A 56,459-nucleotide genomic window follows, 5' to 3' on the forward strand; every position below is an offset into this window, starting at 1 on the left:
ACGAGGGTCAGGGCCCGGCACACCGAGAGCACGCACCTGACGCCGCGTGGCCGCCCTCCGGGCGACGACGGGAATTTGACGACAGGGCCTAGCCGAGCAACCCCAGCAGTACGGCCGCGTGGCTCTCCTCCGGGGACTTCGCGGCCGTCAGCAGGGTGACCGGGCCCTCGCGGACCAACGTGCGGACGTGGTCGAGGAGTTCGGCCGCCTCGGGGGCGGCCAGCTCCGCCTCGTAGCGGCGGGCGAACTCGTCGTACGACGTCTCGCCCGCGTGGTACCAGCGGCGCAGCTCCGTCGAGGGGGTCATCGCCTTGGGCCACTCGTCGATCCGCGCCGCGTCCTTGGTGAGGCCGCGCGGCCACAGCCGGTCGACGAGGACACGCACCCCGTCCTCGGGCTCGGGGGGTTCGTAGACACGGCGTACACGGACACTCATGCCGCCGAGCGTAGGGCCTGCCCGCGGCGGTCCGGTGACGCCGCGCGGTTTGACCTGGAGGAGGGCGATTCCGGGCAGCGCGTTGCCTAGTCTTTGGGGCGTTCGCTCACCCGCCACCCCCCCAAGGAGCGCACGTGACCCACCCCCGCAGACGCCCCGCCCCGCTGCGGCGCGAAGCCGTCGTCGCCACCGTCCCGGTCGCCGTGGCGGCCCTGTTGACGGCGGCCGGACCCGCCACCGCGGCCGGTCCGGTGGGCGCCCCCGGCGTCGGGGACCCGTACTTCCCGCTCGCCGGGAACGGCGGCTACCACGTCTCCCACTACGGTCTGACGCTCGGTTACGACCCGACCAGCCGTCACCTCACCGGCAAGGCCGTCCTCACCGCCCGCGCGACCCAGCGCCTGACCCGCTTCGACCTCGACCTCAAGGGCCTGAAGATCACCGGCCTGACGGTCGATCACCGCACCGCCGCCCACCGGCGCGACGGCCAGGAACTCGTCGTCACCCCCGCCCGCCCCCTGCGCAAGGGCCAGTCCTTCCGCGTCACCGTCACCTACCAGGGCAAGCCCGGCCCGGTCACCGACCCCGACGGCTCCCTCGACGGCTGGATCCCCACAGACGACGGCGCCTTCGTCGCCGGGGAACCGCAGGGCGCCATGACCTGGTTCCCGGCCAACAACCACCCCCTCGACAAGTCGTCGTACGACGTCACGATCACCGTCCCCAAGGGCCGCACCGCCGTCTCCAACGGCATCCTGCTCGGACAGCGGACCCGGAACGGCAAGACCACCTTCCACTGGCGCCAGAAGGAACCCATGGCCGCCTACCTCGCCACCGCGACGGTAGGAACGTTCCAGGTCAAGCAGTACACGACCCGCGACGGCACCAAGGTGTACGACGCCGTCGACCCGCGCGAGGCCAACGCCGCCGCGTCCGTGCTGAAGAAGCTGCCGTCCGTACTGGAGTGGGAGAGCAGGCTGTTCGGGCCCTACCCGTACCGCGCCGCCGGTTCCATCGTCGACCACGCGCCCAACGTCGGCTACGCCCTGGAGACCCAGACCCGTCCGGTGTACGACAGCGCACCCGACCTGAGCACGCTCGTCCACGAGAGCGCCCACCAGTGGTTCGGCGACTCCGTCTCGCTGACGTCCTGGAAGGACATCTGGCTCAACGAGGGCTTCGCCACCTACGCCGAGTGGCTGTACTCCGAGCAGCACGGCGGTGACAGCGCCCAGAAGGCATTCGACACGCTGTACGCCACCCCCGCCACCGACAGCCTGTGGGCGTTCCCGCCCGGCAACCCCGGCAGCGGCGCCAACATCTTCGGCACGCCCGTCTACGCCCGCGGCGCCATGGCCCTGCAGGCCCTGCGAGGCGAGGTCGGCGACCGGGTCTTCCTCCGCGTCCTGCGCGCCTGGGCGCAGCAGCACCGCTACGGCCACGGCACCACCGCCCAGTTGGAGCGCCTCGCGGAGCGGGAGTCAGGAAAGGACCTCGGTGCCCTCTTCCACACATGGCTGTACCAGCCGGGCAAGCCCAGCACCCCGTGACGGCCGGGGCGGCGCGCCCCTCGTAACCGCGGCATGCCCGGGCGCGCCGCCTGGCCCCGGTCCGGCGCGGCTCACTGCTCCCGCAGGCCCCACGGTGAGCCGTACGCCGTGAGCAGGTCGAGGAAGGGGCGGGCGGGGAACGCCTCGGGGCCGAGGACGCCCCGGCCGGACCAGGCGCCGGTGGCGAGGAGCTCCAGGGCGACGACCGGGTTGACGGCCGTCTGCCACACCACGGCCTGGCTGCCGTACTCGGCCATGGACCACTGGTTGTCGACCACGTGGTACAGGTACACCTCGCGCGGCGCGCCGTCCTTCACGCCCCGCACCCAGGTGCCGGCGCAGGTCTTGCCGTGCATGCGCTCGCCCAGCGTCGCCGGGTCGGGCAGACAGGCGGCGACGACGTCCCGGGGCGAGACCGGCACCGGTCCCGCCGCGCTCGGCACGGTCACCGGCGTGGTGCGGTCCAGCTCCAGTTTGTGCAGCGTCTTCAGCGTGTCGACGAACTCGCGGCCCAGGCCGTACTTGAAGGTGACCCGGCGGGCGTCCACCCAGCGCGGGACGAGCAGCACCTCCTCGTGCTCCACGTTCACGCACTCGACCGGGCCGATGCCCTCGGGGAAGTCGAACACCTCGGGTTCGCTGAACGGCTCGGTGGTGTACCAGCCGCGGCCCGCCTCATAGACCACCGGGGGGTTCAGGCACTCCTCGATCGTGGTCCAGATGTTGAAGGAGGGCGCGAAGTCCGCGCCGTCGACGGTGAGGTTCGCGCCGTCCCGGATGCCGATCTCCTCGATCTCGTCGAAGAGTTCGTCGGCGGCGTACCGCGCGAACACGTCCGACAGGCCCGGCTCCACGCCCATGCCGACCAGAGCGAGAGCGCCCGCCTCCGCCCAGTCCCCGGCCTGCGCGAACTGCGCGTCGCCGAGCTTGACCCCGCACTCCTCGTAGGGCCGCTCCGGGTGCGGCCGGGACAGGGACATCGCCATGTCGACATAGGTGGCGCCGACGGTGCGTGCCGCACGGAACAGGGGCATCACGAAGCGCGGGTCGGTGGCGTTCAGGAGCACGTCGCAGCGGTGCCGGGCGAGCAGCGCGGCCACGGCGGCCTCGTCGCCCGCGTCGACGCGCTCGGCGGTGAACCGGTCGTCGCCGTCGAGCGCGGCGACGGCGGCCGAGGCGCGGGCGGGGTCGTGGTCGGCGACCACCATCGCCTCGAAGAACGGACGCCGTGCGGCGATCCGGGTGACGGCGGTACCCACACCGCCGGCACCCACGAGCAGGACACGCATGAGGAGAACTCCCTCGGTCGAGGTCTGCGGAAGAAGGTCGAAGGTCTGCGAAGGAAGGGGCCCTGTCCGCGATACAACGCCTTCCCCTGCCGTAAGGTCAATGGCGTTGGCATAAGGGCCACGGACAAGCACGGAGAGGCGACCGACGATGCCGAAGACGGTCGTACCGGAGGAGAAGCGGCGGCGGCGCAGGCCCACCAGGAGCGGCACCGTGCTGTCCGAGCGGCTGATCGTCGAGGCCGCGCTGCGGATGCTGCGCGAGCACGGCAGCGGCGGGCTGACCGCCCGCCGGCTCGGCCTCGCCCTGGACTGCGACCCCAGTACCCTGTACCGCTACTTCCGGGGGATGGACGAGCTGACCCTGGCCATCGGTGACGCGCTGATCGGCGAGGCGCTGCGCGGCTGGACGCCGACGGGACGGTGGCGGGCCGACCTGCACGCGATCGGGCTGCGCATTTACGCCGCGTACGTCGCCCATCCGCAGGCGGCGCAGCTCACCGCGAGCCGGGTCACCGGCCGGGCCAACGAACTGGCCGCCGACGAGGCCGTCCTGGACGTCCTGCGCACCGCCGGCTTCCCGCTCCCGGAGACGGTCCGCATCTACCACGCCTTCATCGACCAGACCCTGGCCTTCGCCGCCCTGGACGCGGCGTCCCTCGCGCTGCCCCGGGCCTCCCAGCGCGCCGACGACGCGAAGTGGGCCTCGACCTACGCCCGGCTCCCCGCAGCCACCCACCCCCGCATCGCCGAGGCGGCCCCCCTCCTGGCGTCCCACATGGTCACCAGCGCCTACCCGACGGCCCTGGAGATGCTGCTGGACAGCGCGGCGGGGACGTTGGCCGGGCTCAACTCCTGAGCCTTTGTCCAGGCTCAACTCCTGAGCCTTTGTCCGGGCTCACCCCCTCAACGTCTCCGCCGCCTCCTGCACCACCGCCGCGGCCACCGCCGCCAGGGCGGGCGAGTCGAGCTTCCACTGCTGCCAGTACAGCGGGACGTCCAGTGGGCGGTCGGGGGCCAGGGGGATCAGGCGGCCGGTGTCCAGCAGGGTGCCGGCCTGGGCCTCGGGGACCATGCCCCAGCCGAACCCGGCGGCGACCGCGGCCACGAAACCCTCCGAGGTCGGCACGGCGTGTCGTACCGGACCCGCGCCAACGGCGCCGCGCCGCAGCCCGCGCAGGAACGCGTCCTGGAGGTCGTCGCTGCGGTCGAAGGTCATCACGGGAGCCCGCGCCAGCGTCTCGTGGAGCGGGCCGTCCGCGAGGTGGCGGGCCGCGAACTCGGGGCTGGCGGCCGCCAGATAGCGCATCGTGCCCAGCGCGCGCACCGAGCAGCCGGTCACGGCCTCCGGCGACGAGGTGACCGCGGCCATGACGAGCCCCTCCCGCAGCAGCTCCGCCGTCCGGGTCTCGTCCTCCCGGTGGAGTTCGAAGCAGAGCGGCGGGTCCTGCGGCACCCGGGTCAAGGCGGACAGGAACCAGGTCGCCAGCGAGTCCGCGTTCACCGCGACCGTCACCCGCGTCGGCTCACCGGCCCCGCTCATGCCCAGCTCGGACCGCGTGTCGCGTTCCAGCCGGGCCAACTGCCGGGCGAACCGGACGACGATCTCACCGGACTCCGTCGGCCGCACCGGCTTGGTGCGCAGCAGCAGGACCCGGCCCGTGCGCTGCTCCAGCGCCTTGACGCGCTGACTGACCGCGGACGGCGTCACATGCAGGACGGCCGCCGCCGCGTCGAAGGTGCCCTCGTCCACCACGGCCAGCAGCGTCCGCACCTGCTCCAGAGGGAGGTCGATCATCATGACGTCATCACGAACGCTAATGGTACGTAAAAATCTTTAGCTGTACGGACGGTGATCGTCTCCTTAGCGTGGAGGCCATGTCCACCGCACTCGCCGCCGCGGCCGCAGGCTTCGGTACCGGTCTCTCGCTCATCGTCGCCATCGGCGCCCAGAACGCCTTCGTCCTGCGGCAGGGGATCCGCCGCGACGCCGTCCTCGCCGTCGTCGGGATCTGCGCCCTGTCCGACGCCGTCCTCATCGCCTTCGGCGTGGGCGGCGTGGGCGCCCTGGTGGTGGCCTGGCCGGAGGCCCTGACCGTGGTCGGCTGGGTCGGGGGCGCGTTCCTGCTGGGTTACGGGCTGCTGGCGGCCCGCCGGGTGATCCGGCCCGGCACCGACGCGCTGCGCACGGACGGGGAGGCGGCCGGCTCACGCCGCCGGGCCGTGCTCACCTGCCTCGCGCTGACCTGGCTCAATCCGCACGTCTACCTCGACACCGTCTTCCTGCTCGGCTCCATCGCCGCCGACCGCGGCCCGCTGCGCTGGACCTTCGGCCTCGGCGCCGCCTTCGCCAGCCTGTGCTGGTTCGCCGCCCTGGGCTTCGGCGCCCGGCTGCTCGGCCGCTTCCTGACCCGGCCAGCCGCCTGGCGTGTCCTGGACGGTCTGGTCGCCGCCACGATGATCACCCTCGGGGTGCTGCTCCTCACGGGCGCCTGAGTCCGCGATGTGAGATCGCATGTCCAAAAGGGCGGCGTAACCACAGGTGCTGCTGCAAGAGTGGCCCCCGACCCGAAAGTGGTAGCGAGCAACCAGGACGCGCGTGGACACCAGCGAGAGCAGCAGCACCGCACCCGAGGCCGGTACCGACGACGGCCCGAGTACCGGTGACAGCCCGACTGTCGGTGACGGCCCGACGACCGAGGACGCACGCCGACGCGGCTGGCGCCGCTGGGCGATGGACACCCGCCCCCTGCGCCGCCCCGCCTACCGCAGACTGTGGTCCTCGACCATCGTCACGGCCGTCGGCAGCCAGCTGACGGCCGTCGCCGTGCCCAAGCAGATCTACGACATCACCGGGTCCTCCGCCTGGGTCGGCTACGCCAGCCTCGCCGGGCTGGTGCCGATGGTGCTGTTCGCGCTGTGGGGCGGCGCGGTCGCCGACACCATGGACCGGCGCAGGCTGATGCTGATCACCAACAGCGGGATCGCCGTCACCTCGGTGCTGTTCTGGCTCCAGGCGGTCTCCGGCCTGGACTCGGTGGCCGTCCTGATGGCGCTGCTCGCCGCCCAGCAGGCGTTCTTCGGCCTCAACGCGCCCGCCCGCAACGCCTCCGTCGCCCGCCTGGTCCCGGCGGAGGAACTCGCCGCCGCGAACGCCCTCGGCTCCACGGTCATGCAGACCGGCCTGGTCGCGGGCCCGCTGCTGGCGGGCGCCCTGATCCCCGTGATCGGCCTGCCCGAGCTGTACCTGCTCGACGCCCTCGCCCTGTGCGTGACCCTGTGGGCCGTCGTCCGCCTGCCCTCGCTGCCGCCGCTCGCCACCACCACGGCCAAGCGGGCCGGCGTGCGCGAGATCGCCGAGGGCTTCCGCTACATGGCCGGGCACAAGGTGCTGCTGCTGTCCTTCCTCGCCGATGTCGTCGCCATGGTCTTCGGCATGCCCCGCGCGCTCTTCCCGCAGCTCGCCGACCGGACGTACGGCTCCTACGGCGAGGGACTCGCCCTCGGTCTGCTGTTCGCGGCGATCCCCGTCGGCGCGGTGCTGGGCGGACTGTTCTCGGGGACGTTCTCGCGGGCCCGCCGGCACGGCTGGATGGTGATCGGCGCGGTCGTCGCCTGGGGCGCCGCGATCACCGGGTCCGGGCTGAGTACGAGTCTGTGGCTCGCGGTGGTGTTCCTGGCCGCGGCCGGTGTCGCCGACATGGTGTCGATGGTCTTCCGCACCTCGATTCTGCTGTCCGCCGCCACCGACGAGATGCGCGGCCGGATGCAGGGCGTCTTCACGGTCGTCGTCGCGGGCGGACCGCGGCTCGCCGACGTCCTGCACGGTACCGCCGGCGCAGCCTTCGGCCCGCGCGCGGCGGTCGCGGGCGGCGGCCTGCTGGTCGTGGCGGTCATGCTGGCCCTGGCCACCGCGGTACCGGCGCTGCGCCGCTACCGCGTCTGACGGCTGCCGTACCGCCGCGGCGTCCGGCGCATCGGGGGCGCCCCCGTGGGAGGGCTACCGCGCCCCGCGCCGGTATGGCCCGTACTGCTCCAGCAGGCGGCCCCGGGTCATCTCCAGCCGGTGGGCGAGGATCTCGGCCACGATCCGCACGAGCGTCACCCCGAGCGCCGGATCCTCCTCGCACAGTTTCAGCACCGGCTGCGCATCGAACTCGTAGGCGCGGACCGGGCTGAACGCCTCGGCGCCGAAGTCCCACTGGTACGGCGGGAACAGCCAGGACCAGCCGAGCAGATCACCGGCGCCGAGGCTCGCGACGGTGACCCGTTGCACCGAGGTCACCGGCTGGACGAGGGAGACCGCTCCGGAGCGGATGACCCAGAAACGGTCGGCCCGGCCGCCCGCCTCGAAGATCCGGGCGTCCTCGGGGAACGAGACCTCCCGGGCGAGCTCCATCAGGCGCAGGCGCTGGGGCGGGGGGAGGGCGGTCAGCAGTTTGGTCGCTTTGGTCATGGCGCGGTGCTCCTCGCCGGGCGATCGGTCGCGGTGCTTTCTCCACAGCCCATTTCAGCCGCTGCCGGCCGACCGGGCACCTCGGCGGAGGTGACTTTCGACAGAAGGGCAGGAAAAAGCCCTGGCTGGACGGGGGAAGCCAGCCAGGGCCGTCAAGGATGGTGTGCGAAGGAGGCTGCTGCTCGACCTCGCTCACCGCCTATGGATGAACCGTAAACCATCCACGGAGATTTCGCGTAACCGGAACCCGGTCACGTGACCCGTTTCACTTCGCCCGGTCAGTGCTGCACACCGGCCCGGCCCGGAGTCACTATCTCGTCCAGAACCCGGAGCACCGCCTCGTACGCCAGACCCCGCACCCGCGCTTCGTGCGCCGCGTCCGGATCGGCCCGCTCCAGTTCCCCGCTCCGGGCCCGCCAGGTCCGCAGTTCCTCCCGCGCGCAGGCCCTCGCGCGCTGGATGCGACGCAGCAGTTCGCCCGAGTCCACGACATCGGCCATGCCTGATATGTACCCCCCGACGGCCGCTCCGACCACTTTCCGCGCCCCGCATGTTTGGAGTCCGCCGGGGCGGCCAGCCGAAGAGAGAGGGCCGGCGGCCCCTTGTTCCATCCGCACATCCATCCGCACATCCACCCGTGCGGGAATGGCCAGGGGAGCGAAAGGATGCGTGTCAACGACTCGACCGACCGCGCGGACGTACTCGACCCACAGGGCGGGCCCGGTCCGGATGCCGGAGCGCGCCCCTGCATGCCCGCCGACGTCCGCGGGGCCGTACGCCGGGCGGTGGCCGAGCGGTGCCGGGGCGGCGGCCGCCGGTACGACGAGGAGGCCCTCACCGACGCGCTGCTCGTCGCCTCGGAACTCGCCACCAACGCGATCCTCCACGGCGGCGGTGTCACCGCGTACGACGTGGACCTCGACGGACACGCCGTACGGGTCTCCGTGAGCGACCGCAGCGACCGGTGGCCGGTGACCGTCGACCCGCTCGACGAACGCGGGCGGACCCGCACCGGCGGCCGGGGCTGGCCGATCGTCTGCCGGCTCGCCCAGGACGTACGGGTGTCCGGCCTGCCCTCCGGGGGCAAGCGCATCACCGCCGTGGTCCCCGTGTTCTGAGAAGCCGTGTCCGGCGGCGGCCCTCCCCGTGGTCAATCCCCGAGACGACCGTTCAGGAGCCGATTTCGCATGCTAATCGACATGTCGACAAGCAGTCCCGCAGCATCCGCCCGCTCCACGGCCCGGACCCGGCGGACCCACGACGACGCCCCTGACACCGCCCACCAGTTCGCGCGGCTGAACAGTCTGGAGGCGGGGCCCGAACGGGGTGCCGTGCGCGACGAGATCGTCACCGCCTGGCTGCCCATGGCCCACCGCATCGCCGGCCGGTTCCGCGACCGCGGCGAGGCCGTCGAGGACCTGCGGCAGGTCGCCGCGCTCGGCCTGGTCAAGGCCGTCGACCGCTTCGACCCCGGGCGCGGCGCGTTCGAGAGCTACGCCGTGCCCACCATCACCGGTGAGATCAAGCGGCACTTCCGGGACCGGATGTGGGCGCTGCGCGTCCCCCGCCGGGTCCAGGAACTGCGCAACAAGGTACGGATCGCCCGCCGCGAACTCATCCAGAACCCGGGCTCCCCCGAGCCCTCGGTCGCCGACCTCGCCGCCCGCACGGGCCTGACCGAGAGCGAGGTCGGTGCCGGTCTGGAGGCCCTGGAGAGCTTCAGCACGCTGTCGCTGGACGCCGAACCGCCCTCCGGCGACGACGGATACAGCCTCGCCGACAGGCTGGGCGGCCCGGACGCCTCGTACGACACCGTCGTCGACCGCGAGTCCGCCAAGCAGGGCCTGCGCAGCCTGCCCGAACGCGAACGCGCCATCCTCTACATGCGGTTCTTCGAGGACATGACCCAGAGCCGGATCGCCGACCGGCTGGGCATCTCCCAGATGCACGTCTCCCGCCTCATCAACCGCAGCTGTGAGCGGGTCCGCGAGGAGGCCATGGGGCGGCGCCGCTACGACGGCGGGGCCTGAACCCCCGCACGCGCGGCGACGGGCGGCCGGGACAGGCGTGCCGGAGCAGCGGCCGCCGGCGCGGCGCACCTCGCAGCGGCGCAACGTCATGATGCCCCGCCCCGGCCCGCCGCAGCCGAGGTGCGGTGCCGGCTGCCGTACTGAGCCGGACGCTCGCCGTGGTCGGCACCGACACGGGCACTGTGCAGACTGTCGACCGCGCGTCACCGGACGTCTGGGCGGAGAGCGGCACACCGGGCTGACGGAGGAGTGGCCCGGTGTTCACCGAGCCCGCCCGCGGGGCCGTCCGCGTCTCCGGCAGGGCCTGCCGCAACGGTGCCTCCGACCGCCCCGCGCGCCGCCCGGCACAGGATCCGCACGCGCTGGGCCGGAGGCGCGAGGTCTGACACGCGGTTGCCGGGGAACCCGGAGCACATGAACGAATCCGAGTTCCCGCCGGACGCACGGCCCGTCGACATGTACCTCGACCTCCTGCGCCTGCGCATGGACGACGAGGACTACAGGCTGTTGCTGAGGATCGTCACCCCGGCGTTGCGCGCCCTGGACGAACAGCCCCCCGAGAGTCTCGACTTCGCCCTGGACCCGGACGACAGCGACGAGCTGCCCCAGGAGATCCGGGACGAGGCCGCCCTGGTCATCGCCACCGCACTCACCGGCCGCCTGGACAACCAGCTGATCGAGATCCACGTGGACGACACCGGTCCGATCCGGGTGGTCACCGACGCGGCCACCGCCGAGGACCCCGCCCGCCTCGCCGAGATCGCCGGCTGCATCCGGCAGCGGCAGCACGACACGGAGGAACTGCGCGGCATCGCCGCCGCGAGCGACCTGCCCACCGACTTCTGACCGACCGCCGCCGACCGCCGGCCCACCTCGGCCGTGCGACCGCTACCCCCGGGGCGCGCCAGCCCGAGCACCGCCTCGTCCAGCCGTTGCAGATGCCGCAGCACCCGGTCGGTGACCCGGTGACCCGGTGACCCGGTGACCCGGCCGCAGCGCGGCGTGCCGAGCCCGCCCGGCTTCAGCAGCGCCGCGATGCCCGGCCCGGTGAGCACCTTGGCCGCGGCGGGCTCCTCGGCGACCCGGGCGGCGATCGCTCCGATGTCATGCAGGATCCGCTGCCCGGCCCCGCGCAGCCGGGGATGCGCCGCGATCGACGGATGCGTGGGCAGCTGTTCCGCGGTCGCCGCCAGTGACCGGGCGTGGTACGCGCAGATCTCCAGCAGCGCGACCACGTACCGCGCCGTGTCCCGCCGGGTCCTGAGCGGGGTCACCGGAGTGCGTCAGCGGCTGGTTGGCCGCCCTCAGCTCCGCCGGCGCCCGGTCCAGGTCCGGGGCCGGTCCAGCAGGTCGGCCGGCGGCCTGCCGCCGAGCTGGTCGACAGCCGACGGTAGCCCCGGACCAGGATCTCCCCGGTGGACTCGGTGTTGAGGAACACGATCCAGCAGGTCAGCACCGCCCAGTACCACGGGTGCGTGGACAGCAGCTCGCCGCCCACCGTGGCCGGCGACGCGCAGACGGCGACCTGCACCACGGCCCGGGTGGTCGGGTGCCGCAGCCCCGCAGCGCCAGCGTGACCGCCTGCCGGGGCCGCTGCTTCCCCCGGATGGCGAAGGTGGCGACCATCGCCGCGATGGCCCCCGCGACCAGATGCTGGACGTCCGCTCCGAGCAACGCGAGCACGGCCGGCGTGAGCGAGATCGCGGCCACCGTCCGCAGCCCGCCGCGGGCCGCAGCAGCCCCGGATCGGACGCGGCGGCCCGGTCCCGTCACCGGGCCGCCGCACTCACCCCCGCTGGCGTCACCCGGACCCGGAACCAGGGCCCTCGACGTGCGCTCGGATCTGCTCGGGTGTCAGATAGGCGTCCGTGTGCTCGAAGTCCTTCAGCCTGGCGGCCCTGCGCGCCTGGAACCCGGTGCGCACGAAATCGTCGCCCGCGACCGCGTTCAGCGTCCAGTTCGTCAGCACCCGCGCCTTGGCCACGCCCGTGCGCAGCGCCGACCAGTGGTAGCCGCGCGCCACGGCCTGCGCGGGCAGCCCCCGCAGCTCGATGCCGAGCGGCTTGGACACGGCGTCGGTGCCGCCGAGGTCGACGACCAGACCGAGGTCCTTGTGCACGTACGGCCGCGTCGACTGCCCGCGCAGGGTCGCGATGACGTTGTCGGCGACCACCTTCCCCTGCCGCATGGCGTGCTGCGCGGTCGGCGGGCAGATCGCGTCCGGGTCGTCCTTCACCTCGTCCGGTACGGCGGCCGCGTCGCCGAGGGCGAACACCCCGTCGTGTCCCGGCAGGTCCATGTTCGCGGTGACCGCGAGCCGTCCGCGCACGGTCTCCGCGCCGAGCGTGGCGATCAGCGGGCTCGCCGCCACCCCGGCCGTCCAGATCAGCGTGCGGGTCGGGATCACCCGGCCGTCGGTGAAGGTGACCTCCTCCGGGCCCGCCTTGGCGATGGAGACGCCCAGCGAGATGTCGATGCCGCGCCTGCGCAGGATGTCCTGCGCGCTGCGGCCCAGCTTGTCGCCGAGCTCCGGCATCAACTTGGGGGCGATGTCGATGAGATGCCACTTGATCAGGTTCGGGTCCAGCCGCGGATAGCGCTTGACCGCGTTGTGGGTGAGCAGCTGCAGACAAGCGGCGGTCTCGGTGCCGGCGTAGCCGCCGCCCACGACCACGAACTGCAGCCGGGAGGCCCGCTCGGCGGGGTCGTGGCTGGCGTCGGCGAGGTCGAGCTGGGAGATGACGTGGTCACGGATGTACGCGGCCTCGGCGAGCGTCTTCATGCCGAAGGCGTGCTCGGTCAGCCCCGGGATGTCGAGGGTGCGGGTCACACTGCCGGGAGCCAGCACGATGTAGTCGTACGGCTCGTTCACGATCTCGTCGGTGATCGTGCGGATGACGCAGACCTTCGACTTCAGGTCCACTCCGATGGCGCCGCCCGGGATGATCCGGGTGCGGTACTTCTTGCTGCGGCGCAGGGACAGGGCGATCGACTGGGGTGTCAGCACCCCGGAGGCGACCTGCGGCAGCAGCGGCAGATAGAGCTGGTAGGCGAACGGCGTCACCAGAGTGATCTCGGCTTCCGAGCCGGCGAGCCTGCGTTCCAGACGTCGAACGCATTCCACTCCGGCGAAGCCCGCTCCCACCACCAGGATCCTGGGTCGTGTCACGGTGTCCATCCCTTTCTGCGGCTCCCTGCGGTCTGCCCGCCGTCATACGCGTGCCCTCCCGCGAGCCTTTCGCACCCGATCGATCCCACCGCGCCCGGACCGGTGCCGCCAGCCGGGCGAGGCATGTAGATGAACGTTTCTTCTGAGGCTCCCGTGGTACCCCGCGCAAGCGCCGTGTACGCCCGCCGGGGCCGATGCCCCCTGCAGAGGCTACGGCCCGCCTCACCACGGCAGGAAGACGTGAACCTCCTTGCCCACCCCGTCCGGAACCACGCTGACCTGCGTGCACAGCGCCTGGACCAGATACCAGCCGATGCCGCCGCCCCCGCTTCTCGGCCGGAACGGCCGTGGGAAGGGCACCACGGCACTCGTGTCGTGCAGCGTGACATGCACCCCGTCGAAGGTCGGCCGCAGCCCCAGCTCGAACGGGCCCGGCGCGAACCGGACGGCGTTGGAGGCCAGTTCCGTGACGATCAGCACGATGTCGTGCCAGCACTCCGGCGCGGACGGCGGCGAGACCTCCGCGAGCGCGTCGAGGAATTCCTCGGCCGCCAGCCGCGCGCCCGTCACGTCGTGCGGCTCGCCCGCGAAACGCACGGTACGGCCCGACACGGCCGAGGAGGCCGGGAAGTCGTCGCCGCGCGGGTCGATCGCCATGTCCTCGATGCGGCCCCGTGGAGGCCGGGGCCGTCGTCCTCTCTCGTACGGATCTCTCGGGTCACCACTCACTGGGTTCCCGGGCCGACCCGCCCTACGCGCCCGCGCCGGTCAGCGGAACACGTCGTCCGCGTCGTCCCAGCTCAGGATCTCCTCCGGCGCGTTCTGCCGGGGCAGGCGGGCCCTCGCCTGATACATCGCCTCGATCTCCGCCGCGTAGTGCCGCACGATCGAGTCGCGGCGCAGCTTCATCGACGGGGTCAGCAGACCGTTCGTCTGGTCGAAGGGCTGGGGCAGGATACGGAACGCGCGGATCGACTCCGAGCGGGACACCGTGCTGTTGGCCGCCGCCACGGCCCGGGCGATCTCCTCCCGCAGCGCGTTCTCCTCGCGGGCCTCGCGCCCCTCCCCGTACAGCGTCAGGTTTCCGCGCCAGTGCGCCAGGAACTCGGGGTCCAGGGTGATCAGCGCGCCCACGCAGGGCCGGTTGTCGCCCACGACGACCGCCTGGTGGACGAGCGGATGCATCCGCAGCCGCTGCTCCAGCGCGGCCGGTGCCACGCTCTTGCCGCTGCTGGTGATGATGACGTCCTTCTTGCGGCCGGTGATGGTGAGATAGCCGTCGTTGTCCAGGAAGCCCAGGTCGCCCGTGGCCAGCCAGCCACCGCGCAGCGCCGCTCGGGTCGCGGCGTCGTCGTTGACGTAGCCCTGGAACACCGACGGGCCGCGCACCAGGATCTCCCTGTCGTCCGCCACCCGGATGTCCGTGCCCGGCAGGGCCTGCCCGACCGTCCCCGACTTCTCCCGGCCCAGCGGCTGCATGGTGACCCCGCCGCTGGTCTCGGTCAGCCCGTACCCGTCGTGTACGTACACCCCGATGCCCTCGTAGAACAGGGACAGATCGCGGTGGAGCGGGGAGCCGCCCGAGGTGGCGCGGTGGACTCGGCCGCCGAGGGCCGCGCGGAGCCTGCGGTACACCGTCCGCTCGAAGAGCGCGTGCTGCAGGCGCAGGTCGAAACCGGGCCCGGAACCGCGGCCCAGCCGCTGCCGTTCGACGGCCGCCGCGAAGTCCCGCGCGGTCCCGGCCGCCCGCTCGAACAGCGCCCCGCGCCCCGACTCCTGGGCCACCCGCAGGAAATTCTTGTAGATCTTCTCGAACACCGACGGGACCGCGTACAGATACGTCGGCCGGAAGGACTGCAGCGCCGCCGAGAGCGACGCCGCGCCCAGGTCGGGCTCGTGCCCCATCAGGATGCCCCCGCGCAGGCACAGCCCCTGGATCATCAGCCCGTACACATGGGAGAAGGGCAGGAACGCGAGGACGGAGGCCTGCTCCCCGGCGGGCGCCGCCGTGTGCCCCCAGCCCGCGAGCAGCGTGTCGCAGGGGCTGGCCAGGCTGCGATGGCTCAGCGCGCAGCCGAGGGGACGGCCCGAGGTGCCCGAGGTGTACGCGATCACCGCGGTGGAGTCGGGCAGCACGATCCGGCGCAGCGAGTCCACGGTGGTCAGCGGGACGTACTCACCGCGCCGCCCCAGCTCCGCCAGCGCCCCCGTGTCCAGCTGCCACACATGACGCAGCCGGGGCAGCGTCGCGCACACCGACCCCACGGTCATGACGCTCTGCTCGTCCTCGACGACCACGCCCACACAGGCCGAGTCCCGCAGGATCCACTCGACCTGGTCCCGCGAGGAGGTCGGGTACACGGGCACCACCTCGGCGCCCACGGCCCACAGCGCGTAACTGAGGACGGTCCACTCGTACCGGGTGCGCGCCATGATCGCGACACGGTGGCCGGGGGAGATCCCGGACGCCACGAACCCCTTCGCGAGGTCCACCACCTCGTCGCGCAGCTCGACGGCCGTCACCTCTTCCCAGGTGGCGGAGCCGGGCTCACGGCGGCGGGCCAGGACGGCGAGCGTGGGGGTGCGGGCCGCTGTCTCGAAAACGCTGTCGGCGAGCCCTGCGGTCAGGGGCGAAACGGATGAGGGAGCGACAGCGAAGTCGCGCATACGCTGCTCCTGACATGTACGAAGGGTGACCCCGTCGACGAGAACTGTTATCGACGCTGGCGAATGTAGCCCAGGTGAGACCGGTTGTGGCCGGGAACGGACTAAGTGATGAGCGTCGGTGACACGGGCTTGTCGGAGGGAGCAGACGGAAATCAGCCAAGCTGCCTCAGGTCTGCGTCTGCCGCACGCAGGTGGTGACGACCTCGCGCAGGCTGCCCGTACGCTCGAACACCTCCTGCTGCACCTGCGACCCGTTGCCGTTGCGCAATAGCCCGGCGCACGACTCCCGGGCCCGCTCCAGGTCCCCGCTGTCCGTGAGCGCGTCCTCGACATGCTCCAGCAGCGCCCGTACGACGGTCTCGGCGGGCGCGTGCCGCATGGTCAGGGGATCCACCAGGTCCCCCGTCAGCCCGGAACGGGCGGCCCGCCAGTCGGCCAGCCGCAGCAGGCTGACGCTGTGGTCCACCGGCTCCTTCCCGGCCTCCCAGTCACGGGCGGCCGTCTCCACGAGGGCGCGCGCCAACGTGGCGACGAGGACGGCGGTCTCCGCGTGCAGACAGACGTCCGCCACCCGCACCTCCACGGTCGGCCAGCGGGCCGACAGCCGGGCGTCGAAGTAGACCATCTTCTCGTCGAGGATCGTCCCCGTGGCCAGCATGTCCGCCACCCGCCCGTGGTAGCGCTCGGCCGACCCGAACAGCTCGGTCGGACCGGCCGACGGCCAGCGCAGCCACACCCGGCTGCGATAACTGCTGTACCCCGTCTCACGGCCCTGCCAGAACGGGGAGTTGGCGCTCAGCGCGGTCAGCACGGACAGCCACGGCCGGAGCCGGTCGATGATCGCGACCCCCTCCTCGTCGGAGTCGACCGAGACGTGCACGTGACAGCCGCACACGATCTGCTCACGTGTCGCGATGCGGTACTGGTCCGCCATCCACCGGTAGCGCTGCCCGATGCTCACGGACGGGCGCACCGCCAGCGGGGAGGTGGCGAGGGCGGCGACCGCGCAGCCCGCCTCCCGCGCGTGCTGGGCCGCCTCCGCGCGGATCCGGACGATCTCCGCGCCCAGGTCACCCATCCCCGACTGGGGATGGGTGGCGAACTCGACCATCTGGTTGTGCAGTTCCTTCTGGAAGACGGGCTCCTCCTCCGCCTCCTCGAACCGCGCGGCGCGGGCGAGGACCGCGGCGGACAGCGCCCTGGGCTCCCCGGTCTCCGGGTCGACCAGGAGGAGCTCCTCCTCCACTCCGACGGTGCGCACGCGATGCGGCCTTTCTCCCGACTGCCCCCTGACATGTTTCCTCACATGGACGACGGCCGCAGCCACACCGTGGCCAGCGGTGGCAGCGTGAGCACCAGCTCCCCGTTCGCCGCCTTGACCGGATCGGCGTGGACGACGTCACCGCCGCCGTACCGTGCCGCGTCGGTGTTGAGGACCTCCTCCCACACCGGCGCGTCGCCGGGAACGGACAGGAGGTGGTCGTGGCGGACGACCGGCGAGAAGTTGCTCACCGCGAGCAGCGGAGTGCCGCCGGTGCCGTCCGCGCCGTACCGCAGGAACGCGAAGACGTTGTCGTCGGCCGCGTCCCCGAGCACCCACCGGAACCCGCCCGGGTCGGTGTCGCGCTCCCACAGCGCCGGCGTCGCCCGGTACAGCGTGTTCAGGTCACGCACCAGGTCCCGTACGCCCCGGTGATCGCCCGCGGACGCGTACTCGGGGTCGAGCAGCCACCACTCCGGACCGTGTGCCTCGGACCACTCGGCCCCCTGCGCGAACTCCTGCCCCATGAACAACAGCTGCTTGCCGGGATGGGCCCACATGAACCCCAGATACGCCCGGTGGTTCGCCCGCCGCTGCCACCAGTCGCCGGGCATCTTCGACACCAGCGCCTGCTTGCCGTGCACCACCTCGTCGTGGGAGATCGGCAGCACGTAGTTCTCGCTGTACGCGTACACCATCGAGAAGGTCATCTCGTTGTGGTGGTACTTGCGGTGCACCGGTTCCTTCGCCATGTACTGCAGCGAGTCGTGCATCCAGCCCATGTTCCACTTCAGGCCGAAGCCCAGCCCGCCGCCGTCGGTCGGCCGGGTCACCCCGCTCCAGGCGGTCGACTCCTCCGCGATCGTGACAACCCCTGGGTTCCGCCGGTACACGGTGGCGTTCATCTCCTGAAGGAACGCCTTCGCGGCCAGGTCCTCGTTCCCGCCGAAGACGTTCGGCTCCCACTGCCCGCAGTCCCGCGAGTAGTCCAGGTAGAGCATCGAGGCGACGGCGTCCACGCGCAGCCCGTCGACATGGAACTCCTCGCACCAGTAAGTGGCGTTGGCGACCAGGAAGTTGCGCACCTCGGTCCGCGCGTAGTCGAACTCGAACGTCCCCCAGTCCGGGTGCTCGGCCCGCCGCGCGTCCCCGGGCTCGTATAGCGGATCCCCGTCGAACCGGGCCAGCGCCCAGTCGTCCTTGGGGAAGTGCGCCGGCACCCAGTCCACGATCACCCCGACACCGGCCCGGTGCAGGGCGTCCACCAGGTACCTGAAGTCGTCCGGTGTGCCGAGCCGGGCCGTCGGCGCGTAGAAACCGGTGACCTGGTAGCCCCAGGAACCGGCGAAGGGGTGGTGGGCGACCGGCATGAACTCCACATGCGTGAAACCGAGGTCGGTGACGTACGCAGGAAGCTCCTCGGCCAGCTGCCGGTACGTCAGCCCCGGGCGCCAGGACGGCAGATGGACCTCGTAGACCGAGAACGGCGCCCGGTGCACCGGGACGTCACCCCGGTGCGCCATCCACTCCGCGTCGCCCCACTCGTGGTGCGAGGCGTGCACGATCGACGCCGTGTCCGGCGGGACCTCCGCCTGCCGCGCCATCGGGTCGGCCTTCAGGAAGCGGCCGCCGTGCCGCGAGGTGATCTCGAACTTGTACCGGGTGCCCTCACCGATACCGGGCAGGAACAGCTCCCACACCCCGGCCGCGCCGAGCGACCGCATCGGGAACGCGGTCCCGTCCCAGCAGCAGAAGTCACCCGCCACCCGCACCCCCTGGGCGTTCGGCGCCCATACCGTGAACCGGGTGCCGGCCACCCCCTGGTGGGTCATCGGCTCGGCGCCCAGCGCCCGCCACAACGCCTCGTGCCGGCCCTCCCGCACGAGATGCAGATCGAGGTCGCCGAGCGCCGGAAGGAACCGGTACGGGTCCTCCACCGCGCGCGAATCGCCGTCGTACGACACCAGCAGCGTGTACGCGGGCACCTCCTCGAGCGGCAGTACGGCGGCGAAGAGGCCGTCCTCCTCCGAGGCGAGCGGGGTCGCCGCGCCGTCGACCAGCACGCTCACCGAGTCGGCGAAGGGCCGCAGCGCGCGGAACAGTACGCCACCCGGTACCGGGTGGGCGCCCAGCAGGGCGTGCGGGTCGTGGTGGGCGCCCGACAGCAGGCGTGCTCGGTCGGCGGCGTCGAGCGCGGGCGCCGCGAGCGGCCGGGGACCGGCGGCCTCGGGGGGAGCGGTGTCGCGCAGGGCCATGGGGTCAGCCTCCTCGGACGGCGAGACGTTCGATCGCCGCCATGGGTACGGGTAGCCAGTCGGGCCGGTTACGGGCCTCGTACAGCACTTCGTAAACGGCGCGATCCGTCTCATAGGCACGCAGAAGCGCGTGCTTCTTGCGCGGATCCCAGCCCGCCCGGGCCGCGTAGCCCGCGCAGTAGGCCTCCCGGCAGCGCCGCGCCCACTCCGGCCGCCAGGGCCGCCGCTGGCGGGCCGCGTAGTCGAAGGAGCGCAGCATGCCGGCGATGTCCCGGACCGGGGAGTGGGCGAGCCGCCGCTCGGCCAGCGGCCGGGACGGCTCGCCCTCGAAGTCGATGACGAACCAGTCCCGCCCGGCCCGCAGCACCTGCCCCAGGTGCAGATCGCCGTGGATGCGTTGGGCGGGCGGCCCCTGGTCGCAGACGGCGAGCGAGGCGAACGCGGTGGTCAGACCCGGGACGAACGGCCGCAGCGCCGGCACGTGGTGCGCCGCCGCCTCCAGGCGCTCCGTCATCGCCGCCGCCGTACGCCCGTCCTCCGCGTCCGGACCGGCCGGCAGGGCCGCCGCGAGCGCCAGGTGGACGTCGGCCGTCGCCCGGCCCAGCTCCTCGGCCTCCGCCGTGAACTCCTCGCCCCGGGCCAGCGCCTGCAACGCCAGTGTCCAGCCGTCCGCCGCGTCGGGCAGGAACGGCTGTAGCACCCCGAGGGTGGCCTCCTGGGGATGCGTGGTGCGGAACCAGGCCACCGGCGCGGGGACCCGCCCGCACCCCTGCCCGGCCAGCGCCACCGGCACCTCCAGATCCGGGTTCACCCCCGGCTGGATACGCCGGAAGATCTTCAGGATGTACGCGTCGCCGTACACCAGCGAGGTGTTGGACTGCTCGGCCTCCAGCAGCCGCGGCGCGAGCCCGGCGGGCAGCGACACCGACGGATCCGACTCGAAGCACAGCGGACCGAGCGGGCCCGGGTGCCGCATCCGCTCCAGGAGCAGTTGCGCCGACCGGGGGTCCTGCAGCGCGTCATGGACCGTGAGCCCGGCCAGCGGACCGTCCTCGACCCGTCCGATGAGGGCCCGGCCGAGCCGCGGCGACAGATGCTCCTGCAGACCGAGGAGCAGCTGGTAGCAGTCACCGGCCGGGGGAGTGCCGCCCGGGGTCGGCACCCCGGACTGGCCGGCGTGCACGAGCAGATGGAGACATCCCGGGTACAACTCCGTCATCGACAGCATGCGCAGATCGGTGAGCGGCCGGTCCTTCCCGGCGAACCAGCGCTGTCGGGGCAGCCACTCGCGCAACAGCGCGACGAGCGGCCCCCCGGAGCGGAAGGCGTTCGCGGCGCTCGGCCTGAGCGGGGCGGTCTTCGTCACGGTGACCCATCCTTTCCTCGGCGCACGCTCACAGGCGTCGGCCGACCCGGGCCGCGGCTCGGGCGAGCCGGAACCAGTAGAAGCCGTGCCCGGCCAGCGTGAGCAGGTACGGCAGCTCGCCGATGGCCGGGAAGCGCACCCCGCCGAACAGCTCGACGGGATGGCGTCCGTCGAAACGGCGCAGGTCGAGTTCGGTGGGCTGGGCGAAACGCGAGAAGTTGTGCACACACAGCACCAGGTCGTCCTCATATTCGCGCAGGAACGCGAGAACGGCCGGATTCGAGGACTGCAGCTCGGTGAACGTGCCGAGCCCGAAGGCGGGGTTCTGCTTGCGGATCTCGATCATCCGGCGCGTCCAGTGCAGCAGCGAGGACGGATCGGCCATCGACGCCTCGACGTTGGTGACCTGGTAGCCGTAGACGGGGTCCATGATGGTCGGCAGACAGAGCCGTCCCGGGTCGCAGGACGAGAAGCCGGCGTTGCGGTCCGGTGTCCACTGCATCGGGGTGCGGACGGCGTCGCGGTCGCCGAGCCAGATGTTGTCGCCCATGCCGATCTCGTCGCCGTAGTAGAGGATCGGCGAGCCGGGGAGTGAGAGCAGCAGGGCGGTGAACAGTTCGATCTGGTTGCGGTCGTTGTCCAGGAGGGGAGCGAGCCTGCGCCGGATGCCGATGTTGGCGCGCATCCGCGGGTCTTTGGCGTATTCCGCGTACATGTAGTCGCGTTCCTCGTCCGTGACCATTTCGAGGGTGAGCTCGTCGTGGTTGCGGAGGAAGATGCCCCACTGGCAGCTGGAGGGAATGGCCGGGGTTTTCGCGAGGATTTCGGAGACGGGGTGGCGGGATTCCCGGCGGACGGCCATGAAGATGCGCGGCATGACGGGGAAGTGGAACGCCATGTGGCATTCGTCGCCGCCGGAGGCGTAGTCGCCGAAGTAGTCGACGACGTCCTCGGGCCACTGGTTGGCCTCCGCCAGGATCACCGTGTCCGGATACATCGCGTCGATCTCGTGGCGCACCCGCTTGAGGAACGCGTGGGTGGCGGGCAGGTTCTCGCAGTTCGTGTCCTCGGCCGCGTACAGGTACGGCACCGCGTCCAGCCGGAACCCGTCGATGCCGAGGTCCAGCCAGAAGCGGAGAGCGGCCAGGACCTCCTCCTGGACGGCCGGGTTCTCGTAGTTGAGGTCCGGTTGGTGGGAGAAGAAGCGGTGGAAGAAGTACTGCTTGCGGACGGGGTCGAAGGTCCAGTTGGAGACCTCGGTGTCGACGAAGATGATGCGGGCGTCGCCGTACTGTTTGTCGTCGTCGGCCCACATGTAGTAGTCGCCGTAGGGCCCGTCGGGGTCCTTTCTCGACTCCTGGAACCACGGGTGCTGGTCGCTGGTGTGGTTCATGACGAAGTCGATGATCACGCGCATACCGCGTTGGTGGGCGTGGTCGACGAATTCCACGAAGTCGGCGAGGTCGCCGAATTCGGGGAGGACGGAGGTGTAGTCGGAGACGTCGTACCCGCCGTCGCGGAGCGGGGACTTGAAGAAGGGCGGGAGCCAGAGACAGTCGACACCGAGCCACTGGAGATAGTCGAGTCTGGCGGTGAGGCCTTTGAGGTCGCCGACGCCGTCGCCGTCGCTGTCCTGGAAGGAGCGGACGAGGACCTCGTAGAAGACGGCGCGCTTGAACCAGTCGGGGTCGCGGTCCTTCGCGGGGGTGTCCTCGAACGTGTCCGGAACGGGTGAGTTGACGGTCATGGCGGTCTGGGGCCTCCGATCTGCGGTGCGGGTCACCGGACGTGGAACACGTGGGCCGGCCTCGTGCCGGGCTCCAGGCGCACGTAGTTGCTGCGGCCCCAGGCGTAGGTCTCACCCGTCAGCTCGTCGTGCACCGACAGGAACGCCTGCTGGTCCGGGCCGAGTTGGGACAGGTCCAGCGAGACCGTGGCCTCCTGGGTGTGGTGGGGGTCGAGGTTGACGACGACGATCACCGTGTCCGCCCCCGTGCGCTTGCTGTAGACGAGGACGGAGTCGTTGTCCGCGTGGTGGAAGCGCAGGTTCCTGAGGTGGTGCAGCGCAGGATGGTTCCGCCGGATCTCGTTGAGGCGGGTGATGAGGGGCGCCAGCGTGTCGGGGGTGTCCCAGTCGCGTGGCCTGAGCTGGTATTTCTCGGAGTCGAGGTATTCCTCGCTGCCGGGGCGCAGGGGGGTGTTCTCGCAGAGTTCGTAGCCGCTGTAGATGCCCCAGGTGGGGGAGAGGGTGGCGGCGAGGACGGCGCGGACGGCGAAGGCGGGCTTGCCGCCGTGCTGGAGGTAGGCGTGGAGGATGTCGGGGGTGTTGGTGAAGAGGTTGGGCCGCATGTAGGAGGCGGTGTCCCCCGAGAGGTCGGTGAGGTACTCGGTCAGTTCCTGTTTGGTGTTGCGCCAGGTGAAGTAGGTGTAGGACTGCTGGAAGCCGATCTGGGCGAGGGTGTGCATCATCGCGGGGCGGGTGAAGGCCTCGGCCAGGAAGATGACGTCGGGGTCGGTGCGGTTGATGTCGGCGATGACGCGTTCCCAGAAGAGGACCGGTTTGGTGTGGGGGTTGTCGACGCGGAAGATGCGTACGCCGTGGGTCATCCAGTGGCGCAGGACGCGGAGGGTCTCGGTGGTCAGGCCGTCGAGGTCGGTGTCGAAGGCGATGGGGTAGATGTCCTGGTACTTCTTGGGGGGGTTCTCGGCGTGGGCGATGGTGCCGTCGGGGCGGTGGTGGAACCACTCGGGGTGTTTGTGGACCCAGGGGTGGTCGGGGGAGCACTGCAGGGCGAAGTCGAGGGCGGTCTCCAGGCCGAGGGTGCGGGCCTGTTCGACGAACCAGGTGAAGTCGTCGAGGGTGCCGAGGTCGGGGTGGACGCTGTCGTGGCCGCCTTCGGGGGAGCCGATGGCCCAGGGGACGCCGACGTCGTCGGGGGTGGCGTGCAGGGTGTTGTTGCGGCCCTTGCGGAAGGTGGTGCCGATGGGGTGGATCGGGGGGAGGTAGATGACGTCGAAGCCCATGGCGGCGATGGCGGGCAGCCGCCTCGCGGCGGTGCGGAAGGTGCCGTGGGGCTGCTCGGGAGTGCCCTCGGAGCGGGGGAAGAACTCGTACCAGGAGCCGTACAGGGCGCGCTCGCGCTCGACCAGCAGCGGCAACGGCTCGGAGACGGTGACCAGTTCGCGCAGCGGATACCGGGCGAGGACCGTGTCCACCTCCGGAGTCAGTGCCGCCGCCAGCCGGGTCGCGACCGGCAGCGAGTCGTCGCCCAGGGCCCGAGCCGCCTTCAGGACCGTCGTACGGGCCCGGCCCTTCGGCACTCCGGCAGCGGCGCGCTCGTGGAGTCGGGCGCCCTCCTCCAGGACCAGCCCCACGTCGATACCGGCCGGGACCTTGATGCCCGCCGTCCGGCGCCAGGTGGTCACCGGGTCGCTCCAGGCCTCGACGGCGTAGGTCCAGCGGCCCGGCGCGTCCGCGGTGACCTCGGCGCCCAGGCGGTCGCTGCCCGGGGCGAGTTCACGCATCGGCGTCCACGGACCGCGCCGGCCCTTGGGCCCGCGCAGGACCACGTTGGCGGCCACCGCGTCATGGCCCTCCCGGAACACGGTCGCCGTCACCTGGAAGCTCTCCCCCGGGACCGCCTTGGCCGGGCGTCTGCCGCCCTCCACCACGGGCCGCACGTCGCGGACCGGGATCCGGCCGATGACAGGGGTCGGGCTCATTCGTCTCACCTTCGTTGTGCTCATGGCCGGGCTAACGGCCGGATCGGCCGCGCGGTTCTGCGCCGGGTCGTCCGTCCGGTCCGCAGCCGGGCCTGTCGTCGTGTGGTGCGCCGGGCCCGCCGCCCGGCTCCCGTTCCCGGACCGGAACGGGCCCGCCGTCACAGCGCCGCCGCGGAGAGCCGGGCCACCGCCCTGCCCCCGCGACGTACGGCCCCGCTCGGCCGCGGCCGAGCGTCCTGCTCCTGCAGGTAGACGGCGAGGGTGGTGCGCAGATACCGCTCCGCCGCGTCCGCGGCCTCGCGCGCGCAGCGCTTTCCCATGAGCACACACAGGGTGTAGCCCGAGTCCTCGAAGGTGGCCCGCACCGCGCGGTCGGCCGGGGACGCGAGCATCACGCGCTCCCACGCCCGGTACCGCCGCAACTGCCTGGCGACCTCGGTCTTGGCCGGTAGCAGCATGACGCAGTCACCTTTCGGGCTCGACGAATGTTTCACTCATGGTGCACGCGCCGCCACCCAGCGTCTTGTTGGATCTTCAATCACCTCGGAGTGCGCTCGTGTTGCACGAATGGACTAACGCCCGCACTGTGGGAGGTGACTCAGAAGCGATCAGCGCTCACCCTCCGTATATTCGGCCCGCGAGGCCCTACGGAGCGGGAGCCTCGCCGGTGAGGAGCCAACGACGATGAAGACCGCAGTGCCCTGCTACTACCACCTCGACGTGGACGTCAGTCCCGAGCGCGTCGGGCAGGTCGGCCGGATCCTGGCCGCCCATCTGAGGTACTGGGACCTCGAGACCCTCGTCGCCCCCGTCTGCGGCGGCGCCGGGATGCTGTTGAACGCCATCGACGAGCACGCGACCGACAAGTCCCTCTCGATCGAGATGTGGTGGAACGGCCAGCATCTGATCACGGCCGTCGGCGGCAACGACCGTGAGCTGCGCCCGGACCAGGATCTGCGGAGCTGCCTGGAGCGGATCGCCGCGATGAGCGACGGCTGGGGCTGCTGCGCCACCGACACCGGCGCCAAGGTCATCTGGTTCTCGCAGCGCGCCCGTTCCGGCGAGCGCGTCCCGCTGGTCCCGACCGCGCCGGCGCCCAGCCTGCGCGAGGGGCGCCCGGTGCCCCGCGCACTCCCGGTGGCGGCGTTGGCCGCACCGGCGGCCGAGGAGTCCGGGGTCCTGGAGGACGCCCGGTGACCTCACCGCCGTACCGGAACGCAGGGGTGCCCGCCTGGAGCGGGCACCCCTACCCCTTGGGTGCCGACTTCGACGGGATGGGCACCAACTTCGCGCTGTTCAGCGAGGTCGCCGAGCGGGTCGACCTGGTGCTCGTCGAGGACGACGGCAGCCACCGGACCGTCCCGCTGACCGAGGTCGACGGCTTCGTCTGGCACGGTCAGCTGCCGGGCGTCGGCCCCGGACAGCGTTACGGCTACCGGGTGCACGGCCCCTGGGACCCGGCCGCCGGACACCGCTGCAACCCGGCGAAACTGCTCCTGGACCCCTACGCACGCGCCGTCGACGGGCAGACCGACAACCACCCCTCCCTCTTCGAACGCGCCGGGGACGGCCCCGACCCCGCGGACAGCGCCGGGCACACCCTGCTCGGTGTGGTCACCGACCCCGCCTTCGACTGGGGCGACGACACCCCGCCCCGGCGCTCGTACGCCGACACCGTGATCTACGAGGCCCACGTCCGAGGACTGACCCGCACCCACCCGGACGTCCCGCGCGCCCTGCGCGGCACCTACGCCGGCCTCGCCCACCCTGCGGTGACCGAGCACCTCACCACGCTGGGCGTGACGGCGATCGAGCTGATGCCGGTCCACCAGTACGTCCAGGACGGCGTGCTCACCGACCGCGGCCTGTCCAACTACTGGGGCTACAACACCATCGGCTTCTTCGCGCCGCACAACGCCTACGCCGCCCACGGCACCCGGGGCCGGCAGGTCACCGAGTTCAAGGAGATGGTGAAGGCTCTGCACGCGGCCGGCCTCGAGGTGATCCTCGACGTCGTCTACAACCACACCGCCGAGGGCAACCAGAAGGGTCCCACGCTCTCCTTCCGCGGCATCGACAACGCCTCCTACTACCGGCTGGTGGACGGCGACTGGTCCCACTACTACGACACCACCGGCACCGGCAACAGCCTGCTCATGCGCCACCCGTACGTGCTCCAGCTCATCATGGACTCGCTGCGCTACTGGGTGACCGAGATGCACGTCGACGGCTTCCGCTTCGACCTCGCGGCCACCCTGGCCCGGCAGTTCCACGAGGTGGACCGGCTGTCGGCGTTCTTCGACCTGATCCAGCAGGACCCGGTGATCAGCCGCGTCAAGCTGATCGCCGAGCCCTGGGACGTCGGTGAGGGCGGCTACCAGGTGGGCAACTTCCCGCCGCTGTGGTCGGAGTGGAACGGCAAGTACCGCGACGCCGTACGGGACTTCTGGCGGGCCGAGCCGCACTCGCTCGGTGAGTTCGCCTCCCGGCTGACCGGCTCCTCCGACCTGTACGCCCACAGCAGGCGCCGCCCGCGCGCCAGCGTCAACTTCGTGACCGCGCACGACGGTTTCACGCTGCGCGACCTCGTCTCGTACAACGACAAGCACAACCAGGCCAACGGCGAGGGCGACCGCGACGGCGAGAGCCACAACCGGTCCTGGAACTGCGGGGTGGAGGGCGGGACCGACGACCCGGCCGTCCTGGCACTGCGGGCCCGCCAGCAGCGCAACCTCCTCGCCACGCTGCTGCTCTCCCAGGGCATCCCGATGCTGAGCCACGGCGACGAACTCGGCCGCACCCAGCGCGGCAACAACAACGCCTACTGCCAGGACAACAAGGTCTCCTGGATCGACTGGCGGCTCACCGACGAGCAGCGCCGGCTCACCGGCTTCTGCCGCCGCCTCGTCGCCCTGCGCGCCGCCCACCCCGTGCTGCGCCGGCGCCGCTTCTTCCGCGGCGAGACCGTCACCCACGCCGGACAGCCGTTGCCCGACCTGGTCTGGCTCCAGCCGGACGCCCGCGAGATGCGCGACCGCGACTGGCTGCGCTCCGACGCCCACAGCGTCGGCGCCTTCCTCAACGGCGACGCCATCGCCGAACCCGACCACCGGGGCCGTCCGGTGGTGGACGACTCCTTCCTCCTGCTCTTCAACAGCTACTGGGAACCGGTCCCGTTCCGCCTGCCCGGCGCGGCCTACGGCGAACGCTGGACGATCTGCGCGGACACGGCGGAGCCGGACGAGGCCCGAGACGAAACGGAGTACAAGGCAGGCGCAGAACTGACTCTGGAACCCCGCAGCCTCATCGTCCTGTCCAGGCCCCCACGCCGCTCGGAATGAGGGGGCGCGCAGCGCCCCCTTCGGCCCCCCTGCGGAGCGTTATCGTTGACGACGCGACGTCACCGTGAACTGCGCCCCATCCGGATCCCGAAGAATCGCCTCCTCCTCCGACTCCCGCAGCACACTCCCCCCGTGCTTCTCCGCGGCCCGCGCACACCCCGCAACATCGCCGACGGCGAAGTGGACCTGCCAGTGCGGCCGGATCGTCGGATCGGGTGCCGCCTCCAACGCCCCCGACTCGATCCGGGCCACGACATCCCCCCCGCTGCGCAGCACGACCTCGCCGCCCTCGTACCGGACCTCGCAGCACCCGGGCCGGTCCGTGGCCCAGTCGAGGATCTCGCCGTAGAAGATCGCGGAGTCGAAGGCGTCACGGGTGTGGAGCCTGATGAACGAGGGGGCCGCCTGTCGCCACGCCTCCCAGTTGCCGATCAGTTTGCCCTCCCAGACGCCGAAGGTCGCACCCTCCCGGTCGGCCAGCAGCGCCGCCCGGCCCGGCGGCAGCGAGATCGGCCCCACGGCCACGGTCCCACCGCGCTCCCGGGTGCGGGAGGCGGCCTCGTCGGCGCTGGGCACGGCGAAGTACGGCGTCCACGCCACCGCCATCTGCCACATCGCGGCGACGGCGGCGATCCCGGCGACCGGGACGTCGTCGACCAGCGCGGTCCGGAAGTGGCCGCCCAGTGTGCCGCGCCGCCACCGCCAGCCGAGGACGGCTCCGTAGAACTCCTGGGTGGCCTCCAGGTCGCGGCTGGTCAGGCTCACCCAGCAGGGCGCGCCGAACACGGCGTGCGTGGAGAGGACCTCTTTCGCATCGTGGGATGCGCCACGGGCTGCACCATGGGCTGAGGACGGGTGATCGTTCATGGGGGCTCGCGTTCCTGTCTGCCGGCCGTTGGCCGACGGCCGGCGGCTCTCCTCCAGTGTCCGGCCGGTAGCGGGGGCGGCGCCTGCCGAGGAGCCGGTGGCACGATGGAGTGGTGGCACGAGTACCGCGCGAACCCGGCGACGAAACGGCCCGGATCCTCCAGCTCCAGCAGGAGGTCGACCAGCTGAAGGAAGCGGTCGCCTCGCATGCCGTGGTGGACCAGTCGATCGGTGTGATCGTCGCGCTCGGGCGAGTGACGCCGGACGAGGGATGGGTGATCCTCAAGGAGGTCTCGCAGCACACGAACATCAAGTTGCGCAATGTCTCGGAGCTGATCCTCATCTGGGGGCGCAGCGGAGAGATGCCCGAGCAGATCCGGGCGGAGCTGGAGGCCCTGCTGGACCAGCACGGCCCGACCCAGATCCCCGGCGCGCCGCCATTGGAGTGACCACCGGTCCCGGAACCGGGTGACTCAGAACCGGGTGACTCAGAACCGGGTGACTCCGTTCGCCTCCGGCACGACCTCCTCGCGCAGCCGTGCGAAGCAGCTGCTCAGCAGCCGCGAGACGTGCATCTGGGAGATGCCGAGCCGCTCGGCGATCGTGCTCTGGGTCATGCCCTGGAAGAACCGCAGATAGAGGATCGTCCGCTCGCGCTCCGGCAGGGCCCGCAGGCAGGGCGCCACGGCGACACGGTCGACGACGGTGTCGTAACCGGGGTCGTGGTCGCCGAGGGCGTCCGTGAGCGCGTAGCCGTCGGTGCCGGGCATCTCGGCCTCCAGCGACAGCGCGGAGAAACACTCCAGCGCCTCCATGCCGGTGTGCACCTCGTCCTCGCTGAGCTGCGCGTACGCGGCGATCTCGGCGACGGTCGGCGCCCGGCCGGGGGTCGTCTGGGCGAGTTCCTTCGTGGCGTGCCGTACCCGGTTGCGCAGGTCCTGGACCCGGCGCGGCACGTGCAGCGTCCACATGTGGTCACGGAAGTGACGCTTGATCTCCCCGGTGATCGTCGGCACCGCGTACGCCTCGAAGGCGCGACCTCGGCCGGGGTCGTAGTGGTCGACGGCCTTGACCAGTCCGAGGGCCGCGACCTGGTACAGGTCCTCCAGCGTCTCGCCGCGGCCGCGGAAGCGGACGGCGATCCGCTCGGCCATCGGCAGCCACAGCCGGACCAGTTCGTCCCGCAGGACCCGGCGTTCAGGCCCGTCGGGCAGGTCGGCCAGTCGTTCGAACGACTCGGTGGTGTCCGGGGCGTCGTCGTGGGGGTGCTGCCTGGTTCTGACGGTGGTACGCATCACGCGCGCCTTCCCGAGGAGGTGCCGGAAGAGGGGCACCGAAGGATGGGACGGGCACCGTGGAAGACGCGCGCTCGGACGGATTCGGCGATCGCCCGGGGCGGCCCGCTCGGCGGGGATCCCACGGACGTGCCTCCGGTCCGAAGCACTTCCCTGCGCATTCCCATCGGGGAGCGGCCTGAAACAATTAGCCCGTTTATTTCCTGTATATCCAGTTATGGCCGGCTCGCCCGTTGATCATGCCGCTGATCTTGGCCGCGACGTGATGTGCGGCACGCCCGCGGATCGCCGCTCGGCGGCCTTCGGCGGATTCTTCCTGCGCACGGCTTGATCGACGATCAAAAGGGGTGAACCCCCTGGCCACAGCGCATTCTGCTCATTTGACAGTGCGCTGAGCGCACGGATAGGAAGCAGCCGGTAGAAGTCGAGAGGTGGACTGTGGACGAGCCGAACGTGGTCGGGGACTGGCAGGAGTACGACGAGCATGCCGGTCTGCGGGTCCGTGTCCACCGACTGGAGCAGTCCGAGCCGCCGCGGGGCCGAGACGACGCGGCCGAGGGACTGACGTACTTCTGTCTGCGGGTGACCGTCGAGAACCGCGGCGCCGGACACTCCACCATCCACCTCGAGGACGGCCAGATCGACGTACGGGTCGGGCCCGAAGGCGAGAGCGCGTTCATCGACTGGCGCAACTCGCAGTTCATCGAGGGCTTCGACGTCTACCCGCTGCGCCGTGCCACCGCCGTCCTCTACGCCGCCGGCCCCGAGGCCGCGCTCGGCCAGGTGGACGTGCAGATCCAGCTGCGGGTCGACGACGACTGGGCCGACCGCCGGCTGTGGACCGGCGGCATCGGACTCCAGGACGGGGCCCTGCCGGCGGGGCAGGGACGCGACAGCCTGGCCCGGCAGGTCAGCAACTTCCTGCGGGACCAGGCGGCCGAGGAGGGCACCGCCTGAGGGTGCCGGGGAATCAGTGCGGGATGCCGTCGATGATCTCGCGGGCACCCTGACGCAGCAGCGCCACCGCCACCGAGGTGCCGAGCGTCGCCGGGTCGAGCCGGCCCGCCCATTCGTGGGCGTTGAGCCGCACCTTGCCGTCGGGGGTGAACACACAGGCCCGCAGGGACAGTTCCCCACTGCGGTCCACCCGCGCGAACCCGGCGATCGGGCTGTTGCAGTGGCCCTGCAGCACATGCAGGAACATGCGCTCCGCCGTGGCCTCCCGGTGGGTGGCCGGGTCGCCGAGCCCGCTGACCGCGTCGATCAGGTCGGTGTCGCCCTCGCGGCACTGCAGCGCGAGGATGCCCGCGCCGATGGGCGGCATCATCGTGTCCGGCGACAGCACCTCGCTGATCACGTCCGTGCGGCCGATGCGCTCCAGACCGGACACCGCGAGCAGCAGCGCGTCCGCCTCGCCCGCCGCCAGCTTCTCCAGACGCCGGTTGGCGTTGCCGCGGAACGGCACGCACTCCAGCTGCGGGTGCGTGGCGGCCAGCTGGGCGATCCGGCGCACCGACGAGGTGCCGATCCGGGTCCCGTCGGGCAGCTCGTCGAGGGTGAGCCCGCCCGGGTGGATCAGCGCGTCGCGGATGTCGTCGCGCTTGAGGAAGGCGGCGAACACCGTGCCCGCGGGCAGCGGCCGGTCGGCCGGCACGTCCTTGACGCAGTGCACCGCCAGATCCGCCTCACCGGCCAGCAGCGCCGCGTCCACCTCCTTGGTGAACGCGCCCTTGCCCTCGACCTTGGACAGATCGCCCATCCACTTGTCGCCGGTCGTCTTCACGGGGACGACCTCGGTGCGGACCCCGGGATGCAGGTCGGCCAACTCGGCACGGACACGCTCCACCTGGGCCAGCGCCATGGGGGAGTCACGGGACACGATGCGGATCAGTTCCGGAACGGACATGCGGGACACGATAGACCCTCGCGCCCCGCATTCAGCACCGCTTCCCGGTTTCGGGCCCCGCGTCACGGTGTGAACCGTGGCCCGAACGGGTAGAACGGACCGTTCCGTACCGCCCTCACGCGTTGGGGTCGAAGGCGATCCCCGACGGCTTCGCCGACGTCAGGTGGGCGGTGAAGTTGGCGTCCTTGAGGCCGAAGTTGGCGCTGCCGAAGTCGTAGGCGACCAGCTTGTCGCGCACGCCCGACGGGTAGCCGTTCCAGCCGACCAGCGGCGGGTACTGCCAGGTGTGCTTGTCGTTCTCCGGCGGCTCGTCATTGGAGTTGCCCAGCCGGAAGCAGTGCGTGCTGATGCCGTCCTTGTGGTAGACGATCTTCGCGTGCGTGCCCTCGAAGCGGACGCTGGAGGCCGCGCTGACCGTGAACGAGCCGTGGTTGGACGTCGACACGTACTGGACGGTGCCGTTCTGCACCCAGACCACGACGTGCTCCCAGTCGTGCCGGTGCCCGCCGATGCTGCTGTTCGCGAGGGCCTGGTCCTTCTCGAAGTACAGGCCGTACATGTACGCACACCAGCCGTTGTTGCACTTGTAGCGCGAGTAGCTGTTGGTGTTGTCCAGGTCGGACGCGTCGTGGCAGTCGCCGCTGAGCGAACCGGTCGGCTTCAGACCGCCGTTGACGGTGCCGTCGGGGCCGATGGCCGGGGTGGAGTAGCAGCCGTCCGTGTCGTAGTCGAACGCGGGCTGGTACGTCAGTTCGGCCGCCTCGGCGTTCTGCGGCAGCGCCGACGGGGGAGCCGCGAAGGCGACCGAGGGGACGGCGAGCACGAGGGCGGCGGCACCGGTGAACCCGATGAGCCATCTCCTGCGGTGGGCCTTGAACGTAGATGACGACACTGCGTCCTCCTCGTGATCCTGGGCGCAGCCGAACGGCTGTGGGGGAAGGGGGAGTTGAAGGAAGCTCAGCTTCCACGTTTTTCGCTCCCAAGCCAAGGGGTCGCAGGCGTATCAGTGGTGAAGCGCAGCCCAACAGTTGGCCATTCGGTGCCGTGTCATGCGGAGTTGTCCGGAAGGTCGGCGGCCGACTCCTCCGGTGTCAGGTCCGTTCGCAGTCGCAGCCACGAGGGCTGGCGCAGCAGCCCGGCCCGGGTCCGGGTGCTGTAGCGGACCTCGCCGACCAGCCGGGGCACCACCCAGCGGGCGCCGACGGCCGGGGGCACGGCGTCGAAGGGGCACTCGTCGGTGGCCCCGGCCCGCAGCAGCGCGGCGAGTTCGGTGCGCTCGGCCTCGCTCCAGCCGGTGCCCACACTGCCGACGTACCGCAGTGCGCCCGCCGCGGTCCGCTGCCCGACGAGGACCGCCCCGGGCAGCCCGGTCAGCCGCCCCCTCCCCGGCGACCAGCCGCCCACCAGCACATCGGCGGTAAGCATGTTGCGGATCTTGATCCAGGCCCGGGAGCGCACCCCGGGCTCGTACACCGAGTCCAGCCGTTTGCAGACCAGCCCCTCCAGACCGTGGACGCGGGTCGCCTCCAGGGCCTCGCGCCCGTGTCCGACGAGCGCGCCCGGCGTCGACCAGAACGGCCCCTCCAGACCGAGCGCCTCGAGACGCGCCCTGCGTTCGGCGTAGGGCACCCGCAGGAGCGAGTCGCCGCCGAGGTGCATGACGTCGAACAGCACGAGGTGCACGGGCACCGCGGCCGCCATCCGCGCCGCCCTGACCGGTGCCTGCACCAGCCCCATCCGGGACTGCAGCAACTGGAAGTCGGCCCGGCCCTCGGCGTCCAGCGCCAGCACCTCCCCGTCCAGGACGGCGGCCGTCGCTCCGAGCGCCCCGCCCAGCGGCCGTAGTTCCGGATAGGCCCCGGTGATGTCCTGCCCCGACCGGGCCCGCAGCCCGACCGTCCCGTCCCCGGCGAGATACACCACCGCCCGCTGCCCGTCCTGCTTGGTCTCGTAGGCCCAGCGCGCGTCCTGGGCGGGCGGCGGCAGCTGTCCGGGCGTGGCGAGCATGGGCGGGATGAGGGGGAGCGTCACGGGTGAGTTGTCGACCTCCGCGCCCCGCACCACGCGCCCGGCCGGGCGGTTTCCCCCGAACAGCGGCTCAGTCGCCCGAGCAGCCGAAGATGCCGAGGTGGCTCGGCCGGTCGCCGGTGTAGAGGAGGACGTACCGGCCGGTCCAGCGCATGGCGCACTCGGCGCTCAGCGCGGGCCCCGAGTCATACACCTCCCGGAACCGTCGCGGCGAGGGTCTGTCCGTGCCGAAGTGGTGTCTCACCCGGTCCGCGGCGAGCGGGCGCAGGGTGTTGTGGTCCTCGACGGCGTGCTCGTCGGGCGCTTCGGCCGTGTCGACGACGTGCGGGATGTCGAGGATCGAGTGCGTTCCCTCCTCGCTCATGAACTCCGCGTCCGCCCAGAGTTCCTCCAGGCTCGCGTACGTGTCGTCGCCGCCGTACTCCCGCGCGAACTCCTCGGCGTGCAGTGCCCCCAGGGACTCCTCCACGCCGCCCGTGTACGGAGTGACGTAGTCCCAGCAACTCGCGCCCATCGCGCCCCCCTTGCCCTCGGTGAACCATCCGCTGATCGCAAAGGTAGGACACGGCACTGACAACGGGCTCCCGGCTCCCCGGCGACGGCCGTCAGCTCTCCGTGCCCGGCGGGGGCGGGGCCTGGACCAGGCCCGTCTGGTAGGCGATGACGACCAGTTGGGCGCGGTCGCGGGCGCCGAGCTTGGTCATCGCCCGGTGGACGTGGGTGCGCACGGTGAGGGGGCTGACGAAGAGCTTCCCGGCGACCTCCTCGTTGGAGTGACCCTCGGCCACCCAGGCCATCACCTCGCGCTCACGGGCGGTCAGCGCGGTGAGATCGGCGGGGACGGCGAGCCGGGCGCCCTCCGCCGGGGACGCGAGGAAACGGGCGATCAGGGAGCGGGTGGCGGGCGGGGAGAGCAGGGACTCGCCGGCGGCGACCGTACGGATGCCGTCGAGGAGCGCGTCGGCGGTGACGTCCTTGCCGAGGAACCCGCTCGCGCCCGCCCGCAGCGCCCGGGCCACGTACTCGTCGATCTCGAACGTGGTCAGGATCAGCACGCGGGTGCCCGACAGCGCGGGGTCCGCGCAGACGGAGGCGGTCGCGGCGAGCCCGTCGGTGCCGGGCATGCGGATGTCCATCAGGACCACGTCCGGGTGGTGGCTGCGGGCGAGCTCGACCGCCTCGGCGCCGTCGGTGGCCTCGGCGACCACCTCCATGTCGTCGCAGGAGTCGATCAGGATCCGGAAGGTGGCCCGCAGCAGGGCCTGGTCGTCGGCGAGGAGCACGCGGATGGTCATGGGGTCCGTTCTCGGGGTGTCGGGGTACGGGGGGAGGCGGGTGGTGACCTGGAAGCCGCCCTCGGGACGGTGCCCGGCCTGGAACGAGCCGCCCACCGAGCGGGCCCGCTCGCTCATGCCGATCAGACCGAAGCCCGGGCCCGCCCGGCCGTCGCCGGCGGAGGGCACGGCGGTGCCGTCGTCGGTGACCGTGATCGTCAGCCGGTCGCGGCCGAACCTCAGCCGCACGTGCGCCGTGCGCGCCGCCGCGTGCTTGGTGACGTTGGTCAGCGCCTCCTGCACGATGCGGTACGCCGTCAGATCCACCCCGGGCGTGAGCGGCCGTGCCGTTCCCTCCAGGGCGACCCGCACGTCCAGGCCCGCCGAGGCGTACGACCGCGTCAGCTCGGACAGCTGTCCGAGACCGGGACACGGGGCGAGCGGCGCCGCGCCCTCGTCCGCGTGGCGCAGCAGGCCAACGGTCGCCTTCAGCTCGCGCAGCGCCGAAGACGTCGTACCCGTGAGGTCCTCCAGGAGCCGTTGCGCCTGGTCGGGACGGGTGCGGGCGAGACGGGCCGCCGTGCCCGCCTGGGCGTTGGCCAGGGCGAGATGGTGGGCGACGACGTCGTGCAGCTCGCGCGCGATGCGCACCCGCTCCTCCACGACCCGGTGCCGCGCCTCCTCCTCCCGGCCGCGCTCGGCGTACTCGGCGCGCGCCTGGACGGCCTCCACGTACCGCCGTTGCAGACGCACGAGACTGCCGGTGACTACCGGGAACAGCAGCCAGATCACCGGGCCGACCGACTTCATCACCCAGGGGTGGGCGACCGGATCCAGGACCAGGGCCGCCGGGACGATCAGCGCGACGGCCGAGACACAGCAGCGGCGGGTCGTGCGGCGGCGGGTGGTCACCGCCACCCGGTACAGGGCGACCAACGTCGGCCCCAGCAGCAGCGGGGTGATCAGATGGCCGAGCGCGCTCACGCCCGCCACACAGCACGCCGTCACCGCCACGGTCGTACGAGGCCGGGTGTGCTGCCACAACAGCAGCGTCCCGCAGGCGACGGCCGCGAGGGCGATCGTCGGGACGGTCGTGTCCGGCTGGTCCGAGCGGGGCATGGTGCTCTCGCTGCCGAGGAGGAAGGCGGCGAACAGCAGGGCCGCCGTCATCGTGTCCACGGTGCGGGCGTGACCGTCCGCGTAGCGCTGCCAGCAGGTGAGCATCGGTTCTCCGGTCGGGGCCGGCCCCAGGGCGGGCGATGCCCGTCGCGGCCGACGGGCGGGGGCAGTCGGGCACGCCCCGGCTCCGGCAGGCGGACGGGGAGCGCGTTCACCACACGCACGGCAGCTCCGCCTCCACCACCGTCGGCCCGCCCGCCGGGCTGGTGATCCGGACCGTCCCGTCGAGCGCGGCCACCCGGCGCCGCATCCCCAGCAGACCCGAGCCCGCGCTCTCGTCGGCGCCCCCGCACCCCTCGTCCCGCACCCGCACGCCCAGCCCGGTCCGGGTGCGGGCCAGCACCACCTCGGCCCGGTCGGACCCGCTGTACTTGGCCGCGTTGGTGAGCGCCTCGGCGACCACGAAGTACGCGGCCGCCTCCACCGCGGCCGGCGCCCGCACCTCCTCCGACAGTCCGTCGGTCCGCACGTCCACCCGCAGCCCGCTCGCCGCCGCGAGCGCCCGTACGGCCCCCACCAGCCCCCGGTCGGTGAGGATCGGCGGATGGATGGCGCGCACCACGTGCCGCAGCTCGGTCAGCGCCTCCTCGGCCTGGTCCTGCGCGTCGGCGAGCAGCTTGCGCGCGGCGTCCGGGTCGGCGCCGTACGCCCGCTGGGCCAGCCCGATCCGCATCGACAGGGCGACGAGGCGGGCCTGGGCGCCGTCGTGCAGGTCCCGCTCGATGCGGCGCAGCTCGGCGCCGTGCGCGGCGACCGCGTCCGCCCGGGTCGCGGTGAGGTGCTCGACCCGCCGGGCCAGCAGCGCTTTGGGGGAGGGCCGCAGCAGCGCGGCCGACCAGGCCGTCTCGACGTCGGCCAGCCGGACGATCAGCGGCAGGACGAGCGCCCGGCGGCCCAGCAGCGCACACCACACCCCGTCGACGACCAGCCCGACCGGCCACAGCGGCAGCATCAGCACGGTCAGCCACGCGTAGGCGTAGTGCGCGGCCAGCCAGCGCGCGTCGGTGAGCGTGCCGGGATCGCGTACGGCCGTGCGCAGCCGCTCCCGCACCGGACCGGTGATCGGCGTGTACGCCTCGGGGATCTCCCGGCCGGTCCAGGACGCCGTCAGCCGCCGCTTGGCCCCGGCGATCCGGCGGACCAGCAGCACGGTCTCCGGCAGCAGCCAGATCCCGACGACCGTCACCGCGCCGGTGGCGGCGATCAGCAGCACGGTGATGAAGATGTACGACCCGAAGGCCATGGCGGCGGCCAGCATCAGGTGGACCGAGGCCCGCGCCGCCTGTCGCAGGGTCGTGCGCATGAAGTGCCGTTCCTGTCGTGGGGAGAAGCGGGAGGGACGGGAGGGGTTGGGAGAGGAAGGGACGACGGGCGGTGGCCGCCGGGCGGGGGAGACCCGGCGGCCCGCCGTGGTGCTCAGTCGTCCAGCGTGACGACGATCTTCTCCGCCGCGCCCGGCGTCAGCGCGAGCTCGAAGGCCCGGTCGGCCTCCGAGAACGGGACACGGTGGCTGATCAGCTTGGCGAACCGCTCCTGGTGCTCGACCAGTTCCGGGGTCACCTCGAAGATCTCGGTCGGGTAGCCCTGGGAGGCGATCAGGGTCAGCTCGCTGCGGAGCATGCCGCCCAGGTCGATCTCGGAGCCCTTCTTGTGGACCGCGACCATCACCAGCTTGGCGCCCCACTTGGCGGAGTTCACCACGGTGTTGAACACGGCGGCCACACCGGCCGCGTCGATGAAGACGTCGGTCCCGGGCCGGGGCTGGCCGAGGGCGTTGGCGCTCTGACCGTGCAACTCGGTCAACCGCGCCGCCACGTCCTCCTCCGCCGAGTCGACGACGGCGTCCGCGCCCACGGCCAGTGCCTTCTCCAGCCGGGAGGGGATGACGTCGACGACCACCACGTGCTCCACACCGCGCAGCTTCAGCCAGATCGCCGCGCCGAGGCCGATCGGGCCGGCACCGAACACGACCACCTTGTCCCCGGGCCCCGCCTCGGAGCGGTTGACGGCGTGCCGCGCCACGGCCATCGGCTCGTTGAGCGAGGCCACGTCGAAGGGCACGGTGTCGGGGAAGACGGCGACGCTCCGGCCGACCTCGGCGTTCTCGATCAGCAGGAACTCGCTCATGCCGCCGTACTTCCCGCCGCAGCCGATGATGCCGGTGGGCGCGTCCTGCGGGTTGACGACCACCCGGTCGCCGATGTTGAGCCCCTCCACCTCGGAGCCGAGCTCCACGATCTCACCGGCCGGCTCGTGGCCGAGCGCCACCGGGATCAGCTCGCCGCCCAGATGGGCGCGCGCGGGCATGCCGCCCATGTGCAGGAAGGTGACATCGGTGCCGCAGATGCCGCAGGCACGGATCCGGACCAGGGCGTCCTTGGGACCCGGTACGGGCCGCTCGACGTCGACGACCTCGATCTTGTCGACGCCACCGGTCTGGACGGACTGCATCGTGCTCATGGGGAGAACCTCTCTCAGGTGTCGCTTGCCGCTCATCGGTTGTCGCGCAGCGGTCATCGGTGGATCAGTCATCGGCTGATCAGTCATCGGTTCATCAGTCATCGGTCGTGAACAACGCAACGGTGATCACGCGCCGAAGCTCTTCAGACGGCGTCCGCCATGCCCCGCTCGCCATGCTCGTCGGGGTGCACGGAGGCGTCACCGGCGGCGAGCCCCATCTCGGTGCCGTCGCCAGCGAGACGAAGCGGTCGCACCCGGCGGGGTGCGGGCGAGGGCCCCGGCCGGCGCGGCGCGTACGGGGGTCTTCATACGGGGTCTCCAGGGGAGGGGGGCTGTCTTGTCGTCCTGGGCGGGTCCACGCCGGTGGTGGTGTCCCCGGGGCCGGTGCCGACAGGGGGGAGTGCGTCGGCGACCGCCCCGGGGAACATGCCGCTCCCCGTCCCCACGGGTGCGGCGCCCCGGAGCCGCCTCCGCTCAAGGCGCCCTCCGGGTTGCTTGAGTTAGGCAAACACATGTGGATTACTTGAGTCAAGCAAACGTGGAGATTTACTTGAGTTAGGCAAGCAGAAAGGTAGGGTGGAAGCATGTCCCCCTCACCGCCCGCAGTGCCCCCCGCCTCGCCCGCAGCGGTCGAGATCGAACGGTCCCTGACCCGTGTCGCGTATCTGAGCGTCCGGGCCCGTCAACATGATCGGCTGGTCGCCATGGCGGGCGTACCGCTGGACCGGGCCGCCGTCGCGATGCTGCGCCGGATCGCCGAGCACGACCCCCTGCGCCCGGGGGAGTTGGCCCAGGCGCTCGCCGTGCAGGCCTCGCACGTCACCCGCCAGGTGCAGCGGCTCCAGCAGGCCGGATACGTCACCCGGGTCCCCGACCCCGAGGACCCCCGCGCCCGGCGGATCCGCCTCACCCCGCTCGGCGAGGACGCCGTGGCCCGGCTGGGGGAGGCGGGTGCGCGCGGCATGCAGCTGGTCCTCGCCGACTGGACGCCGGCGGAACTGCGGCTGCTCGCTCGGCTGGTGTGCCGTATGGCGGACGTCCTGCTGTCGGAGAAGGCGGATTCGACCGCTTCACTGGACGAAGGGCGCGGATTCTGATGCCCGCACCCCGACCGTCACGGCGTGACGACCGCCGCGCCGCCGGCTTCATGTACTCCTCGGGCCCCGCCGATCTCCCCGGACCGTTATCCCGCTCCGGTCTCTCGCGTACGGTCCCGCCCATGCCTGCCGACCCGACCGCGAAACACTCGCTCGCCCGCGGCGCCGGGCAGCATGTGCTGATCCTGGCCGGTGAACCGGACACCGCCGAACTGCTCGCCACCACACTGGAGTTGGCCGGCTACCGGATCGGCCTCACGGACACCGCGGCCGACGCGCTGGCCCGGCTCGACGCGTACCGCTTCGATCTGCTGGTCGTCGACACCACGCTGCCCGACCTGCCCGGCATCGCCCGTGCCGGCCGCCCGGTGATCGCCCACCGGCCACCGGTCCTCTACCTCACCCCCTACGACTCCCTCGGCGGCCTCCTGCCCGAACTCGGCCTGGGGGAGAAGGACTACGTCACCAAACCGTTCCGGGTGGCCGAGGTGCTGGCCCGGATGCAGGTCCTGCTGCGCGGCACCGCCGCCCCCGGCCGCCCCGGCCACTCCCCGTGCTACGACGACCTCGTCCTGGACGACACCCTGTGCCGGGCCCGGCGCGGCCCCCGCGCCCTCGACCTCACCCCCGCCGAGTACCGCCTGCTGCGGCACCTGCTGGTCAACGCGCACCGCGTACTGTCGAAGGAGCAGATCAGCCGGTACGTCTGGGGCGACTTCCGGGGCGACAACGCGATCGAGCAGCTCGTCTCCCGGCTGCGGCGCAAGGTGGACCGCGACGCGCCGCCGCTGATCCACACCCGCCGGGGCTTCGGGTACTGGCTGGGAGGGGCGGACGGCGAGGGCTGACGGGCCGTCGGGTGGGCCGGTCGCCCCCAACTCGCAATGTGATCCAGGTCACGTCAGGTTCCTGTCAGGGAACTGACCGGAAGCCGTCAGCCCCCTCTGTTTGCCTGTGCTCATCGAGGCCTCGACCCCCCTTCCCTCCCTTTCACCCCGGCGTTCCGGCCCGTCCGGAGCCCCCCACCACCGAGGAGAGCCATGGCGGACACACTGACCGGCCCGGTGCCCGAAGCCCCGGACGCGGTCCCCGAGTTCCCGATGCCCAGGGCGGACCGCTGCCCCTTCGACCCCCCGCCCGCCCTCAGGGAGCTGCGGGAGCGGGCGCCGCTGACCAGGGTGCGGCTCTGGGACGGCACCGAGCCCTGGCTCGTCACCCGCTACGCCGACCAGCGGGCGCTGCTAGGTGACCCCCGGGTCAGCGCGGACACCGACCGGCCCGGCTACCCGACCAAGGCGAGCCCCGACGCCGGTGAGGGCAAGCTCAGCTTCATCATGATGGACGACCCGGAACACGCCCGGCTGCGCCGGATGGTGACCGCGCCCTTCGCCATCAAGAAGGTCGAGGCCCTGCGCCCCGCCGTACAGCGGATCGTCGACGACCTGATCGACAAGCTGCTGGCCGGCCCCAAACCGGTGGACCTGGTGGAGGAGTTCGCGCTGCCGATCCCCTCGCTGGTGATCTGCGAACTGCTCGGCGTGCCCTACGACGACCACGCCTTCTTCCAGGACAACACCAGGACGATGGTCCACCGGGACGCCACGCCCGAACAGCGCGGCCTGGCGAGCCGTGAGGTGGCCGGCTACCTCGCCGGGCTGATCGGCAAGCGGCTCGCCGACCCGCGCGACGACCTGCTGTCGAGCATCGCCGGGCGCATCACCGTCGGCGAGATCGACCACCAGCAGGCCACCGAGATGGCGCTGCTGCTGCTCATCGCCGGTCACGAGACCACCGCGAACATGATCGCGCTCGGCACCCTGGCCCTGCTCCAGCACCCCGACCAGCTGGCCCTGCTGCGCGAGACCGACGATCCCAAGCTGGTCTCCTCCGCCGTCGAGGAGCTGCTGCGCTATCTCCACATCACCCACCTCGGCCGGCGCCGCGCGGTCACCGAGGACATCGAGATCGGCGGGCAGGTCATCAGGGCCGGCGAGGGCGTGATCATGGTCAACGAGATCGCCAACCGCGACCCCGAGGTCTTCGAGGACCCCGACCGGCTCGACATCACCCGCGACGCGCGCCGCCATGTCGCGTTCGGCTTCGGCGTCCACCAGTGCCTCGGCCAGCCGCTGGCCCGGATGGAGCTCCAGGTCGTCTACGGCACCCTCTACCGGCGCATCCCGGCCCTGAAGCTCGTCGGCTCGCTCGACGACGTCCGCTTCAAGCACGACGCCTTCATCTACGGCGTCCACTCCCTGCCCGTGACCTGGTGACGGTTCCCCGTCCCGCACAGCACGACCGCAGTCCGTACGCAGCACGCAGCACGCAGCACGCAGAAAAGCAGACAAGGGGAACCCCATGACCTCCCACAAGGTGGAGCTGGAGGCCGACAAGTGCGTCGCCTCGGGACAGTGCGTGGTCGCCGCCATGCAGGTCTTCGACCAGGACGACGACGGCATCGCGATCCTGCTGGAGGAGTCGCCCGCGCCCGAACTCCTCGACGACGTCCGTGAGGCCGTCGCCGTCTGTCCGGCCGCCGCGATCCGACTGGTCGAGCAGTGAACCGGATCGTGGTAGTCGGGGCCTCGGCCGCCGGACTCGCGGCGGTCGAGACCCTCCGCCGCGAGGGCTACGACGGCACCCTGACCCTCGTGGGCGACGAGCCGCACCTCCCGTACGACCGCCCGCCCCTGTCCAAGCAGCTCCTCGCCTCCGAGTGGGAGGAGGACCGGCTCGGCCTGCGCCGCTCCGAGGACCTCGCCGCCCTGGGCCTGGACCTGCGGCTCGGTACCGCCGCCTGCGGCCTGGACGTGGCGCGGCGCCGGGTGATGCTGGCCGACGGCAGTGTGGTGCCGTACGACGGACTGGTCGTCGCCACCGGTGTACGGCCGCGTCGGCTGCCCGGGGAGGGCGCGCATGTGCTGCGCACCCTGGAGGACGCCCTCACCCTGCGGGAGCGGCTGGAGCCGGGCCGCCGGCTGGTGGTCGTCGGTGCCGGCTTCCTCGGTGCGGAGGCGGCGGCCGTCGCCTGGCGGCTGGGCGCCCTGGTCACCCTGCTGGAACCGGCGGCGGTGCCGCTGGCCCACGCCGTCGGCGAGGACGTCGGGCGCGTGCTGTCGCAGGCCCACCGCGACCGGGGCGTCGACCTGCGCTGCGGGGTGGCCGTCACCGAGGTGACCGAGGACGGCGTACGGCTCGCGGACGGTTCGGTCGTCGACGCCGACGAGGTGCTCGTGGCGGTCGGCTCGCTGCCCAACACCGACTGGCTGGCCGGCAGCGGACTGCCGGTCGGTGACGGCGTCGTGTGCGACGAGTACCTGGAGGCCGCCCGGGGCGTGTACGCGGCCGGGGACGTGGCCCGCTGGTACAACCCGCTGTTCGGCACGGCGATGCGGATCGAGCACCGCACCAACGCGGCCGAGCAGGGTATGGCCGCCGCCCGCAATCTGCTCGCCGCCCCCGAGGCGCGCAAGCCGTTCGCGCCGGTGCCGTACTTCTGGTCGGACCAGTACGACATGAAGATCCAGGCCTACGGCTTCCTGCGCGGCCATGACGAGGTGGCCGTCGTCGAGGGCGACCTCGCCGAACGCCGGTTCGTCGCCGCCTACCGCAGCGGCGACCGGGTGAGCGGGGCCCTCGCGGTCGGGATGCCGCCGAAGGCGATCCGGCAGTGGCGCCAGGCGATCGCGTCCGGCGCGGTCTGGGGCGACAGCGTCCGCGTCCCGGCGTAAGGCGGAAAAGAGGGGCCCCGGCGGGCGGTGCGAGCCTGCCGGGGCCCTTACGCTTGCCCTCGCGTCGTCGTTCCGCAGTAGATGTGGGTCAACGCACGCAGTAATTTACTTGAGTTACGCAACAAGATGGTAAAGTGGGTCGCATGTCCAGCGAACCGCTCCCCGTGCCCGCCGTCGCCTCCCCGGAAGTGATCGAGATCGAGCGCGCGCTCACCCGCATCACCTACCTGAGCACCCGCGCCCGCCAGCACGACCGGCTGATGGCGATGGCCGGCGTCCCCCTGGACCGGGCCGCCGTCGCGCTGCTGCGGCAGGTCGCCGACTCCGAGCCGCTGCGGCCGGGGGAGCTGGCCCAGCGCCTGGGTGTGGAGGCCTCCCATGTGACCCGTACGGTGCAGCAGCTGCAGAGGTCCGGCTATGTCACCCGGGTCCCCGACCCCGACGACGGCCGGGCCCAGCGGATCGAGCTCACCGACGCCGGCCGCGAGGCCATCGACCGGGTCCGTGACGCGGGCGCCCGCGGTATGCAGCTCGCCCTGTCCGGCTGGTCCGCGGAGGAGCTCGGCCAGCTCGCCACGCTCTTCCACCGCATGGTCGACGACTTCCTCTCCTACGCCGTCGACGAGGAGACCGAACAGCCACCGGTCAGCGCCTGACCCGCGTCCTGCGGCTGCTCGTACGGGCGCGAGACCCGACCGGGGTGCCATCAGGGTCGACGGACAAGGGAGTTGGGGGTTCCGCGCTGCCGCACCCCGCCTCCGGGTCCTCGCCTACCGTCCAGTAATGTCGGGTGCAGGACTTCAGAGGAGGAACCTTGTCCCGGTCCGGACGCTCACCCCTGCTGCTGGCCGGTCTGCTGGCCGCCGCGGGGGTGGCCCACTTCACCGCCCCCCGCCCCTTCGACGCGACGATCCCGCGCGCCCTGCCCGGCTCGCCCAGGGCCTGGACGTACGGCAGCGGCGTCGCCGAGCTGGCGCTCGCGGCCGGACTGGCGCTGCCCCGGACCCGGAAGGCGGCCGCCCTGGCCAGTGCCGCGTTCTTCGTCGGCGTCTTCCCCGCCAACGTCAAGATGGCGCTGGACTGGCGCGACCGTCCCACCCCCCTCAAGGCCGCCGCGTTCGGCCGGCTGCCCCTGCAGGTGCCCCTCGTGCTGTGGGCCCGCAGCGTCGCGAACGGCACGGAAGGACGGTCATGACGAAGACGCTGGAGACCGGCGACAAGGTCGAGGACTTCTCGCTCCCCGACGAGACCGGCACGGAACGCAGCCTCACGGACCTGCTCGCCGACGGCCCCGTCGTCCTCTTCTTCTACCCCGCGGCCCTCAGCCCCGGCTGCACCGCCGAGGCCTGCCACTTCCGCGACCTCGCCGCCGAGTTCGCCGCGGTGGGTGCCCGGCCCGTCGGTATCAGCGGGGACTCCGTCGACCGCCAGCAGGAGTTCGCCGGCCGGCACACCCTCGGCATGACCCTGCTGTCCGACAGTGACGGCACTGTGCGGGAACGGTTCGGCGTGAAGCGGGGCGTCTCCCTGATGCCCACCAAGCGGGCCACCTTCGTCATCGCCCAGGACCGCACCGTCCTGGAGGTCGTCCGCAGCGAACTGCGCATGAACACCCACGCCGACCGCGCCCTGGACGCCCTGCGCGCCCACCGCGCCTGACCGGCCCCGCCCGGAACGCCCCGCTCCACGACCGGCCCCCGCGCGGTTGATGCACCCGGGCAAAGGGACCATTCTGGACGACATGGAGCATGTCGTCGCTGTGGCGGTCATCGATGCCCGGGGCATCGTGACGGGCTGGAGCGAGGGTGCCCGTCTGCTGACGGGCCATCCGGCCGAGGAGGCCGTGGGGCGGGCGGCGACCGAACTGCTCGCCGAGGACCTCCCGACCGCCGCCGGGCAGGCGTGGAGCCGACCGGTCGTCGTACGCCACCGCGACGGGCACCCCGTCACCCTCGCCGTCACCGCCTGCCCCCTGCTCGGCCCCGGTGGTGAGGCCCTGGGCTGGACCCTCACCGCGGAACGCCCCGCCGCCCCGGAGCCCACACTCGCCGGGCGCGCCTTCCAGCAGGCGTCCATGTCGATGTCCGTCTTCGACCCCAGGCAGCGCTATCTGCGGCTGAACGAGGTCGCCTGCAAGGTCATGGGCGTCTCCGAGGACGTCCTGCTCGGCCGCGCCTTCATGGACACCATCGAGGACGCCGAGCACAGCCGGGGCTTCAACCTGCACCTCCGCAAGGTCGTCGAAACGGGCCGCCCGCTGCGCTACGAGAGCTGGACCGGCGCCCCCTCTCTCAACCGGGAGCACGCGTGGACCACCGAGATGTGGCCCGTGCGCGAGCCTTCCGGCGAGGTCGTCGGGGTCGCCCTGGCGGCGTTCGACAGCACCCAGCAGTACCTGGCCCGCCAGCGACTGGCCCTGCTGAACGAGGCTGCGGCCTCCATCGGCACCACCCTCGACGTGGTGCGCACCGCCGAGGAAGTGGTCGGACTCCTCGTCCCGCGGTTCGCCGACTTCGCCAGTGTGGACCTCCTCGACTGGGTCCTCGGCGCCGACGAGCCGCCGCCCGTCCCCGACGGCGAGATCGTGCTGCGCAGGGTCGCCCACGGTTCCGTCCACGAGGGCACCCCCGAGGCGGCGGTCCACCTCGGCGAGACCGACGCGCATCCGCCGTACAGCGCACCCGCCCGTGCCCTGCGGGAAGGACGTGCCGTGCGCAGCCAGGCAGGCGAGCCCGACTTCATGCGCTGGCTCGCCGAGCGCAACGTGCGCTCCCCCCAGGGGCGCCCCTTCCGCCGCGGCGTCCACTCGATGATCTCGGTGCCGCTGCGGGCCCGCGGCACCACCCTCGGCGTGCTGGTCGGCGTCCGCATGGCCCACCCCGACGACTACGAGGCCGACGACGCCGTCTTCGCCGAGGAACTCGCCAGCCGCGCCGCCGTCTGCATCGACAACGCCCGCCGCTTCGCCCGTGAACGCACCACCGCGCTCGCCCTCCAGCACAGCCTGCTGCCGCGCGGGCTGCCCGGACAGGCCGCCGTCGAGGTCGCCCACCGCTATCTGCCCAGCGGCTCCACGGCCGGCATCGGGGGCGACTGGTTCGACGTGATCCCGCTCTCCGGCAGCCGGGTCGCCCTCGTCGTCGGCGACGTCGTAGGACACGGCATCTCGTCCTCGGCCACCATGGGCCGGCTCTGCATGGCCGTGCGCACCCTCGCCGACGTGGACCTGCCGCCCGACGAGCTCCTCACCCACCTCGACGACCTCGTCACGCATCTGGCGGGCTACCAGGAGGGCGCCGACGAGGTCGCCGAGCTGGGCGCCACCTGTCTGTACGCCGTCTACGACCCCGTCAGCCGCCGCCTCACCCTCGCCGCCGCCGGACATCCCGCACCGGCCCTCCTGCTGCCCGACGGCCGCGCGGAACTGATCCGGATGGCCCCCGGCCCCCCGCTCGGTGTCGGCGGACTGCCCTTCGAGGCGATCGAGCTGGACCTGCCCGAGGGCGCGGTCGTCGCCCTCTACACCGACGGCCTGATCGAGGACCGGGACCGGGACGTCGACCGTGCCACCGGCGAACTCTGCAGCGCCCTCACCGCACCGGCCACCACCCTCGACGCCCTGTGCGACACCGTGCTCAAGGCGGTCCTGCCGGAGGAGCCCAGCGACGACGTGGCCCTGCTGCTGGCCCGCACCCGTGCGCTCGGCACCGACCAGGTCGCCACCTGGGACGTGGAACCCGACCCCGCCCATGTCGCCGCCGCCCGGCAGGCCGCCACCGAACAACTCGCAGCGTGGGGGCTGGAGGAGACCGCCTTCGTCACCGAACTCGTCGTCAGCGAACTGGTCACCAACGCCATCCGCTACGGCGAACCCCCCATCCAGCTCCGGCTGATCCGCGACCGCAGCCTCATCTGCGAGGTCTCCGACGGCAGTTCCACCTCCCCGCACCTGCGCCGCGCCCACGCCTTCGACGAGGGCGGGCGCGGCCTGCTGCTGGTCGCGCAGCTCACCCAGCGCTGGGGCAGCCGGCAGACGGGCCGGGGCAAGACGATCTGGGCGGAACAGACCCTCGAACCGCAGTGATCCGCCGGGGCGGAGGCCTGCTTATTCGAACGGGCAGCCCGGGTTCGGCGCGTCCTCGGAGAACGGCGAGCCGTGCGGCAGCACGTACAGGACCTCCAGCACGACCGGCGTGTCGCCGAGATTGCGGCCTATGTGCACGTTCCCCGGCCCGGCCGGCTCCTGGATGGCGCTGCCCTTGGGGTACACGCCGTCGGAGGCGCACGTGGAGGCGAAGTGGCTCAGCGTTCCCGCCTTCACCACGGCGTACAGGGGACCGTCGTGGTAGTGCCAGCCGGTGGCCTGACCGGGCGGGATGGTGATCTCCCTGAGGGTGTAGTCGGTGTCCCCGACGGTCTTCTGCGCGATCAGCCGGGCCGTGACCCCGGGCCCGGCCGGAGTGGCCTGGGCGGTCGCCGGTCCGGCGAGGACGCCGCCGGCGACGACCGCGCCGGCTATAGCTGCTCGGAGTGGGACACGTGCGCGCATACGGAAGGCCCTCCCTGGTCGGTGTTCCCGTGGGTGGCGATGACGACACCCCGAATGTGAACATAGAGGCAGGGAAGGGCAGTTGGGACCGGATTCCGGATGTCGCCGGGATCCGTGGCCGGCCCGGGCGGGGTCAGAACTCCTCGTGCGTCTGCGGGTCCCCGCCCAGGCGCCGGTGGGCGCGGTCCGCGACCGCGCTCATCTGGGCGGGGCCGAGGTCGAAGCCGAAGACGTCCAGGTTGGCGCCCTGACGGCCGGCGTCGGCGGACTTAGGGATGGGCACCGCGCCGAGCTGGACGTGCCAGCGCAGCACGACCTGCGCGGGGGTGACCCCGAGCGCCTCGGAGACCTGGACGACCACCGGATCCTGGAGGAGGGCCGAGCCGCGCCCCAGCGGGCTCCAGCTCTCCGTGACGATGCCCTTGGCCTCGTGGAAGGCGCGTAGCTCATTCTGCGGGAAGAGGGGGTGCAGCTCGATCTGGTTGACCGACGGCAGAACGCCCGTCTCCTTCTCCAGGCGCTCGATGTGCTCGGGCGTGAAGTTCGAGACGCCGATCGAGCGGACCAGCCCCTCCTCACGGAGCTTGATCATGGCCCGCCAGGAGTCGACGTACTTGCCGACCCGGGGGAGCGGCCAGTGGATCAGGTAGAGGTCGACATACTCGAGGCCCAGACGGCGGCGGGACTCCTCGAAGGAGGCGAGGGTCTCCTCGTAGCCGTGATGGCGGCCCGGAAGCTTGGTGGTGACCACGAGCTCCTCGCGGGGGACCCCGCCCCGGGCCACCCCGCGGCCGACCCCGGTCTCGTTGCGGTAGTTCGTCGCCGTGTCGATCAGCCGGTAGCCCAGTCCGAGCGCCCCGGCCACCGCCTCCTCCGCCTGCGCGTCGTCCATCGGCCAGGTGCCCAGACCGAGGGCGGGGAGCTTCGTACCGTCGTTGAGCGTGTGCGCCGGGATGTTGATCACCGTCTGGCCTTCCCCTGGACTGTGTCTCGTCAACTCCAGCCTCACGGATGGAGAGGGAGCGATCAACCCGGGGCCGGGCCCGCGAAAAGCGGTTGGGGCGGGACCGGGAGGGCGCGCACACTCGTCGGGACAGTGGAGGGAGGCCCTGGATGACCGAGCGGACGCCCGACGCCGTTCTCGTGGACGCGCTGGGCAGCGAACCCCGACGCCCCGCGGCCTTCCGTACGCTCCTGGCCCGGGGTACGGCGGCCGTGCCCGCCGTCCGGGCGGGGCTGGGGCATCCCCGGGCCCGGGTGCGCGAGCAGTGCTGCAAGCTGCTCGACGAACTCCTCGTGTCCGAGGCACTGGAAGACCTGACCGCCGTACTCGACGATCCCGACCCCGGGGTGCGGATCGCCGCGCTGCACGCCCTGTCCTGCGAGCGCTGCAAGCCCGACGCGGAGGCCTGCCGGCCCGACCGGGCGGTGATGCTCCCTCGTGCCGTACGGCTGCTGCACCACGACCCGGATCCGCATGTGCGGGCCCACGCGGTCGAGCTGGTCGGCCTGTGGACGCACGCCGACCCGGCCGCCACGGCAGCCCTGATCCGCGCCCGCGACGAGGACCCCTCCCCGGCCGTACGCAAGAAGGCGGGCTGGTACACACCCGGCGGCCCGATCCACCGCAGGACAGCACCCCGCCCGCCCCGGAAATGAGCCCGGCCCGGATCGGGCCCCAAAGGGGCGCGGGGCTGTATCGATATGCGGCTCCGCCGCGCGGGCGCGACCAGCCACAATGACGCCGCAGCCGAATCACGCTCCCCGGCGGAGCGCGACGTACTCACGACGATCGGAGCGGGCATGACAACAGACTTCGACGGCCAGGCGACACCGGCGGGCGGGGTCGAGGTGAAACCGGTCGCCGGGCACATCGGCGCCGAGATCGAGGGCGTCGACCTGGCCGCAGGCCTCGACGACGCCCAGGTCGCCGCGATCAGGGCGGCCGTGCTGCGCTGGAAGGTGGTGTTCTTCCGCGGACAGCGCCTCGACCACGCCGGACACGTGGCGTTCGCACGACGGTTCGGCGAACCCGTCGTACCGCGCAGACGGGGCAGCGCCTCACCGGCGGACTTCCCGGAGATCGAGACGACCGCCGACCGGCTGGAGCTGGGCGGAAAGTTCGGCATGGAGCACGACGAATGGCTCCGGCGCAGGCGGCACACCCTGCTGCGCGGCTGGCACTGCGACCACGGCGCCCGTATCGACCCGCCGGCCGCGACGATCCTGCGCGCCGAGACCGTCCCTCCCTACGGCGGCGACACCACGTGGTCCAACCTGGCGGCCGCGTACGCCGGACTGTCCGCGCCCGTGAGGGAGTTCGTCGACGGGCTCAGGGCCGAGCACCGGCTCGGCGTCGGCTACCAGCCACGGCCCGGCGAGGACGCCTACGTCCGCCAGCTGCTCGACCACCAGGTCGCCTCGCTCCACCCGCTGGTCCGCGTCCACCCGGAGACCGGCGAGCGGATCCTGTACGTCAACGGCTACTACGTCGAGCAGATCGCCGACGTCTCCCGGGCCGAGAGCAGCGCCCTCCTCGACATGCTGCTGGAACAGGCGGTCCGCCCCGAGTACACCGTCCGCTTCCGCTGGGAACCCGGCAGCGTGGCCTTCTGGGACAACCGGGCCACCATCCACCTCGCCCCCGGCGACAACGCCCACCTCGGCTTCCCCCGCACCATGCACCGCGTCATGCTCACCGGCGACGTACCCGTGGGGGTGGACGGCAAGCCCTCGGAACCGATCACGGGCACGGAGCCGGGCCGCTGGTGAGAGCCTGTGTCATATCCCCGGCCGGATCAGCGCGCGGCGTCATGGGGGCCCCTCCCGCGCGAGCGCAGCCGAGCGTGGGGGAGGAGTCACGTGGGCGTTTCGGCAACGCCGCTGGGGGTCCCCCCTCCGGGGGTGGGGGTGCCCCCTCTGGGGGTGGGGGTCCCCCCTCTGGGGGAGTGCCAGGCGTCGCGCGCCCGGTCGGGGATATGACACAGGCTCTGAGGCTCACGCCCCGGGTTCGGCGCGGGTCACGAACGGGCGGCCGTCCTGCGGGATGAACACGACGAACTCACGGGTGCCGTGGACCACGCGGGCCAGACCCAGCCGCCGGTCCGCGCGCACTACGGCGTCGACCGGTTCGCCGCCCTCGACGATCCGCTCCCGCCGCGCGTGCTGCCGTACCAGCTCCCGCGCCGGTCCGCTGACCCAGAGCCCGACCTCCGCACCCTGCCGAAGGGCCGCCAGCAGTTCTTCCCGCAGGGGGCCCGGCACCGCGCCCCGCACCCGGTGGTGCAGACGCTCCTGGAGCGTGGGCTCTGGATCTCCGACCACCTGGGCCCGGCAGGCCGGGCAGGCCGTGTCATGGGTCGGATCGAAGGGGCCGCGGAACACGGTGAGCCGGACGTCGGGAATGCCGCACAGAGCACCGCCCTTCGACAGCGCGTGACGTGTCCCCGGCGCGTCGGTCTCCTCGCAGAGGGCGAAGAACGGAGGCCGACGCCCCGGACCGAATCGCCAGCCCTCCAGGTCCGGACCCGGCACTCCCGTCACCCGGCCGCCACCGGTCGCCAGCCCAGGGCCGGGCCCAGCTTCGTCGCCATGTCGGTGAGGATCTGGACGTAGTCCTCGTGCTCGAAGGTGAAGGGCAGGGCGAAGGCGACCTCGTCGATCTCGCGGAACGCGGCGTGCGCGTGCAACTGTTCGGCGATCTGCTCGGACGTGCCGACCAGGTCCGGTGCGAACAGCAGACGGGCCGGACCCTGCGGGGAGCGGGTGCGGGGCAGCCGCTGGGCGGCGAACTCCTCGTACCTGGCGCGCTGTTCGGGCGAGGCGGAGTCGGTGGGGATGACCACGAGCCCCTGGGAGACGCGGGCGGCCTCGCCGTCGGGGTGCGCGGCGCGGAACGCGTGGACGTGGGAGAGCTGGATCTCGGCGAACTCCCGTGTGTCGTCCGGTCCTTCGGCCTTGACGACGCTGCTGGTGAGGAAGTTCATGCCGTGCCGACCGGCCCACTCGGCCGAGCTGAGGCTGCCGCCGCCGTACCACAGGCGCCGGCCCAGGCCGGGGGAGTGCGGCTGCACGCGGTCGGAGAACACCTCGAAGCCCTCGACCCCGCTGAAGTCGCTCGCGGACTTGCCCCGCACGAGGTCCAACAGCCGCCGCACCCGCTCGTAGCCGAAGTCCTCGGCGTCGGCCGTGTCCGGGTACAGGGCGTCCTTGACCTGGTCGTAGTGCATCGGCGGGCCGACGCTCACCCCCGGGTTGAGCCGGCCGCCGGACAGGACGTCGACGGTCGCCAGGTCCTCCGCCAGCCGCAGCGGGTTCTCCCAGCCCAGCGGGATCACCGCGGTGCCGAGTTCGATCCGGCGGGTGCGCTGAGAGGCGGCCGCCAGGACGGCGACGGGGGAGGAGATGCCGTACTGCAGATGGCGGTGGCGCACCCACGCGCTGTCGAAGCCGAGCCGCTCGCCCAGCTCGATGATCTCCAGAGTCGTCTCGTGCCCCCGGCGCGGATCGTCCCCGTCGAACAGCCCGATGGTGAGGAAGCCCAGCTTGCGCAGCGGGCGTGGGGTCGGTGGCACGGGCTCCTCCAGCGGTCGTACATCGGATCTGTCCCATTGTGGCAACCGAACATTGCGGGAGTGTGATCAGACCAGCGGGATGACCACCTCGTCCTCGACCGGAGGGTTCAGCTCCTGGGCGAGGTTGCCCGTGGCCGCGTGACAGCGCAGGCGGATCGACTCCGGGGTGACGTCCAGGCGCAGGAAGCACTTGAAGAACGGCGGGCTGTACGTCGCCGAGCTCGGCGAGAACAACTGCGTGTAGATCTTGCGCACGGGGAGCCGGAAGCGCCGCCGGCGTTCCGGGCGGCTTCCGGTGCCCAGCAGGCCCGCGATCAGCCGGATCCGCCGGGTGAGACGGACCTCGGGCCCGGGCGTGCGGGTCGCCGGGATGCCCACGCGTTCGGCGACGACCGCCTGGGCCTCGGCCTCGCTGAGGGCGAAGAAGCGGCGCAGCCGCAGCCGGCGGCCGTAGAGCCCGCTGTAGAAGGCGAGGGAGTCGCCGCGCAGCGGGTAGCAGCGGAAGTCCTGCTCGGTGACCCCGGCGATCGACACCCGGGGGATCGTGTGCGTGGCGTGCATGAAGGCCCCGCCGCCGCCCGACACGACGTACTGCAGGGTGCGGCCGTCCTCCAACCGCACCGGATAACGCTGGTAGTTGTGGATGTCGCCGCCTATCGCGGCCACATAGCGGTGCTCCGGCGCGCGCACGATGTCGTCGACCGTCCCCCCGCCCTCGACGGGGCACGGGTGGTGCTCGCCGTCGACGTACAGCGGCGAGCCGGTGACGAGGATCTTCGGCCGGGGCCCCCGGGACACCTCGCGCAGCCACGCGCCCTGCGCGGCGTCGAGGGTGCCCAGCAGACCGGTGTCTATGCCGATGATCCGCACCGGCCCGGCGTCGATCGCCCAGTACGGCCCCGGCTGCACGGCCTGTTGATCCGCCGCCGCCCGCGACTTCCGTACCTCGTCGAGGTGTTGGCCGTCGTGCGGGCGCGGCCGGTGCCACAGCAGGGATCGCAGCCAGGCGCCGGTGAGCGGGCGCGGCGCGGGCTCGGCGGGCAGCGGCGGGGCGTTGTCGCAGAAGACCCGCATGAAGCCGCCGAGGTCCTCGTACCAGTCGTGGTTCCCCGGTATCGCGTAGATGGGGGCGTGGTAGTCCCGGTACGGGCGGAAGAACTTGGTGCCGTAGTCGTCCGCGCTGCCGACCGGGTAGATGACGTCGCTGGCGAGGACGGTAAAGGCGGTGTCCTGACTCACCTTCAGAAAGCCGGGTACGACGGCGTATTGAGGGGCGTCGCCCTCCCCGGTGTCGCCGATGACCATGAAGGAGAAGCGGTCCGGGTCCGAGCGCCGGATCACCTTGTCGGCGGGCGCCCCGGCCGCCGAGCGCTGCGCCACCCACCGGTCGCGGGTACGGCCCGTGGGGTCCCCGAACCAGGAGGCCAGCACCCCGTTGCGGGCGGCCCACAGCATCCTGGGATCGAGCCACGAGATCTTCTCGACCCGGCCGGGCATCAACTGCCGGTACGCACCGGGTTCCGCCTCGCCCCAGCCGGCGCCCGCAGCGGTATCACGTGAGGAGTCAGACACGGGGTGCACCGTAGCAACCTGCCCCCCGGGTACGCCTGGACGGCCCTGGGTGAACCGCTCACCCACCGCTCACCCACCGCTCCACGACCGGCTGACCTGACGCTTCGAGGTCTCGGCCGGCTCCTTCGGGGCGGGCCGGTTCCACTCTCCGTCGCCGAGCACCAGCAGCGGGTCGAACATCACCACCACACCCGCGAGCAGCAGGAAGATCACCGGCCCGATCAGCATCGGCAGCAGGAGCGAGGTGGGGTTGTCGCCCGCCCACGACGTCGCGCCGTGCACATGGACACCGACCGCGGCCATGGCCGTGTAGTGCATCCCGGACACGGCGAGGCCCATCACCAGACTGGCGGCCAGGCTCGACAGGAAGCCGCGGAGGGTCACCGCCGCCCACAGCGCGGCGGTGGCCGCGACGACCGCGATCAGCACCGAGAGGGCGACCAGGAGCGCGTTGTACTCGATGCTGCCGTTGAACCGCATCGCCGCCATGCCCAGGTAGTGCATCGCGGCGACCCCGAGACCGGTGACCGCGCCCGCGAGCGGCAGGGCGCCGCGGCCCGCGCCCCGGCGGCCGACGAGGAACACGCCGATCCCGACCACGGCGACCGCGACGGCGAGGCTGAGCACGGTCAGCCCGACGTGATAGCCGATCCGGGTCTCCCGCACCCGGAAGCCGATCATCGCGATGAAATGCATCGTCCAGATGCCGCAGCCGATCGACGCGGCTCCGAGTGCCGACCAACCCGCCCTGAAGGAGCCGGAGTCGATCAGCGACCGCACGATGCAGCGCAGCCCCAGGGCCCCTCCCAGACACGCCATCAGATAGGCGGCCACCGGGGTGACGACCCCGTACCGGAAGCCGTCAATCGTGCCTTCCATCACCAACTCCCCCCAGAATCACGGATGTTCGTGGAGGATTGTCTACGTGTAAGGATGGGGTGAGGGCAAGCGGTTCCCGCGTGTCGCGCACGCCGGACAGGGAACGTACAGCCTGTTCACAGACAGGCCGGGGGTGTCGGTCCGCGGCGGGCCCGGCACCGAGGGATAACCCTCGAAGCATCCGGGTCGTGCTGACATGTAACCGTCAAGCCTGTCATTCTCCCTCCCAACTACCGCACACCAGCGGCATGTTGCCCCCACCTCGTTTCACAGGTCCCGCACAACTCAGCTCGTCCCGGACAGCACACCCGTCTGCCCGGTCTGTCACCGGCCGTACCCCGCGGCCGCCGCAGTAGGAGAACGAGTGAGATCCAACCCCCGTAAGCGTGCCGTGGCCGGAGCAGCCCTGCTCTCCACCGCCGCCCTTCTGGCCGTCGGTGTCCAGTCGGTCCCGGCAGCCGCGAAGCCCGCAGCCCCCCACCCCACCCCCCTGCGCAGCGGAGGTCTCGCCGCCGACGTCACGCCCGCCCAGCGCACCGCGCTCATCAAGGGCGCCCAGGCGAAGACGGAGCAGACGACGGAGTCCCTGGGCCTGCCCGCCCAGACGAAACTCGTCGTCAAGGACGTCGTCAAGGACAACGACGGCACCGTGCACACGCGCTACGAGCGCACCTACGCCGGACTGCCCGTCCTCGGCGGCGACTTCGTCGTGCACACGGCCCCGGCCTCGCTGGCCGCCGGCACCGTGAGCACGACCTTCAACAACAACCGCCGCGCCATCTCGGTCAAGTCGACCAAGGCGACGTACAGCAAGGCGTCCGCCGAGACCAAGGCCCTGAAGCGGGCCGCGGCGCTCGACGCCACGGACCCCGCCACACAGAGCGCCCGCAAGGTGATCTGGGCCGGTGAGGGCACGCCGAAGCTCGCCTGGGAGACGGTGGTCACCGGCCTCCAGGACGACGGCACGCCGAGCCGGCTGCACGTCATCACCGACGCCCTCACCGGGGCGAAGCTCTCCGAGTTCCAGGACATCAAGACCGGTACCGGCAACAGCCAGTACAGCGGCACCGTCACCATCGGCACCACGCTGTCCGGGTCGACGTACCAGCTGTACGACACCACGCGCGGCGGCCACAAGACGTACAGCCTCAACAACGGCACGTCGGGCACCGGCACCCTGATGACCGACACCGACGACACCTGGGGCACGGGCTCCGGCTCCAACACCCAGACCGCCGGTGTCGACGCCCACTTCGGCGCCCAGACGACCTGGGACTTCTACAAGAACACCTTCGGTCGCAGCGGCATCAAGAACGACGGCGTCGCCGCCTACTCCCGCGTGCACTACAGCTCGGCGTACGTCAACGCCTTCTGGGACGACGACTGCTTCTGCATGACCTACGGCGACGGCTCCGGCGGCACGCACGCGCTGACCTCGCTGGACGTGGCCGGCCACGAGATGACCCACGGTGTCACCTCCAACACCGCGGGCCTGAACTACTCCGGCG

Annotated in this window: 53 protein-coding genes and 2 pseudogenes (1 of these 55 running past the window's edge); 24 read left to right on the top strand and 31 right to left on the bottom strand. The window is 72.0% G+C overall.

What is annotated here, in order from left to right; translation table 11 throughout:
- Positions 1-88: 88 nt before the first annotated feature.
- A complete protein-coding gene (locus tag ACLZN2_RS26725; RefSeq protein WP_416981643.1) occupies positions 89-436 on the bottom strand; it encodes a DUF488 domain-containing protein in 348 nt (115 codons plus the stop codon).
- A 134-nt stretch (positions 437-570) separates the two neighbouring features.
- Here ACLZN2_RS26725 and ACLZN2_RS26730 point away from each other — a divergent pair, with 134 nt between their 5' ends.
- Positions 571-1,986, top strand: a complete 1,416-nt coding sequence (locus tag ACLZN2_RS26730; protein WP_416981644.1) for a M1 family metallopeptidase — start codon at positions 571-573, stop codon at positions 1,984-1,986.
- 71 nt (positions 1,987-2,057) lie between these two features.
- Here the strand turns inward: ACLZN2_RS26730 and ACLZN2_RS26735 are convergent, their stop codons facing one another.
- Positions 2,058-3,275 (bottom strand): saccharopine dehydrogenase family protein, encoded by a 1,218-nt coding sequence (locus ACLZN2_RS26735; protein ID WP_416981645.1) that lies wholly within the window; start codon positions 3,273-3,275, stop codon positions 2,058-2,060.
- Positions 3,276-3,423: 148 nt separating this feature from the next.
- Between ACLZN2_RS26735 and ACLZN2_RS26740 the strand changes: the two genes are divergently transcribed.
- Positions 3,424-4,131, top strand: a complete 708-nt coding sequence (locus tag ACLZN2_RS26740) for a TetR/AcrR family transcriptional regulator (RefSeq protein ID WP_416981646.1) — start codon at positions 3,424-3,426, stop codon at positions 4,129-4,131.
- A gap of 39 nt (positions 4,132-4,170) precedes the next feature.
- Here ACLZN2_RS26740 and ACLZN2_RS26745 read toward each other — a convergent pair whose 3' ends face one another.
- Positions 4,171-5,073: a LysR family transcriptional regulator ArgP gene (locus tag ACLZN2_RS26745; RefSeq protein ID WP_416981648.1), complete on the bottom strand. Its 903-nt coding sequence runs from the start codon at positions 5,071-5,073 to the stop codon at positions 4,171-4,173.
- Between the two features lie 77 nt (positions 5,074-5,150).
- On the opposite strand from ACLZN2_RS26745, the gene ACLZN2_RS26750 reads away from it, so the two are divergent.
- Both ACLZN2_RS26750 and ACLZN2_RS26755 read left to right on the top strand, forming a co-directional pair.
- Positions 5,151-5,768, top strand: a complete 618-nt coding sequence (locus ACLZN2_RS26750) for a LysE/ArgO family amino acid transporter (protein ID WP_416981649.1) — start codon at positions 5,151-5,153, stop codon at positions 5,766-5,768.
- Positions 5,769-5,871: 103 nt separating this feature from the next.
- Complete coding sequence (locus tag ACLZN2_RS26755) at positions 5,872-7,218, top strand: MFS transporter (protein ID WP_416981650.1); 1,347 nt, start codon at positions 5,872-5,874, stop codon at positions 7,216-7,218.
- Between the two features lie 54 nt (positions 7,219-7,272).
- On the opposite strand, the gene ACLZN2_RS26760 is transcribed toward ACLZN2_RS26755, so the two are convergent.
- Both ACLZN2_RS26760 and ACLZN2_RS26765 read right to left on the bottom strand, forming a co-directional pair.
- Positions 7,273-7,728: a cyclic nucleotide-binding domain-containing protein gene (locus tag ACLZN2_RS26760; RefSeq protein WP_416981652.1), complete on the bottom strand. Its 456-nt coding sequence runs from the start codon at positions 7,726-7,728 to the stop codon at positions 7,273-7,275.
- A gap of 278 nt (positions 7,729-8,006) precedes the next feature.
- Complete coding sequence (locus tag ACLZN2_RS26765; RefSeq protein ID WP_416981653.1) at positions 8,007-8,228, bottom strand: hypothetical protein; 222 nt, start codon at positions 8,226-8,228, stop codon at positions 8,007-8,009.
- 165 nt (positions 8,229-8,393) lie between these two features.
- Here ACLZN2_RS26765 and ACLZN2_RS26770 point away from each other — a divergent pair, with 165 nt between their 5' ends.
- The 4 genes from ACLZN2_RS26770 (at position 8,394) to ACLZN2_RS26785 (ending at position 10,604) form a co-directional block, all read left to right on the top strand.
- Positions 8,394-8,846: an ATP-binding protein gene (locus ACLZN2_RS26770; RefSeq protein ID WP_416981654.1), complete on the top strand. Its 453-nt coding sequence runs from the start codon at positions 8,394-8,396 to the stop codon at positions 8,844-8,846.
- A gap of 69 nt (positions 8,847-8,915) precedes the next feature.
- Complete coding sequence (locus ACLZN2_RS26775; protein ID WP_416981655.1) at positions 8,916-9,758, top strand: SigB/SigF/SigG family RNA polymerase sigma factor; 843 nt, start codon at positions 8,916-8,918, stop codon at positions 9,756-9,758.
- Between the two features lie 257 nt (positions 9,759-10,015).
- On the top strand, positions 10,016-10,144 hold the full coding sequence (locus tag ACLZN2_RS26780; protein ID WP_416981657.1) for a hypothetical protein: 129 nt from the start codon (positions 10,016-10,018) through the stop codon (positions 10,142-10,144).
- 28 nt (positions 10,145-10,172) lie between these two features.
- Entirely contained in the window at positions 10,173-10,604 is a 432-nt protein-coding gene (locus ACLZN2_RS26785) for a hypothetical protein (protein WP_416981658.1), read from the top strand.
- A 44-nt stretch (positions 10,605-10,648) separates the two neighbouring features.
- Here the strand turns inward: ACLZN2_RS26785 and ACLZN2_RS26790 are convergent.
- From ACLZN2_RS26790 to ACLZN2_RS26835, 10 genes and pseudogenes are all read right to left on the bottom strand, one after another.
- Positions 10,649-11,502, bottom strand: a pseudogene (locus tag ACLZN2_RS26790) (hypothetical protein); the annotation flags it as partial.
- 57 nt (positions 11,503-11,559) lie between these two features.
- On the bottom strand, positions 11,560-12,936 hold the full coding sequence (locus tag ACLZN2_RS26795; protein ID WP_416981659.1) for an NAD(P)/FAD-dependent oxidoreductase: 1,377 nt from the start codon (positions 12,934-12,936) through the stop codon (positions 11,560-11,562).
- 213 nt (positions 12,937-13,149) lie between these two features.
- Complete coding sequence (locus ACLZN2_RS26800; RefSeq protein WP_416981661.1) at positions 13,150-13,584, bottom strand: ATP-binding protein; 435 nt, start codon at positions 13,582-13,584, stop codon at positions 13,150-13,152.
- A 111-nt stretch (positions 13,585-13,695) separates the two neighbouring features.
- Positions 13,696-15,594 (bottom strand): AMP-dependent synthetase/ligase, encoded by a 1,899-nt coding sequence (locus tag ACLZN2_RS26805; RefSeq protein ID WP_416981662.1) that lies wholly within the window; start codon positions 15,592-15,594, stop codon positions 13,696-13,698.
- Between the two features lie 166 nt (positions 15,595-15,760).
- Positions 15,761-16,855, bottom strand: a complete 1,095-nt coding sequence (locus tag ACLZN2_RS26810) for a glutamate--cysteine ligase (protein ID WP_416981663.1) — start codon at positions 16,853-16,855, stop codon at positions 15,761-15,763.
- A 41-nt stretch (positions 16,856-16,896) separates the two neighbouring features.
- Complete coding sequence (gene glgB / locus ACLZN2_RS26815; RefSeq protein ID WP_416981664.1) at positions 16,897-19,110, bottom strand: 1,4-alpha-glucan branching enzyme; 2,214 nt, start codon at positions 19,108-19,110, stop codon at positions 16,897-16,899.
- A 4-nt stretch (positions 19,111-19,114) separates the two neighbouring features.
- Positions 19,115-20,476: a maltokinase N-terminal cap-like domain-containing protein gene (locus ACLZN2_RS26820; protein WP_416981665.1), complete on the bottom strand. Its 1,362-nt coding sequence runs from the start codon at positions 20,474-20,476 to the stop codon at positions 19,115-19,117.
- Positions 20,477-20,504: 28 nt separating this feature from the next.
- Complete coding sequence (treS, locus tag ACLZN2_RS26825) at positions 20,505-22,223, bottom strand: maltose alpha-D-glucosyltransferase (protein WP_416981666.1); 1,719 nt, start codon at positions 22,221-22,223, stop codon at positions 20,505-20,507.
- 32 nt (positions 22,224-22,255) lie between these two features.
- Positions 22,256-24,199 (bottom strand): alpha-1,4-glucan--maltose-1-phosphate maltosyltransferase, encoded by a 1,944-nt coding sequence (locus ACLZN2_RS26830; protein ID WP_416981668.1) that lies wholly within the window; start codon positions 24,197-24,199, stop codon positions 22,256-22,258.
- Between the two features lie 158 nt (positions 24,200-24,357).
- On the bottom strand, positions 24,358-24,657 hold the full coding sequence (locus ACLZN2_RS26835; RefSeq protein WP_416981669.1) for a DUF5133 domain-containing protein: 300 nt from the start codon (positions 24,655-24,657) through the stop codon (positions 24,358-24,360).
- A 226-nt stretch (positions 24,658-24,883) separates the two neighbouring features.
- Between ACLZN2_RS26835 and ACLZN2_RS26840 the strand changes: the two genes are divergently transcribed.
- Positions 24,884-25,396, top strand: coding sequence for a pep a2 (locus tag ACLZN2_RS26840; protein ID WP_416981670.1), 513 nt, complete (start codon positions 24,884-24,886; stop codon positions 25,394-25,396).
- The gene (gene glgX / locus ACLZN2_RS26845; protein WP_416981671.1) at positions 25,393-27,540 is read left to right on the top strand and encodes a glycogen debranching protein GlgX; all 2,148 of its coding nucleotides are present in this window, start codon (positions 25,393-25,395) and stop codon (positions 27,538-27,540) included. Before ACLZN2_RS26840 ends, glgX begins: the two co-directional genes overlap by 4 nt.
- Before the next feature lie 39 nt (positions 27,541-27,579).
- On the opposite strand, the gene ACLZN2_RS26850 is transcribed toward glgX, so the two are convergent.
- A complete protein-coding gene (locus ACLZN2_RS26850; RefSeq protein ID WP_416981672.1) occupies positions 27,580-28,407 on the bottom strand; it encodes a VOC family protein in 828 nt (275 codons plus the stop codon).
- 113 nt (positions 28,408-28,520) lie between these two features.
- Here ACLZN2_RS26850 and ACLZN2_RS26855 point away from each other — a divergent pair, with 113 nt between their 5' ends.
- A complete protein-coding gene (locus ACLZN2_RS26855; RefSeq protein ID WP_416981674.1) occupies positions 28,521-28,856 on the top strand; it encodes an ANTAR domain-containing protein in 336 nt (111 codons plus the stop codon).
- A gap of 39 nt (positions 28,857-28,895) precedes the next feature.
- Here the strand turns inward: ACLZN2_RS26855 and ACLZN2_RS26860 are convergent, their stop codons facing one another.
- Complete coding sequence (locus tag ACLZN2_RS26860) at positions 28,896-29,702, bottom strand: RNA polymerase sigma factor SigF (protein ID WP_416981675.1); 807 nt, start codon at positions 29,700-29,702, stop codon at positions 28,896-28,898.
- 438 nt (positions 29,703-30,140) lie between these two features.
- On the opposite strand from ACLZN2_RS26860, the gene ACLZN2_RS26865 reads away from it, so the two are divergent.
- Positions 30,141-30,659 carry a hypothetical protein gene (locus ACLZN2_RS26865; RefSeq protein WP_416981677.1) on the top strand — a complete coding sequence of 173 codons (519 nt, stop codon included), beginning with the start codon at positions 30,141-30,143 and terminating at the stop codon, positions 30,657-30,659.
- Positions 30,660-30,672: 13 nt separating this feature from the next.
- On the opposite strand, the gene hemC is transcribed toward ACLZN2_RS26865, so the two are convergent.
- The 8 genes and pseudogenes from hemC to ACLZN2_RS26905 form a co-directional block, all read right to left on the bottom strand.
- Positions 30,673-31,608 carry a hydroxymethylbilane synthase gene (gene hemC, locus ACLZN2_RS26870; RefSeq protein ID WP_416981679.1) on the bottom strand — a complete coding sequence of 312 codons (936 nt, stop codon included), beginning with the start codon at positions 31,606-31,608 and terminating at the stop codon, positions 30,673-30,675.
- A 115-nt stretch (positions 31,609-31,723) separates the two neighbouring features.
- A complete protein-coding gene (locus tag ACLZN2_RS26875; protein ID WP_416981681.1) occupies positions 31,724-32,500 on the bottom strand; it encodes an NPP1 family protein in 777 nt (258 codons plus the stop codon).
- A 155-nt stretch (positions 32,501-32,655) separates the two neighbouring features.
- A complete protein-coding gene (locus tag ACLZN2_RS26880; protein ID WP_416981682.1) occupies positions 32,656-33,639 on the bottom strand; it encodes an ATP-dependent DNA ligase in 984 nt (327 codons plus the stop codon).
- Positions 33,640-33,706: 67 nt separating this feature from the next.
- Positions 33,707-34,150, bottom strand: a complete 444-nt coding sequence (locus tag ACLZN2_RS26885) for a hypothetical protein (protein ID WP_416981683.1) — start codon at positions 34,148-34,150, stop codon at positions 33,707-33,709.
- Positions 34,151-34,241: 91 nt separating this feature from the next.
- On the bottom strand, positions 34,242-34,931 hold the full coding sequence (locus ACLZN2_RS26890) for a response regulator transcription factor (protein ID WP_416981924.1): 690 nt from the start codon (positions 34,929-34,931) through the stop codon (positions 34,242-34,244).
- An 87-nt stretch (positions 34,932-35,018) separates the two neighbouring features.
- Positions 35,019-36,134 (bottom strand): annotated as a pseudogene (locus ACLZN2_RS26895) (sensor histidine kinase); the annotation flags it as partial.
- A gap of 106 nt (positions 36,135-36,240) precedes the next feature.
- The gene (locus tag ACLZN2_RS26900; protein WP_416981685.1) at positions 36,241-37,392 is read right to left on the bottom strand and encodes a histidine kinase; all 1,152 of its coding nucleotides are present in this window, start codon (positions 37,390-37,392) and stop codon (positions 36,241-36,243) included.
- Positions 37,393-37,505: 113 nt separating this feature from the next.
- A complete protein-coding gene (locus ACLZN2_RS26905) occupies positions 37,506-38,549 on the bottom strand; it encodes a zinc-dependent alcohol dehydrogenase (RefSeq protein WP_416981687.1) in 1,044 nt (347 codons plus the stop codon).
- A gap of 584 nt (positions 38,550-39,133) precedes the next feature.
- On the opposite strand from ACLZN2_RS26905, the gene ACLZN2_RS26910 reads away from it, so the two are divergent.
- The 9 genes from ACLZN2_RS26910 to ACLZN2_RS26950 all read left to right on the top strand — a co-directional run bounded on the left by ACLZN2_RS26910 (position 39,134) and on the right by ACLZN2_RS26950 (position 47,461).
- Positions 39,134-39,646 (top strand): MarR family winged helix-turn-helix transcriptional regulator, encoded by a 513-nt coding sequence (locus ACLZN2_RS26910; protein ID WP_416981689.1) that lies wholly within the window; start codon positions 39,134-39,136, stop codon positions 39,644-39,646.
- A gap of 122 nt (positions 39,647-39,768) precedes the next feature.
- Positions 39,769-40,494, top strand: coding sequence for a response regulator transcription factor (locus tag ACLZN2_RS26915; protein WP_416981691.1), 726 nt, complete (start codon positions 39,769-39,771; stop codon positions 40,492-40,494).
- A gap of 192 nt (positions 40,495-40,686) precedes the next feature.
- Positions 40,687-41,919, top strand: a complete 1,233-nt coding sequence (locus ACLZN2_RS26920) for a cytochrome P450 (protein WP_416981692.1) — start codon at positions 40,687-40,689, stop codon at positions 41,917-41,919.
- Between the two features lie 85 nt (positions 41,920-42,004).
- Complete coding sequence (locus ACLZN2_RS26925; protein ID WP_133916636.1) at positions 42,005-42,208, top strand: ferredoxin; 204 nt, start codon at positions 42,005-42,007, stop codon at positions 42,206-42,208.
- Positions 42,205-43,377 (top strand): NAD(P)/FAD-dependent oxidoreductase, encoded by a 1,173-nt coding sequence (locus ACLZN2_RS26930; protein ID WP_416981693.1) that lies wholly within the window; start codon positions 42,205-42,207, stop codon positions 43,375-43,377. Before ACLZN2_RS26925 ends, ACLZN2_RS26930 begins: the two co-directional genes overlap by 4 nt.
- 143 nt (positions 43,378-43,520) lie before the next feature.
- A complete protein-coding gene (locus tag ACLZN2_RS26935) occupies positions 43,521-44,033 on the top strand; it encodes a MarR family winged helix-turn-helix transcriptional regulator (RefSeq protein ID WP_416981695.1) in 513 nt (170 codons plus the stop codon).
- A gap of 158 nt (positions 44,034-44,191) precedes the next feature.
- Positions 44,192-44,572, top strand: a complete 381-nt coding sequence (locus ACLZN2_RS26940; protein ID WP_416981696.1) for a DoxX family protein — start codon at positions 44,192-44,194, stop codon at positions 44,570-44,572.
- Positions 44,569-45,036 (top strand): peroxiredoxin, encoded by a 468-nt coding sequence (locus tag ACLZN2_RS26945; protein WP_416981698.1) that lies wholly within the window; start codon positions 44,569-44,571, stop codon positions 45,034-45,036. The genes ACLZN2_RS26940 and ACLZN2_RS26945 overlap by 4 nt, the downstream gene beginning before the upstream one ends.
- 82 nt (positions 45,037-45,118) lie before the next feature.
- Positions 45,119-47,461 carry a SpoIIE family protein phosphatase gene (locus tag ACLZN2_RS26950; RefSeq protein ID WP_416981699.1) on the top strand — a complete coding sequence of 781 codons (2,343 nt, stop codon included), beginning with the start codon at positions 45,119-45,121 and terminating at the stop codon, positions 47,459-47,461.
- 21 nt (positions 47,462-47,482) lie between these two features.
- Here the strand turns inward: ACLZN2_RS26950 and ACLZN2_RS26955 are convergent, their stop codons facing one another.
- The gene (locus tag ACLZN2_RS26955) at positions 47,483-47,926 is read right to left on the bottom strand and encodes a cupin domain-containing protein (protein ID WP_416981700.1); all 444 of its coding nucleotides are present in this window, start codon (positions 47,924-47,926) and stop codon (positions 47,483-47,485) included.
- A gap of 133 nt (positions 47,927-48,059) precedes the next feature.
- Positions 48,060-48,890 (bottom strand): aldo/keto reductase, encoded by an 831-nt coding sequence (locus tag ACLZN2_RS26960; protein ID WP_416981702.1) that lies wholly within the window; start codon positions 48,888-48,890, stop codon positions 48,060-48,062.
- Positions 48,891-49,039: 149 nt separating this feature from the next.
- Here ACLZN2_RS26960 and ACLZN2_RS26965 point away from each other — a divergent pair, with 149 nt between their 5' ends.
- Positions 49,040-49,585 carry a HEAT repeat domain-containing protein gene (locus ACLZN2_RS26965; protein WP_416981703.1) on the top strand — a complete coding sequence of 182 codons (546 nt, stop codon included), beginning with the start codon at positions 49,040-49,042 and terminating at the stop codon, positions 49,583-49,585.
- A 144-nt stretch (positions 49,586-49,729) separates the two neighbouring features.
- A complete protein-coding gene (locus ACLZN2_RS26970) occupies positions 49,730-50,698 on the top strand; it encodes a TauD/TfdA dioxygenase family protein (RefSeq protein WP_416981705.1) in 969 nt (322 codons plus the stop codon).
- A gap of 225 nt (positions 50,699-50,923) precedes the next feature.
- Here the strand turns inward: ACLZN2_RS26970 and ACLZN2_RS26975 are convergent, their stop codons facing one another.
- The 4 genes from ACLZN2_RS26975 to ACLZN2_RS26990 all read right to left on the bottom strand — a co-directional run bounded on the left by ACLZN2_RS26975 (position 50,924) and on the right by ACLZN2_RS26990 (position 54,951).
- The gene (locus ACLZN2_RS26975) at positions 50,924-51,460 is read right to left on the bottom strand and encodes a hypothetical protein (protein WP_416981707.1); all 537 of its coding nucleotides are present in this window, start codon (positions 51,458-51,460) and stop codon (positions 50,924-50,926) included.
- A 5-nt stretch (positions 51,461-51,465) separates the two neighbouring features.
- Entirely contained in the window at positions 51,466-52,500 is a 1,035-nt protein-coding gene (locus ACLZN2_RS26980; RefSeq protein WP_416981708.1) for an LLM class flavin-dependent oxidoreductase, read from the bottom strand.
- 66 nt (positions 52,501-52,566) lie between these two features.
- Positions 52,567-54,072 (bottom strand): metallophosphoesterase family protein, encoded by a 1,506-nt coding sequence (locus ACLZN2_RS26985; RefSeq protein ID WP_416981710.1) that lies wholly within the window; start codon positions 54,070-54,072, stop codon positions 52,567-52,569.
- A 69-nt stretch (positions 54,073-54,141) separates the two neighbouring features.
- Entirely contained in the window at positions 54,142-54,951 is an 810-nt protein-coding gene (locus ACLZN2_RS26990) for an MHYT domain-containing protein (protein WP_416981712.1), read from the bottom strand.
- Positions 54,952-55,315: 364 nt separating this feature from the next.
- On the opposite strand from ACLZN2_RS26990, the gene ACLZN2_RS26995 reads away from it, so the two are divergent.
- Positions 55,316-56,459, top strand: partial view of a M4 family metallopeptidase gene (locus tag ACLZN2_RS26995; RefSeq protein ID WP_416981713.1) — the beginning only. The gene runs 1,262 nt beyond the window's last position; only the first 1,144 of its 2,406 coding nucleotides appear in the window; the start codon lies at positions 55,316-55,318; its stop codon lies beyond the right edge, outside the window.

Origin of the sequence: Streptomyces sp. T028, from assembly GCF_048159505.1 — a bacterium.
Classification (GTDB): Bacteria; Actinomycetota; Actinomycetes; order Streptomycetales; family Streptomycetaceae; genus Streptomyces.

Excerpts from the sequence above, each read along its gene's own strand:
- ACLZN2_RS26765 (WP_416981653.1), bottom strand. The coding sequence starts at position 8,228 with ATGGCCGATGTCGTGGACTCGGGCGAACTGCTGCGTCGCATCCAGCGC.
- glgB (WP_416981664.1), bottom strand. The coding sequence starts at position 19,110 with ATGGCCCTGCGCGACACCGCTCCCCCCGAGGCCGCCGGTCCCCGGCCG.
- ACLZN2_RS26890 (WP_416981924.1), bottom strand. The coding sequence starts at position 34,931 with ATGACCATCCGCGTGCTCCTCGCCGACGACCAGGCCCTGCTGCGGGCC.
- ACLZN2_RS26900 (WP_416981685.1), bottom strand. The coding sequence starts at position 37,392 with ATGCGCACGACCCTGCGACAGGCGGCGCGGGCCTCGGTCCACCTGATG.
- ACLZN2_RS26800 (WP_416981661.1), bottom strand. The coding sequence starts at position 13,584 with ATGGCGATCGACCCGCGCGGCGACGACTTCCCGGCCTCCTCGGCCGTG.
- ACLZN2_RS26745 (WP_416981648.1), bottom strand. The coding sequence starts at position 5,073 with ATGATGATCGACCTCCCTCTGGAGCAGGTGCGGACGCTGCTGGCCGTG.
- ACLZN2_RS26770 (WP_416981654.1), top strand. The coding sequence starts at position 8,394 with ATGCGTGTCAACGACTCGACCGACCGCGCGGACGTACTCGACCCACAG.
- ACLZN2_RS26925 (WP_133916636.1), top strand. The coding sequence starts at position 42,005 with ATGACCTCCCACAAGGTGGAGCTGGAGGCCGACAAGTGCGTCGCCTCG.
- ACLZN2_RS26725 (WP_416981643.1), bottom strand. The coding sequence starts at position 436 with ATGAGTGTCCGTGTACGCCGTGTCTACGAACCCCCCGAGCCCGAGGAC.
- ACLZN2_RS26795 (WP_416981659.1), bottom strand. The coding sequence starts at position 12,936 with ATGGACACCGTGACACGACCCAGGATCCTGGTGGTGGGAGCGGGCTTC.
- ACLZN2_RS26950 (WP_416981699.1), top strand. The coding sequence starts at position 45,119 with ATGGAGCATGTCGTCGCTGTGGCGGTCATCGATGCCCGGGGCATCGTG.
- ACLZN2_RS26750 (WP_416981649.1), top strand. The coding sequence starts at position 5,151 with ATGTCCACCGCACTCGCCGCCGCGGCCGCAGGCTTCGGTACCGGTCTC.
- ACLZN2_RS26885 (WP_416981683.1), bottom strand. The coding sequence starts at position 34,150 with ATGGGCGCGAGTTGCTGGGACTACGTCACTCCGTACACGGGCGGCGTG.
- ACLZN2_RS26990 (WP_416981712.1), bottom strand. The coding sequence starts at position 54,951 with ATGGAAGGCACGATTGACGGCTTCCGGTACGGGGTCGTCACCCCGGTG.
- ACLZN2_RS26735 (WP_416981645.1), bottom strand. The coding sequence starts at position 3,275 with ATGCGTGTCCTGCTCGTGGGTGCCGGCGGTGTGGGTACCGCCGTCACC.
- ACLZN2_RS26840 (WP_416981670.1), top strand. The coding sequence starts at position 24,884 with ATGAAGACCGCAGTGCCCTGCTACTACCACCTCGACGTGGACGTCAGT.
- ACLZN2_RS26910 (WP_416981689.1), top strand. The coding sequence starts at position 39,134 with ATGTCCCCCTCACCGCCCGCAGTGCCCCCCGCCTCGCCCGCAGCGGTC.
- ACLZN2_RS26775 (WP_416981655.1), top strand. The coding sequence starts at position 8,916 with ATGCTAATCGACATGTCGACAAGCAGTCCCGCAGCATCCGCCCGCTCC.
- ACLZN2_RS26835 (WP_416981669.1), bottom strand. The coding sequence starts at position 24,657 with ATGCTGCTACCGGCCAAGACCGAGGTCGCCAGGCAGTTGCGGCGGTAC.
- ACLZN2_RS26935 (WP_416981695.1), top strand. The coding sequence starts at position 43,521 with ATGTCCAGCGAACCGCTCCCCGTGCCCGCCGTCGCCTCCCCGGAAGTG.
- ACLZN2_RS26830 (WP_416981668.1), bottom strand. The coding sequence starts at position 24,199 with ATGAGCCCGACCCCTGTCATCGGCCGGATCCCGGTCCGCGACGTGCGG.
- ACLZN2_RS26785 (WP_416981658.1), top strand. The coding sequence starts at position 10,173 with ATGAACGAATCCGAGTTCCCGCCGGACGCACGGCCCGTCGACATGTAC.
- ACLZN2_RS26970 (WP_416981705.1), top strand. The coding sequence starts at position 49,730 with ATGACAACAGACTTCGACGGCCAGGCGACACCGGCGGGCGGGGTCGAG.
- ACLZN2_RS26915 (WP_416981691.1), top strand. The coding sequence starts at position 39,769 with ATGCCTGCCGACCCGACCGCGAAACACTCGCTCGCCCGCGGCGCCGGG.
- ACLZN2_RS26920 (WP_416981692.1), top strand. The coding sequence starts at position 40,687 with ATGGCGGACACACTGACCGGCCCGGTGCCCGAAGCCCCGGACGCGGTC.
- ACLZN2_RS26860 (WP_416981675.1), bottom strand. The coding sequence starts at position 29,702 with ATGCGTACCACCGTCAGAACCAGGCAGCACCCCCACGACGACGCCCCG.
- ACLZN2_RS26850 (WP_416981672.1), bottom strand. The coding sequence starts at position 28,407 with ATGAACGATCACCCGTCCTCAGCCCATGGTGCAGCCCGTGGCGCATCC.
- ACLZN2_RS26955 (WP_416981700.1), bottom strand. The coding sequence starts at position 47,926 with ATGCGCGCACGTGTCCCACTCCGAGCAGCTATAGCCGGCGCGGTCGTC.
- ACLZN2_RS26740 (WP_416981646.1), top strand. The coding sequence starts at position 3,424 with ATGCCGAAGACGGTCGTACCGGAGGAGAAGCGGCGGCGGCGCAGGCCC.
- ACLZN2_RS26805 (WP_416981662.1), bottom strand. The coding sequence starts at position 15,594 with ATGCGCGACTTCGCTGTCGCTCCCTCATCCGTTTCGCCCCTGACCGCA.
- ACLZN2_RS26965 (WP_416981703.1), top strand. The coding sequence starts at position 49,040 with ATGACCGAGCGGACGCCCGACGCCGTTCTCGTGGACGCGCTGGGCAGC.
- ACLZN2_RS26945 (WP_416981698.1), top strand. The coding sequence starts at position 44,569 with ATGACGAAGACGCTGGAGACCGGCGACAAGGTCGAGGACTTCTCGCTC.
- treS (WP_416981666.1), bottom strand. The coding sequence starts at position 22,223 with ATGACCGTCAACTCACCCGTTCCGGACACGTTCGAGGACACCCCCGCG.
- ACLZN2_RS26760 (WP_416981652.1), bottom strand. The coding sequence starts at position 7,728 with ATGACCAAAGCGACCAAACTGCTGACCGCCCTCCCCCCGCCCCAGCGC.
- ACLZN2_RS26905 (WP_416981687.1), bottom strand. The coding sequence starts at position 38,549 with ATGAGCACGATGCAGTCCGTCCAGACCGGTGGCGTCGACAAGATCGAG.
- hemC (WP_416981679.1), bottom strand. The coding sequence starts at position 31,608 with ATGTCCGTTCCGGAACTGATCCGCATCGTGTCCCGTGACTCCCCCATG.